The following is a 44510-nucleotide window of genomic DNA, read 5'->3' on the forward strand; positions in this document are numbered from 1 at the left end:
CGTTCTCCTGGTCAGTGGCCATCTTCTCTCGTTCGAGCGTGGCCTGGGTGTCGCGCCACTTGTTGAGGTCGGCCTGCTCCTGGCTCTTTAGCCCAAACTCATCGCCCCACTGCTTCTCGCTCGTGTCCTGCTGGCGAGTGGACAAGTCCATCGCAAACTGATCGCCCGTCTTCTTCCAGTCGAACTCATTGCCCCACTGGTAGGCGTTCTGGTTGAACTCGTTCTGCCACTGGTTGTATGCCTGAGCCATCTGCGTCCAGGGCATAGCCTGTTGGTTGAAAGCGACGGTCGCCTGCAACTGCTCTGGCGTCATGTTCTGCCACTGTGTAACGTCCCAGGGAGCGTTGTTGAACCAGTTGGGCATTTCGTAGGCAGGCATCTCGGAATAGACAGCCCCGTTGACAGAGTTGGTCTGTTGCGGCCCACCCCACCAGGGGTAGTTAGCCTGAATGCCCGTGAGGCCGCCAGGCCACGAAGCGCCGCTCGACTGTTGGCCAGTGAGGCCGCCACCAGCAGGAGCGGAGTTGGATTGCATAATCCCGTAAGGGTAACTGGGTTGATTGGGCTTTTGCCAGGAGCCTTGCTGCCCCACTGGCCACTGTTGGAATGGCCCCTCCGGACCTCGTGGCGGCGTAGCCCAACCACCGCTAGTACCACCCTGTCCGGGCTGCAACTGCCCCGGCCACTGCTGGGGCATCCACTGGTTAGTCATGGGGAACTGGCTCATCTCTCGCCTCCAAAGTTCTTGATTAGTCTAAAGAGTTCCTTGCCAGGGTCGGTTCCGGGAGGAGCGTTTCTTGCTACCCACTCCAGTACCTTGTCGGTCTGGTGCGTAAGGAGCAGGGGCTTGATGCGGTTGTCGAACATCTTCTGCTGGTCTTCCCGGCTCATCTGCTCGGTCAGGGGCATCTCCATGCGGGGAAGCCCCTCTACCGTCTTGCGTATCTTGTCCTTGGCGGTGAGCGTTGCTTCTAGGTACTGGTCAGGCCAAGCCTTAGCCATCTATCTCACCAAGCGCCTCGCGGATAAAGTCGGTACTGATAATCACATACACAGGCTCCGGGCCGAGCGCCCGGCTGGTGAAAATGAGCGACGGGTTGTCACGCCAGTACCCAACGAAGTCCATACCTTCAAGCCATCTCTGAACACCAGTTCCCTGGCTTAGCGCGTGTACTTCCTCGTTGCTTAGAATCCTCATCGTCTAGGCGCTCCTGGCGGCATCGGGGGCATGGGCGGGCGTCCTTGTGGCATCATGCCTGGTGTGGGCATGGGGCCGGGGGAACCACCCATTGCCTGTGGCGACATCAGATTCGTGGGCACGCCCGTAGGCATTCCCATCGGCTGACCAGGCATTCCACCCGGCCCCATCGCCATCTGACCGGGCATCCCACCTGGCGCTCCTGACGGCATACCACCACTCTGCATCATCGCCTGCATAATCTCAGGCGGCATTCCCTGGGGAGCGCCCATAGGCGGTTGCTGCGGCGGGGCCGGTTGCTTCGGTTCTGGTAGCCCGTACTGCCTGGCAGCGAGAGTGGCAAGGTACTGGCGCATCTCGTCCTGGCGCTCAACGTACTCGACCAAGATCGCCTGTTCCTCGCGTTCGGGGTCTTCGATGTCGAAGTATTTCTCTTGGATGGTGCGGCGGCTGAAGGGGCACTTGTCTTCCATGCCCAATAGCTGCATCCCCATCTGCTGCTTTCTCATCTTGTCGGCGGCAGTTTCCGTGTCCACTACCACGTCAATGCGGAAGCCCTGCATGTCCTTCCCGCTCATGCCGATCATCTCCACCGTGGGGAGCTTCGCCCCAGGTGTCTTGCAGGCGACCACCACCTTCTCATCCTCGGAGTAGTAGAGGCAGAGGCCGATGATGAGGTCGTAGATGCGGGCCAGGGTGCGAGCGTAGGAGTCAACGTCAATGGCCAGCCAGGTAGAGGCAGCATCGGCTACGCCGTGGAAAGTGACACCTGACATACGGGTGTCGGAACCTGGCATGTCGCCCATTGCCATTGAGGGCATCCCGACAGCCTGAATCTCCTCCTGGAATATCTGGAGCATGGTGTTGGCTTCGGGGGAAGGGCCAGCGTTTTGGAGAGGCTGAATCTGCCAACCGGCAGGCACGGTCTTGATGCGCCCGCTCTCGACGGTGAGTTCCCAATCAGGCGGCACGTCCTGGGCTTCGGGGCTGGTCTGCTGGATGATGTACATATTGTCGGCAGCACGGGTGAGACGAAGCATCTGGCGCGATGCGGCCCGATCCCAGTTCTTGATCGTCTCACGGATGCTATGTACCCAGCCGGTTCCCCAATACTCCGGGGCGGTCAGGTGGAAGGGCTGTGTGAACCAGGTGATGTAAGGGAGCCAGCGATAGCCGGGCATCTCGGCTGCGGGCTTCAACACCGTCTCGTCGGCCCAGATGGCGTTGTAGATCAGGTCTCCGTCCCACCACCAGTAGTCAACGTAGGTGACTTCATCGGAAGTATTGTCGTGGGGATTATCTCCCCCTCCCAGGTCAACTCCCCACTCTCGTTCCACGTCCGCCCGTCGTCGCTGGATGGCGTACATGCAGGAGTTGAAACGCTCGTGCAGGCCGCCCGTCTCGTAGTAGAGGTAGCGGGGGTCAACAGGCACCCACTCGATAGGAACATCCAGATCGTTGCCGCCATCCTGCCTCTCTATGTTCCAGGTGACGCGCCAACTGCCCCACCCCCTTACGCCGCCGTTCTCCACGCCCAGGAGCTTCACCGGCCCGAAGCGCAGTTCGTTCTCCTGCCCCACGCCCAGAAGGAAGCGCTCCAACTGGCCGCTGAGTTCATTCCCCCGCTTGCTAGGTTTCTTCGGCGTAGCCAGGGGACGGGGCTGGTTCTGAGTAAAGAGGCCGGTAATGTGGCGGGTGAGCTTCAGGGGGAGAGCGGTGGCAATGCGGATGTCGTCATTACTGACCGGCGAGGCCCAGCCGAATGCCTTATCGTGATCCAGTTCAACAATCGCGTCTCGTTGGTCGAAGTCCGTATCCCGCTGACGGAAGATAGACTTGAGGTATGAGAGCTTGTCGTTAGCGGTCTCTACGGAAAACTCCACTATCTTCCTCCGGCAAACTGAGGCTTACCCACTTCCAGGGCCTTGTACTGGGGCCGACGCAGGGCGCAGACGACATAGCGCAGGGCGTCAAGGGCGTGGTCGTTGGTCTTGTCCGGCTCATCCACGTTCACGCTGTGCCCGCCCCGATCCCGCGTCTTCCAGACGTAGGACTCAAACTCGGCGAGGGTGTTGGGGCAGGCAGGGGACACGGTGAGGCGGGGGCGACCATCACCGGCAGTGGCGATGTAGTTCTGCACTTCCCGGATGCCCTCCAGCACCTTCGAGTTGTGCTCCCGCACCGGCAGCCCCGCCTTGCGCAAAGCCCCCACCAGGCCAGGAGCGGAGCGGTCAACATAGACCGCCTCGAAGGGATACTTCTCTTTGAGCGCCGCCGCCGCCTTGACCTGGGCTTCCTGCAACTGCTGTCTCTGGTACCACTCGTCGGCGACGTGGACTCGCCCGTCCCCGTCTACCCCTACCACTAGCAGCACGGCGGGGTTGGTAAAGCCCTCATCCACTCCCATAAACCAGCGCACCATCTCGGCGGGGTTGCGGTCGCGGACGTGCGACTCTCTATTGAACAGGTGGTAGACCAGGCCCTCGAAGGAGACGAACTCGGCGTTCAACTCCTGGTCGGCGAAGAGGCCGTTGTAGGCGTCCTGGAGCGACAGGACGAACTCCTGCGCCAGGTAGGGGTTGTCCATCGTCTTCGAGCGGAAGACCGTCATCTGGTCGAGCTTGTAGTAGAGCCAGTTACGGCCCTTGGGCGTAGAAGTCACCCAGCAAGGCCCGGCCTTCCCATCGGCACGCAGACGCCCGATCACGATGTCCCAGGTAAAGGGGTCGCACATGGCGGCCTCATCTATCCAGGCCCAGTTGATGTTCGGGCCTCGAAGCCGGTCAGGGTTCTCTGCCGAGCGAAACAGAATCTCCGCGTTCCCCGGAAGACTCACCTTCATCTCTGTCCGGTTCAGTTGAGCCGGAGAGCCTATCAAGTCCAGGAACGTCTTCATCGTGGCATCGCGGAGCATGGGGTAGGTGTTGCCGCACCAGACAGGCTTACCGTTGCGCCGAACGTAGACAATCCCGCTTGGCACCTCTACGCAGTAGACCCGCCCAGTGTAGTGCTCCTTGTGCCAGTGTTCGGGGTTTGGGGAAGGGAAGTTACGCTTGGCCGTGCGGATGCCGACGTAGTACATGCCGTCTTTCGTCTGCGAGACGTTAGCGGCGAAACCTGCCTTGAAGGCGATTTCCTGGAGGTCATCTGCCAGTTGCCTAGAAGCCGTCCACATCTGGGTCTGGTCGTGCTTGCCCTTCTTGGCGTGGCCGTCCCCGACGATAAAGCCCTTCAGGAAAGCCCGTAGGTAAGATGCCGGAGCAGCCTTGATCCAGTAGGGCACTGCCTTCGTTTTGGCCTTGCCGTACCGGACGAACTGCTTGGCGATCTCCTTGCCGTAGACGGTGTAGTTGAAACCGCCGCCAGTACGAGCATCCTTGGAGAACTTGGGGAAGTTGCGAGCCATGAGGTCGTCAACGTAAGCGCAGTCTTTCTTCTGCGTGACGACAACGCGGTTCTTCTTCTTGCTAGACTCGGCATAGCCCTCGGCGAACCAGAAGCCAAGGAACTCGTACCAGTCTTCGGTTTCGCAGATAGGCTCGGCGTTCCACTCGGCAGTCTTGGCAAAGCGGTAGTCCCACTTACCGTAGATTTCCTCTGCCGTCCTGATGCCAAACCCGTTGTGCTTGAACGACACCCAGCAACGGTGATTGGGCGTCACCGCCAGGTCTATCTCCTGCGAGGCGACGTAAAGCAGGTCGCCATCGTAGGGGAAGTCGAAGTGGTTCAGCGGCTTCTCGTACTCAAGCGTCTTCCCATTCTTCAGGGAAGCAACCCGGTCGTCTTCGCGGAGGTCGGGAAACTTCACCCACCCCCGCTTCTCCGTCAGTATCTCGGTGGACGGGTGGTAGCATGGTGCAACCACAAGCCCCGTCGTGCGTGGTTGGCAGTGCATCCCGGCCTTTATAGCACCGGCATAGGTCTTGCCCGACCCAATTCCACCGATGTAGGCAGTAAACCTGTCCGGGCATTCTATGAATCTGGCCTGTACATCGTGTACCTCTAACCGGGGCACTTACCCTCGACTTTTTCGTTTTTTCTGTAGCGGAATGGCAATATTTAGCAACGCATTTCGCTATGGCGAACTAAGCGAATTCGCCAGGCGAAAAACCTATATAGGGAAAGAGAAAGGCGAAATTCTTCGTTTCGCTTTTCTCTTTCTCTATAGGCGAAGCGAAAAGCGAAAAGGCTTGGGAAAGACTAAACGTTAGCGATGCGAAGATCGAAAATGGGGGTGGTGGTTTCGCCATGAGGGCTGATGGTTAGGGAAGTTCAAGGGTTTTTGGTTTTGAGAAATACGGTAGGGAGTGAAGAGCAGGAGGGGTATAGGCTTTGGGGGAGGTAGGGTATGGGATAATCGTCAGTGATCGTCGCTCGCTACGCTCGCAGCCCCCACCACCCCACCACACCCCTACCACGCTTCGCCGCCCCTTGGGTATCTCGCCGGTACACAGCCACCTACCCTATCCCATCCCTCCCACTATCATCGTCGCCTAGGGCCCTAGCGCGTCGCTGTAGCGCGCCAACCCTACTCTTGAGTATGAAGATACTAGTGCCTAGCATCGCGTGCAGCACAGCGCGTCCTAGGCCCCTCTGCGTGGATGCATGTTATGTCGAGTATCATGGCTGGTCTAGCTTACGATAATAGTCGTTATCGCAACGTCAGCCGTCAGCCGGTGGCTCGTCGAGTAGGCGAACCGAACCGTCTACATCATCGGCAGGTGGAGCAAGGGCGGGATCGTCTCGGCGAACAATCACGAAGGAGAGAGCCGTACCATCTCCCGGGTTCAGGTCCACCGTTTGAGTAGGCTTGCCCAGCGTATAGGCCAACACCACTTCCGCCGCTTTTACCGATGGGCGCTTGCTGGTGGCCATCCTGATCAGGCTACGGAAGATGGCAGTGACGTCCTCCTCGCTCACCGTCCGTAGCGCAGCCGCCATCAGGCGCGCCTGATCCTTAGGCCTCCCTCCCGGGTTCCCCGACTGACCCGGCTTCCATAGGTTCCTCTCTAGCGCTTCCGGTAGTGCTCTGGTGCTGCCGCTGGTGCTCTCACCGTCTATCGTTCACTCCCCTTACTATTGCCATCCACCTAATCTCAGCGGGTCGCCAGTGATGGCAAATTGCCCAAAATAGAACATATGATCTATTGACAAGCGCCTATCTATCTGCTAGACTGTCTCCATCAGGCAGCAACGCACCGGCCACCTAACCTAACGGAGGGAACACAATGGCACGCATTAGCAAGGCAGACCACGACAAGGCGCTTGAGTACCTTCGTGAGTACGTCAAGCCAGGCGACACGGTTTACACCATCCTACGGCACGTCTCGCGCTCTGGCATGGCACGCGATATCGGCGTGGTCGTGATGGTAAACGGCGAGCCCTATGCAATCACTCACCTGGTGGCACGGGTTCTAGGGCTGCGGCAATCCGAAACTGGCATGGGAACCGGCGTGCGCGTGACCGGGGCGGGTATGGATATGGGATTTTCCATAGCCTATGACCTATCTTGGGCACTCTTCGGCGACGGCTACACGCTCAAGCATCGGTGGCTATAGCGTTTGCCCATCGACATACCGGGCCATCCGTGGCCCGGCAGTGGGCGGGCAAGCCCAACACAATCAGGAGGCATGACATGGAGCGTACAACCTGGAGCCGAGACCGGTACTGGATCGGCCACAAGCGCGGTCAACTAGCGGGCGAAGTGTTTGCCAGTAAGGTACAGCCCACACCGGACACTCACGGGCATCTGTACGCCTACGTCACCGGCCCGTTCCTCACCCGCCGCGCTGCCGAGTGGGGTACTCCCTACGGGGCGCACTGGGCCACCATTGCCGAGGCCGAACGATACGCCAAGCGCGACCATAAGGAGGCATGACATGGACAACCCAACCCTCGACGTTCAGGTGCTATCGGGCGACCTTCGCGCCGCACTGGCGAACGTGAAGCGGGCGATCAACCCGCGCTCTAGTCTCCCCATACTCACCTATGGCATGGTCGAGACTGACAACGGGCGGCTCACCCTGCGCGGCACGAACCTGGAGGTAGCAATCTCGCAGACTATCAGCGCTAAGGTAGCGGGCGAAGGTCGCGCCGTTATCCCCGTGCATCAGTTGGCCGCCTCGCTCCCCGCCAAACCCGCCGGGCCGGTGCGTATCACAGCCAACGGTCAGGACGTATCCGTTACGCTGCCGGGCGGCGCAGTGCTCAACTATCACACCGAGGCGCCGGAGGACTATCCGTCTCCGGTGCGCCCGCCCGATCGTGAGCCTGACGCCTACTGGGCCGGGCAGGAGTTGGCCCGTGCCGCCTCGGTAGTGGCCCGCGCCGCCGCACCCGACCAGGAGCGCCCGATATTGGCGGGTGTACAAGTGGAGTTTGGCGAAGGCCGGGCCACTATGGCAGCCGCCGACAGCTTCCGGCTTGCACTCTATCACCTGGAGGCCGGTGCCACCGGGCCAAAGCGCAGCATCATCGTCCCCGCCGCTTCACTGCGGATACTGGCGCAACTAATCGGCAGGCCCGCCAAGCTGGCAGTAGATAACGAGCCAGTCAGCATGTGGATACTGGAGGAGCGGAGCCAGGTCGTGTTCTCTAGTGGCCCCTGGGTACTGGTATCGCAGCTGGTGAAGGGAGTGTTCCCCGACTATCGCCAGATCATCCCTCACACTAGCACGGCGCACGTCATCCCAACGGGCGAATTGCTGAACGCCGTCAAGGTTATGCGCCCGATGGCGAAGCAGGCCAACGGCATACTCCGCTTTGCCTCGACTGACCAGAAGCCCGGCACGCTCGGAGTCTCGGCAGTGGCAAGCGGCGAAGGCGAGGGCGTGGTATGGGTGCGGACTGATAGCCCGCTGCCCTATCGCTTCGCCCTCAATAGTAAGTACGCCCTTGACGCACTGGAGACTATCGGCACTGACCGCCTGATACTGGGCCTCAATGGCGGGCCATCCTCGCCGGTCACGATCCAGCCTACTGACGGGGAACTGCTGACCTGGGTCATCATGCCCATGTATGTGGCCGACTAGCCTAGCACTCGCAGGGGCGGGCCTGTCCCGCCCCACTACTGACAAGGAGACTAGCCCATGACTGACAAGCCTAAGCAGTTGGCCCTAATGATCCGGCCTACCCGCTCCGATCTAGCCCTGCTAGACCGGCTGACTAGCGCCTACCGCACCAGCAAGGTGGGGGCAATCCGCCTGGCACTGGCCTACTTGGCCCAGCACGGCCCGCTCAAAGTAGAGATACCCGCCGATGATGATGAGACCGAGAAGGAGGCATGACCCATGTCCTACCCCAGGACTAGGCCACCACCAGGCCCGCCTAACTAGCGGGCCCTTCCCCCTTCCCCCTGAGCACTGCGATGGCATCCACTAGCACCTGCGGTAGCGGTACACCCGCCTCGCCTAGGTTCTCCGTCACGCTGATCGCCTCGATGGCACAGTACCACATGGCACCGGCGTCTCGCAGGTGCAGCCCCGCACCCGTAAGGCAGTCAACTTGGGCCAGCAGGAATACGGCCAGCCACGTTGCTACTTTCTTGCTCAGACCGCGCCACCCCACGCACGAGGATACCCTACCCTCTGGGATGGCTGCGGCTATGCCCGATGCTATGTCTAGAAACTGTAGGACTAACAGACCTGTGAGCAACGGACTCCAGCCTCCGAGTAGGGCGACGATGGCAGCGAGCACGGCGGCTAGAGCGTACTTCAATTGCAAGAACATAGGCGGCCTCTAACGGTAGGATGGGGAGCGGGCGGGGACTGCGCCGTCACCCGCCCATTGCGGTGCCGCTGGGCACCGGCATGGCATATGGGGTGGGGTAGGATTTGCACCTGTTGACTGTCCAGCCCGCATGGGCGAGAGTTACGACTGTTACGCTCCCACCTAGTACACTGCCCTGCGATGGCCGGTCATGACTCCGGCCACCCACAGGGGCGGGGCATCCACCTTGCGTGCCGACGTGAATCCCCTAAAGTCCCGCCGTGTTCCGCTTGACTCCGCACGCACAGAGGCTTGGCGGGATCTATTTCTTACCAGTAACACCACTCGCAGAGCAGGTCGCCCTCATCATCGTGCCACTCGTGGCCGGGCGGGATGTAGCGCCCACATTCCAGACAATGACGGCCATCCTCGACTATCACCCGATGGTTGCGAGTTGAGGATGCCCGCTCGTCTAGCACCGGCCAATCAGCGTCATGTCGGTCGGCGGGGTACTGCCGGGCACACTCGGGGCAGAGCGTGACATCATCGTCCGAGAACAACACCACCCCGCACTCCCGGCACCGGCGAACCGGGCCATCATAGCGGGACTGCCTTACTACTCCGAGCTTGCGCCTGCGTGCGATATTCTAGCCTCTTGTGTAATTATACCACAGCCTAGTGTTCGCTAGGCGAACCATCGCCCGCTTCCTGCATATCCATCAGCATCCACACTCCCTTGTCCTGGACTAGCGGGAGGTAGGTGGACATGCGGTCGAGCACCGTCCAGGTAGCGGAGCGGGTGTAACCGATGAGCTTTTGCGCCTGCTTGGTGGTCAGCCCTTCCCCATGTAGCAGGTGCCAGCACAGGCGGCACACTGCCTCGGTGGTGGTGAGCCGGTCAGTCACCAAGCGCCAATGCCAGGTCGCAGTTGGGGGAGTGGCCGTCTTCTCGCGGCTTGTCACATATAGCGCAGAAATACCAAGGTGGGTCGCCGTCGTCGCTGTAGTAGGGTTGCCACTCCATCTGTCGCAGAAGTGCCCGTAGTACCTGATTGTCCCCACGGAAACGATCGGCTATGTCTGCAACGGCGGCGTCAAACATCTGCACGCCACGCAAGTGCTCTACCTCGTCGAGCAGGTCGGGTATGTCGGTGCGTGATTCGGCTGCCAGCGCGGCGTTTGCGATACACTGCGGGCATATGTCCTCAGCGTCGCCCAAGTACGCAGCGTTGTGGCCACCGAACACCAATCTCCAACTGCCGTCGTCTCGGTCGGCAACCTCCCACGGCCCCGGCGTAGCCCTCTGCACCCGTGCCTTGATCTCCTTCAGCCGCTCATCGGATAGCATCGACAGCCTCCTTCAGTGCCTTGCTAACCTCAGCCACATCATCCCGTGTCATCTGCACCGCGCTGGGCAGGGAGAGGGCGTGGTCGTAGATGTACCAGGAGTTCGGCCTGGTGCGCCTAGCGTGGCGCTCGCCCCGGTGGTCGTGGATCAACTGGCCGGAGATGGGGCGGAACATGCGCCGGGTCTCTATGCCCCGGTCTAGCAACTTGTCATGCACGGCGTCAGGGTCTACGCCTTCGGGAAGGAGCACGTTAGTCAGCCACCAGGCGGGGAACACGTCGCCCTGCGCCTCTTCTTGGAAGCGCCACCCGTCTAGCGTCTCCCTGTACCATGTGTTGAGGTCTTCCTTCTTCTCGGTTAGCTCCTCTATGCGATCCAGTTGCCCACATAGCAGGGCAGCACCGATAGGGTTGGGCCTGGCGTTCAGCCCTACCCGCTCGTGATTGAAACTCTTGCCCCGCCTGCCCTGATCCCATAGCAACTTTGCTATGTCGTACACCTGATCGTCGTCGGTCAGCAGCAGGCCGCCCTCGCCAGCGCCCAGGTTCTTGCTGCCGTTGAAGGAGAAGCACGCGATCCACCCGTGCCGCCCCACATCATCAGTGCCCAGGGCTTCGGCTGCATCCACGATGGCCCGCTCTGTTGGCACGGTAGCCACGTTCCCGAACAGGTGAACGGGGGTGTAGATGTAACTGCCGCTCTCCGTCCACGCCCGTACCGTCCAGGTGTCGGGGTCTACATCCTCAGTCGTGACGGTCAGGCCAGCACGGGCGGCGGCGTTGGCGGTGGCCCCGAACGTCAGGTCGGGCATCACCACAATGCGGTTGCTCGTGAGTTCGAAGGCGGCACGGTAGGCCAAGTACAAGGCGGCATCACAACTGGACGTGTACAAGGCGTGCTTGCGGCCATAGGTTTTGCAGAACCAGCCTTCGCAGCCCTCGATGTAGGCACGCCACTTTGGCCCCTGGCAGTTCCGCATCCAATCGAGAACACATTCCTCTTCAGCCTCGCCATAGTCGGCACGGGCGAGGGGGTAGCGGATTGCCACTACCCTTCTCCTGTTACCGCAGCGTACAGCGCATTCCATACAGCCGTGCCACTGCCCTGTATCGGCTCGTCCTTTTCAAGTCGAGCTTCCATTTCGTAGCACGAATTGGGATACAAATGGGACCACTTGCCAGGCACGAACTCAAAGCCGAGCTTGCTATACCACGCCTGGGCCACGGTATTCGCAGGCTTAGGGTGAACCACCCAACTGCTAGGGCGCACCATGCGGCTGAGCATGGCGTAGGTGCGTGACATGCTGCCCTTGCCATCGGGCCAACCCCGCAGGATGCCGTCCAGTTCGCACCGGGGCCACGACTCCCGGTCTAGCCTGAAGCCCATGTGCCCTATCGGATGCCCGGCAAGCAACTGGCCTTCGGGGTAGATCAAGTAGATGATGCGGGGGTAGGGGAAGTAACTGATGTCGAGCCACTTGGTATAGGTCTCGGCGTTCACGGTGGCCGGATCGGCGGGGTAGGCGTCCTTCGCCTCGTGCCGCCACGATGCCAGCATACCTACTAGGTCGGGATTGATAGCCAGCAGGTCACGGGTGATAGGCACAAGTGTGATGCCCTCCTGCACGGCGTAGTGCAGGGCCTCACTCTCGTTCTTCTGGTACTCGATCCAGTCCACACGGTCGTCGTAGGTGTAGCGCTGTGTCCAGTAGGTGTACCAGAGGTCGGGTGTCAGCACTGCGTATCCTCCACGAATCGGGCCAACTGCTCTCGGCTCTGCGCTTCGGCCTCAGCGTAGCGCCTACTCACGGCGTTCTCTCCGTTGCTGTCCGGCTCCACTTCCAACCGTGCCCGCTCCACCTCCAGTTCGTCGTACCCAAACGCTACCCCTACCAGGCCCAACCGACTCGCCTCGTACTGCTTCCTGGTGAACATGGAGTTCTCTGGTAGGATGGCGTAGCACCCACATAGCCCCGCCTCGGACATGATGAACGTGTCATAGTCCAGGCACAGCACATACTCCCGTGCCCGTAGGTAGCCCGCTAGTTCCTGCCGGTGGTGCGGCAACCCGAAGCGGAACCTGTGTATCTTGGGCAGCAACTTGGCTCCGTTGGGGATCGGGTCTATCCACTTGTGCGGCTGGTGATACAGGCAGCCGCCCTGCTTGGCCGGTAGGTCACGGGCATGGAACCACTGGTGCTCTACCGCTGGTAGGTACAACTCAGGGGCGTCCAACTCAGGCATCTTCGCCTTGTGGAACACATAGACCTGCTCCCCTTCCACTTCCCCTGGCGTCCACGCTGTGCCCTCTATGTTGCGTTGTGTACCAGGAGGGGCCAGTACCCAGCGGATCACCCGCTTGGCACCAAAGGGATTGCCCGGCACCACTTCGGGATACACCACGGGCGCACCCTTCTCTAGCCAGTAGCGGAACTTCTCCATCTCCATGACGGGGACGTTCAGCCCGCCCAGGTCGTAGCCCGTGTTGAGGTCATAGCCTGGCTGCATGTAGGCCCGCTGGCCCATAGCATTGAGGTTGTGTACCAGATGGGCTAGTACCCGCTGGCCCCCGGACGTGGGGTCGAACCTAGCCCCGGCGACGATGTACGGTCTACTCATGCTCACCCCCTAACGCTCGCTCGATGTAGCCCAGTGCCGTGCCATCCTCGATCATCTCTGGCGTGACCCGCACGATGCGCCAACCACGGGCCGCTGCTTCGCTGTACTTCTCGCAGTCCTTACCGAACCCGATCGGCGAGGTGTGGCGGCCACCTACCCAGCGACCGCCTTCCACTTCCACCGCTACCATCTTGTCAGGCCAAGCGAAATCTAAGCGCCAGCGCCGCTCGCAGAAACGGTGTTCGCGCACCGGCTCCGGCAACCCAGCGGCGCGGATGTGCAGCGCCAGCGCGTCCTCGGCCTCACTCATCCGCGCCTCGCAGCGCCGCGTCCAGGGCACAGTCGGGGGCGTGGTCTGGCTGGTGCCCTTCGCAGTACGGGCATGAGTTCCAGCGGTCGTCCCCTGTGTCGCCGCTCCACTCCACCTCTCGCAGCACGCCCTCCAGCCGGGCCACGCGGGCACGCAGGCGGTCTACCTCGGCCAACAGGTGCGGTATGTCATCGCCCGCCGCTACAAGATCGTCGTATGTCTCTATGCCCTTCTCCCACCGCGCCCATATCTGCTTCAGGTCGGCGTCACTCAGTGGCGTCGTCATCGGCGGCCCCCTTGTCAGCCAACCACATCTCAGGTGGCGGGCCTTCGTGCGTCCATATTGTGCCTGGCCCGTAATCTGGGCGCTTAGGCTTGGCCGCTTCGAGCGCCATACGTAGCCGCTCCACCTCGGCCAGGAGGTCTATTGACGCCCCGACCAGGAACAGTATGGTACGCCGCTCTTCGTTCCGTGGTTGGCCCGCGTGTAGCGCATACTCCCACTCGCACCGCGCCCTAATCTCGCGCAGCCGCTCGTCACTCAGTAGCGTCGTCATTCGTGGCCTCCTAGCTGCACCGCTCGACAGTACGCAACAGGTACTCCAGCCGTTCCACTTCGGCCTCCAACTCCGCAATCCTCTCCCGCGCATGATCCAGGCAGCAGGAACCGTCCGGTGCGGCGACGTGCATCGTCTCCCCGTCCAGCGCCACGGACGCGGCGGCTTCGCGCAACAGGTCTAGGCTCATCCAGATAGGTTCACTCATCGGTCACTCTGTCCCCTTCGGCCATTCCTGGATCGTCTCTGGCCATCGCAGGTTCTCTTTAAGCCACACGGGCACGCCCGCTGTCCGCGCCTGGTCTATCAGCCCTTGTACCCACTCGCGCTTCGGCGGCGTCGCGCCCGGCCCTGTCATCGCGCCGATGATGAGCCACTCCAGCGACCCAGGGTCATGCCGCATCATTAGGTCTATCGGCCCCATAAGCGGCTCGGCGCTCAGGAACCGCGTCTTGGCCTGGGTGTTAGCCAGCGCCGCCAGCGCTCGCCCCGCCGTCTCATTGTCGATAGCCGTAGCCCCTACCCAATCCCTATCCATCCATACCATGTCCTCTAGGGCGAGGGGATATTTGGTGAGATATTGGTAGGTGTGCCAGGGCGCGTCGTCTGCCGCACGCAACACCGCCCCGATCCACTCATCTGGCACCCACGGGCCGAATAGGTCGGCCACCGAACACACGAATATCTTGCTAGGCGTCGCTACCTTCGCCGGTTCACCTAGCCGCTCCTCATGCAGCGTCGGCTCGAAGCTCATGCCAAACCGCTCGTAGGTCTTACGGGCATAGCAGTAGTCACAGCCGCGACGGCAGCCGGTGACAGGATTCCAGGTGTAGTCGCACCAGCTTATCTTCCCAGCCCCTTGTCGGTTCACCGCGTCACCTCCCCAGCCATGCTTGCCGCTCGCCCGCCTCTACCCGCTGTGTCCAGCCCCTCCGAGGCCGCGCCATCACTCACCCCCGCTAATCTTTCGTATCCCATTTCGCTTTTCGCTTCGCCTATAGAGAGAAGGGAAAAGCGAAATGGCTTTTCCCCTTCTCTCTTCGCCATTTCTCCAGGGGATTTCGCTAAGCGAACTGGTAATTAGCATCACTTAGCCGCCAACGCCCAGGTGCTATCGGCCAGGCGAATCACCTTCCCGGTGTTCTTCAGTTTGCTCAGTTCCTTGGATACTACCGTGTTGTCCACCACGTCCAGGGCTTCGGCCACCTCTCCGGTGGTCATGCGCCCGTGTGACAGGGCGGACATGAGGCGTTGTGCCCAGGACAGCTTGCCAGCGAACTCCGGTTCCTCGGTCAAGTCTATCTTCTTGATGCTGACGCCCATCAGGGTTTGCTCGCCCTCCGGCCCCTTGTTGTGGAACGCCAGGCGATAGCCGTGCTGATTCTGAATGCGCCCGTTGTTGCTCTTCACGTTCTCAAAGCGAACCTTGGTCACGTCCGATCCTTCCTCCCGTGCCGACTCAAGAAACCAGGCGATCCTAGCCGTGTTTCGCCAATATATACTGCCGAAGGGGTTGCTCTTGCCCTTATTGTCGGGCTGCATACTCCCCTTGCTTACATGGCTAATGGCCAGGATGCAGGTGTTGAGCGAGCGAACGGCGTCGAAGAACGTGGTGGCCGAGGCGCTTTCCTCAAGCGGCCCGCCCGATGCCAACGAGAGCGAGTCAACGATTGTCAAGCCTATGCCCCAACGGGAGACTTCTGCTCTTAGCTGAGTGGCGCTGTCTGCTAGGCTCCCAACCATGCGCTTGTAACGGATGGTCGGTAATTCTTCCTCGAACGCATACTCAGTGTGGATCGCGCGTAACCGCTCGGCGTGTGTCCAACTGTCGGTTTCCCAGTCTAGGTAGAGCACTCCCTTCGGCTCGGCCTTGGGCGTACCCAGGAGAGGCTTGCCTGTCGCTACGCTGTAGCCCATCGCCAGCGCCAGGACTGACTTACCCGTGCCGCCGTCGGCGAACATGACGGTCGGCCCACCGTATTCGATGTAGGGCCAGAGCAGCCAGCGAGTGTCACGAGGCTGCACATCCCGCAGGTCTATGGTCGGCTCGCCCTCTCGGCGTATCTTGACGGCTCTCGCGCTCACCTGGAGCAGCGCCCCTTGCCAGTCGAAGCCAGGGCAACGGGCGGCCAGTTGCTTGGCTAGGCTCGCCCGTGTACTCATGGCGCTTAGGTTGATGCGCCCCCACTCTAGCACCCCGGCTGCCGGGGGCATGGTGGTGGATACCATGATCTCAGCAGAAGTCTCGCCCTTGCCCTCGGAGAGACGGGATAGGCGGGCCTCCACTACCCCGCCATCCCAGGTGAAAACGTAGTCATCGCCCTCTATGTGCAGGTCGTAAGGGCCCACCACGTCGCTCACAGTTGCACGCCCTTGAACACGACCACCGCGCTAGGGAACGGTGCACCGTTGGTAGCGTCGCCGAAGCGCAAGCGCCCCCGAATTACATAGACCTCACCTCGCATCACATAGTCATGCCACCAGGCAGTGTCGGTTCGTGACGGGATGAGGCAGACAACCGTGGCTCCACCTTGCGATTCTTCGTAAGCCTTGCGAACCCACCGACCTATTTGCCTCCCGTAGGGCGGGTTCATCCAGCACACTTCGCCCGCCCACGACCGCCCCAGAGCATCATCTTCCTTGGTGTAGTACCGCTTGCATTTAGACGTGTGCGGCTCCGCACATACGTCTATGGTGAAACCGTACTCCGCATCCAGTTCGGAATACGCCGCATCAGGAGTCTCCCATGTAGCGCTTCGGCTTGTGAACAGTGCCCTATTGAGACTCACAGCTGCACGCCCCCTACTACCTGCGGCTCCACTATCCCCTTGGCTACCCGCTCCGCTTCTACTAACAACTCTCTCGCCTTCGCGTACCGCACCAGGCGGGTAGCCAGCCGCTTCACAATGTCCGTCTCATCTGGCAGTGGGTACAGCCCCGCCTCCAGCCCCTGAACTCTGTTGTCGCGTTGTTTCTGTACTCGCAGACAGGCATCCGTCCATTCGCGGATCACTGCCTGGCTAACGTAGACCAGATAACGGGGATCGCCCTTGCCCTCCCAGGTGGCTCTCGCCTTGCCTTGGGTCAGGTGCCAGGGGCGCAGGCCCGCCCGTGTCGCAACGTGACGGGCCTGGTCGCCAAAGGCCAGGAGCATCCCGCAAAGCAGGTCTTCGCTCCGCTCATCTCTGTACACTAGAAGGGGATGTCCTCATCCTGTACTCGTCGCTGCGGCCTGTCTGGCGTGTCATCCTTGCGCCCTAGCAGTTGAACGTCATCGGCCATGATCTCGATAGTGCCCTTGGCGTTGCCCTGCTTGTCGGTGTAGACGCTCAGGCCCGGTCGTCCCATCACGAATACCTGCTTGCCAGCGAGTAGGTATTGAGCCAGCTTCTCGCCCCGATCCCCCCACATGCTGACCCGATACCAGTTGGTCGAGTCTTCCTCGTCCTTGCCCCGCCTGCTCACGGCTACCGAGAACGAGCACACCATCTTGCCCGTCCTCGTCGCCTTCACTTCGGCGTCTCTGCCGATGTGGCCGATGATGCTGATGCTCTCGTGGTTAGGCACTGACCTCTTCCTCCTCGATGAACTTGGGAACCCGCAGCATGTCGGCCAACTCGCCTTGCGCCGCCAGGCTGTCTTCCCGCTTGCGCTTGTCCCACTTGATGATCTGCCGTACCACTTCTTCCTTGTCCCACTTCTCCCGCTTGGCCAGGTCTACGAAGTCGGACTGCATCGGCCCCGTCCAGGTGACGATGTACTTGGTCTTGGGATTGTCCGGGTCAGGCAGCTTTGTTGTGCCGATAAGCACTCGCCGAACCATGTCCCAATTGATAGCATCCGAAGGAGAGGCGGGAGGGGGCGCACTCTCCTTCGGAGCCGGGGAGGAGGATGGCGTGTCGTTTTCGTCGGCGATGAGGGCCATAGCCGTCTCGTTGTGCATCCCCAGGCCCAGGGCCGGGCCGAGCGTAGAAGCGCCGAACTTGATCGCTTCGGTAAGGCAGCCCTCCATCGCCATCTGCACGTTGCTGAACATGATGTCCTGCACGCCCCCGCCCCTAGCAGGCTGAGCGGCGATCCACCCGATAGCCGGTCGCTCGGCAATGGAGCCGTTGGCGAAGCGGAACCAGATGGTGTACTTGCCGTGGTAGAACGGGGCGGTGCCGATCTCCCTCTCCAGTGTCGGCCACTGCTCTACCCTCACGCCCCAGTTGTCGGGGCCGAATATGGTGTTGAGCTTGTGTTCCACGATCGAGCCGGGCATGTGAGCGGGCTTGTACTTGGTCGCCCGCACAATCTCTCCCTGAGCAGCAGGGGTGGCCAGGGCGGCCACCTGCTCCTCGTAGCTTAGTTGCTTGCGTTCCGTAGCCATCGTGCCTCCAACTCATCTAAGAGTTCCATGCTCATGCACTCGACTTCCCGAACTAAGGCCGCCGTGGCCATGATGCCGGTGTGTTCTGCGATGGCCTGCCCCTTCTCATTCCAGGTGAACAGATCCGAGTCGTGATGCGTCGCCAACCCTAGTTCCTCAAGCCGCTGCCCTGGTCTCACAGTTCTTCCACCGCCCACACGTCCACGTCACACACGTCCGTTGTTGGCTCCAGCCGTAGCACCCGGTACACCCGCTGGGCCAGGGCCTTGGCCGCTTCGCTCGCCTCTTCCTCGGTGTACAGGTCGAGCGTGACGTGCAGGGTGACGCTGTACTGGCGCTCCCCTTGCGGCTCGGCATCAATCCCCTCGTCGTGCCCGTAGCGTTCCATCAGAGCGTACTTAGTAAGCACCGACTTCCTCCTCGAAGGAGAACTCTTCGTCGTAACCGTCCTGCGTGAAGTCGTCGTACTCGTACTCGTCGTCAAAGGCGTCACCGCTGTCATCGAGCAGGTCATCCAGGTCAGGGTCAGGGGAGCAGTACGGACAGTCGAAGACCGTCTCGTTGTCGTAGACAATCCCGCCGCTGACCCACGTCCTGTCCCCGCCCTCTACCACTGATCCCGTATAGTCGCAGTGCTTACAACCTAGCCCGGCCATCGTCATCGCTCCTGCTGGCCATCGCCAGCAACGCCATCGTGAGAAAGCCCAGCCACCACCCGACCACGAGCGCCAGCGCGACTCCTAGCAAGTGACCTCCTAGCGTCTCTCTCCATCCAGTACAGCGACCCAAAGATGATGAGCATCCCGATCACTAGACCCAGATCGCCCGGTACTTCCCACATCGTCTTCCTCCCCAGGAAGGATTTCCCAGTAGGTAGTAGGCCGAAAGCACAACAAGAGACCGGCGCTCGCCCCTTCCGGCTGCTCCCGTCTCTGCTCATGCCAACCCCCTACTAGGTGATGGGAACATCTTACTACCTTTTGGGAAGCCTGTCAAGTGGCAATTTCAGGCAACTTGGGCTAGACTTCTAGGCAATAGTGTAGTACGATGGTACTACGTCTTAGACCAGGGGGCATGGAGGTTGGAAAGTGGCACGTCATGTGACGAAGTTTGGGCGGTGGCTGCATGAGATGATGCGGGAGAAGGGGATATCGAGTCAGAGCGAACTCGGAGAACGCCTGCAGGTTCCCCCCAGCAGTGTCACCAATTGGGTCAGGGGCTACTCGCTTCCCACCCCAGAGAACTCGGCTGCCATAGCCAAGACCTTCGGGGTCAGTGTCGCCAGGGCCTACGAGGCGATGGGTCGGATGCGCCCCGTTGACGAGACCGACTATCGGGACTGGATCGAGGCGCTTTCGGCGGCTACGCCGGAACAGCGTAGTTTGATTCTGGACTACGCTCAATTCGTGACGGCCCGGCATAGTAGAGCCGAAGCTGTTGCAGAAGCGGACAGAGCGGAGTGCCGAGAACGAGGCTAAAGGCGGCGTGGAGTTCTTGCGGTGTTGCTTCGACGACGAGGACGATGAGGGATTCGATGTCCGAGTCCTGCACGATTCACGACCTCCTGTCGCGGAACACTTAGCAGTATACACCCGTCCTGTAGTTATATCAACTGGATTCCGAACCTGACTTTCGTCTCCGGTTTCGTCATCTTCGGCGTAGTAGGCGCGTAACCACTCGGCCTGCTGCCGCCAATACTCCAGCGTCGGCTCCGCTTTCACCACGGGCGGGGGCGGCGTTTTCTCTTGCGCCCAGGACGGCGTGTACCTGGGCATGGTTCCCCGTTTGAGCACGGTCATGGCGTAGCCGCCCTTGTTCCGCACGTCCTGCATTCTGTGAATGATGGGCACCCACGCCCGCACCAACTCCCACCGCTCTAGCCCACTCGCCTGTACCGCTTGCACCTGGGGCAACGTCCAGCCCCAGACCAGCAACGCCCGCATGATGGACGTGTCCGAGTTTAGATAGGGTGGCAGCGCATCTGAGTCCCCCATGCTATCCGTATTAGGTCTAGGGATAGATGGAGACTCAGAAGACCCTATATAGTTTTGCCTGTACTTACGCCGATGTACCGGCACTTTTATACAGGGTGGCTCACCAGGGGCAGCGTAGGCGTAGGAAGGGCCACGCCCGAAGCGGCGTCCACACTGGCAGGCCGGGCCGGTGGAGACTCGCCCGCACCGAGGACAGACGGGAAGCTGCTGCAGCTGGCCCGCCCGCACCATCGCCGCTACCCGCTTGCGAGCGGTGACGTAGGAGCAGTACAGGCGATCTTGCCAGTCGGCCCAAGAGAGGACTTGCCAGGGCTTGACAACATGGAGTACACTACTACCAGACAACACCGCTCCTCGCCTACGCGACTTGCCGGTCGCAAAGGCTGAATCGAATAGGTGGACACGCAAGCCCCTGGGTTCCCCACCGCAGGGGGCTTCGTGTTTCTAGGAGTTTACACCCGATTACCCTTCTCGTCAACCAGGATCAGGGCTTCCTTCCTCCCTCCACAGTACCAGCACGGATCGACCCTACGGAGGCGTGTCCCGTCTGGCAGCCTTTCTTCTGGGATGTACCCCAGCCCGTCACACATGGGGCACGTTCCCCAGGCTACGCGCGGTGGGTGGATACACGCCTCGTAAAGCCCATCCAGGGCTTCCTTCGTGATTACGTCAGCCATCTTGCCTCCTGGCACATTATATGTCACAATGGGCTGTGATGCAACAGGGAGGTGACAATGGATCAGCACCTATCCCCTACAGACGCCGTGGCCTACACCGGCCTGACCCGCCGAACGCTCATCCGAGACTTCAATGCGGGCACGCTGAAGGGCTATCGGGTGGGGTCGAACCGCTTCTATGTGGTGACGGATGACTATTTGGAGGCGAAGGGAATCGAGGCCAAGACGCCCGCCATCGAGGCGCGAAGCCTGCCTGTCACCGAAGATAGTCTCACTGAGACAGACCCCGATGAACTGGTGATGCTGCGGGTAAGGTGCGCCATGTTGGAGCGGGAAGTGGCCTGGCTGAGGGGCGTGGTAGAGCGGCGGGAGGAAGTCCCGATCCTGCAACTGGCGCCCCCGAAACAGAAGCAGCCGAGCATCATTGCCCGGCTGCTTGGCGCTATGGGTAGGGGAGAGACTAGAACGCAAACACGTCCGCATAGTTGGCTCGCACCTGCCCAGGGAGAGCCGCCAACCCCTTCTGAGTAGCGAGTGCCCCCAAATAGGCATACAACTCGGTCATGCGCCCGTAGTAGGATTCTGGGTCAACAACGGCCTGGTCATACCACCGCTTAGCCACCCCCCACGCTTCCCGCTCCGACTCTGGTAGGGTGTTGGGGTCTTGGCCCAAGAACTTGATGGTGTCAAGGGCGAACTGGGTCTGCTTCTCTGGGTTGGCCTTGAAGTTCTCTGTGAACAGGGCGTGTAGGGCTTCGTGAACGTAGGCGTCGGTGTCGCCCGGTAGGCCCACGATGTTGGGCTTGGTAGCGTCCCCATAGGTAAGCTGTGACCACAACTCCCCAACGAGGCCGGTGGGGGGCGGGGCGGCATACCCCATGAGAGTGCCGGTATCGTTGTCCCTGGCTCCCACCCCCTCGTAATACCACATGGGCAGGTTAGGCCGAGCGTAGTAGTTAGTGTTGTCCCGTGTCCACTGCTTCGTAGCGTCCAGCAGGCGGGTCTCTTCCTGTAACTGCCGTTCCCGTTCCTCCATCGTGTCCCACAGGCCCAGGGCACCACCGGCACGCCCGATTAGAGACGTGATCGGGTTGGCCCCCAGCCCTAGAACGTAGTCGCCGATGGTCTGTAGGAAGTTGGGGTTCTTCAGTCGGGGCGTAGCGGCCTGCTGCTGTGCTGCCGCTGGCGCCCCGCCACCGATGGCCGCTAGAGGGTCAGCAGCAGTGCGGTTGTGAAGTTCGTTCCGCATGGCGGTGTAGTCGGGGGCGGCCTGCTGCTGCACGGGCAGGGCCGTGTCGGCAAAGGGCTGGGCTTCCCGTGGCGTGCGGCTGGCCTTAGCCGCCCTGACTACTTCTACCAGGCGGGCGGCCATCTCCCGCAAGCGCTCCCGCTCAAGATCATCGGCTAGTTGCTGCTCGTTTCTGACCTGTGTCTCGGTATCCTCATAGACGGGCATTCTCCCACCTCATGTGGCCAGTTTCTTCAGCGCCGCCCTGATGCTGGCTAAGTCCATGTACGGCGACAGGGGCCAGGGGTAGCCGTCGCGCAGAATGACCGCCCCTTGGGTCATGCGCGGGTAGGTGTTGGGCCGCATGGCGTCGTACTCTAGTCGGTCGGGGTCGGCACAGAGACCCGTATCAATGCCAAGGAATCTCCCACTGGCATCAGGAGCAAGTCCCCACAGGTGGCCGTGTCCGGCAACAACATTACGGTGGTACTTCCCCGCCAACGCCGATGCAACCTTGCCCGGTGTCCGGCTCGCCTGTTTGGGATGACACACCATCCATTCGTCAACGTAGCAGTAGTAGTAGCCGGTGTAGGTAACGGCGTCGGTGAGTGAGACAAGCCGCTTGATCCTCCCGTCTGCCAGCTGGTGCAGGCCGATGCGCTTGTCTAGCCTGCCTTCGTGGTTGCCCTTGATCCAGAGCACGTCCTTGAAGGCTCCTGCCAGGGCGGTGACAAAGCCCTCCGCCGCCTCACAGTCCTGCTCGAAGTGGGCGTTGGAGTTGGCGTCGAAGGGGGAGAAGGCGTTCATGTCGAGCAAGTCACCGGCGATCACACAATGCGTCGCTCGTGTCGCAAGGGCTATGTCAACGATGCGGTTGGTGAACTCAGCGTCTTGGTAGGGACAGTGGGGGTCGGCCAGGATGAGGGTCGTTCCGGTCAGTCGGGGCGGTTCGTTGAACTTCGGTTGGGTGGAGTTCGGGACTTTGGTAGCCCCGAACTCCCGTAGACGGCGCTCTAGTGTGGCCTGCTTCAGGCCCAGGGCAGCGGCCTCGGCGCTCAGTTCATCGCCTTGCTTGTATCGGGCGTAGAGGCCAGCCTTGCTGGATTCATCGAGTTTATAGAACAAGCCCCCTCCGAGGTCACGGGTAGGTCGGCCCCGCAGTTGGGGCATATGCCTCCCTCACAGGAGGCGCAGCGGACAAACGTGCCACACTCAGGACAGGTAGCCGACAGACTCACAGAACCCCCTCGCTTGTCACCGCCCAGGTGCGGGCGTCTAGTTTCAGTGCCTTCGGTTTCTTGGTAGCCCGGTCGAAGACTACGCACAGGGCGTAGCGATCACCGGGCGTGTAGGATTCGCCTACCCACTCGTAGTTCCGCGCCAGGGCCGCCTTGATGGTGGCAGGCACGATGCCCCACTTCTGGCGGCAGCGCTGTAACTCTGCCGCTGTAAGCGCACTAGGCTCAACCGGATCGTTCGCGGGCGGTTCCGGGGTCTCCACATCATCTCCTAGTCCTAGCAGCGGTGCGGGGTCTACACGGTGGGGCCATACTCGGTTAGCAAAGCTCTTTACCTCGAAGTGCAGGTGGGGGCCGGTGGAGTTACCGGTGTTGCCCGACGCCCCCAACGTGCCGCCAGCGGGAACACGCTGCCCCTTCTCGACTACCATGTGCGCCAGGTGGGCGTAGAGGGTGAACCCCCAGGGATGCACCACCTGGACGTACTTGCCGTAGGACGCATCGCCCAGGTCTTCTACCTTGTCCACAACCCCATCATCAGCGGCCAGGACGGGGGAGCCAGCGTAGCAGGAGATGTCTAGCCCCTTGGCCGGTTCGGGATGCTCGGCAAAGGTTTGGGTAATGCGCGGCTTGTCCCCGTCCATGACGCAGGTGCCCAAGGGGAAGCGCAGACGGGCGGGAATGGTGGCGTCACCGGCAGGGAAGCGGCACTCGTCCCGTCTGGCCGCCAACAGGTCGGCAACGGGGAAGGCGTCAAAGGACTGCCACTCGTTGTTGTCGTAGTCCATGAGGAACAGGCAGGTGCCCTTGACCCTGGGGTCGGTAAGGAGCCGGTGGTACTCGACTACCTGATCGGCGTACTGCTCCTTGCTCATGTTGGCGGCCCAGCCCCGTCGCTGGATGTCGGGTTCGGGCCCGTCCACATACTTGTCGAAGCCGCACTCGTCTATGAGGATGTTGTGGCTGAACGGCTGCATCAGGTGTCGCCCACACGTCCAGGGCCACCAGGCACGAGGCCCGGCCATGCCCCAATACTCGTGCAGCCCCCAGTAGTCGCTACCGTTCATGGCGGCGTCCACGTCCAGGAGCCGTTGCCACTGGTCGCTGCCGTCAATGAGATAGACGGACGGATGGCCGGAGTTGATCTGGCCCACGACACCGTTGAACCCCACCTGATGCGCCCTGGTGAGCCAGCGTCGCATGTAGTCAGACCAAGTGACCCAATGTGTCAGGGGGTGCGTCGAGTGCAGGAGTTCGTTCTTGGAGATGACCAGACGGGGGAAGCCTGGGCGCTCGTCCAGCAGGCGGGCGGTGTCCTCGGCGTCCTTCTCAGGGTAGTCCAGGTTGGGGTTGTCGCTGATCTCGCCATGCACTAGCACTTGGATGGCGTTAGGCGCGACTCGCCTCACCTCCTGCCACCACTCAGGACTAGTGACCGAGGCGAATCCCTTCACCACGGACGGCTGCATTCTCTCGATGATGGGGGTGAGGTTCTGATGGCGCGGAAAGCAGAACATACCTGGGATCGTGGGGCACCTCCTACTAAGGGATAGGGGTATTGTACTACAATTTAGGGGCTAGGTCAAGGGGGTTAGGCCGAAAACAGGAACTGCCGTCTCTCCGGTATCTCGTGCATGTAGCCTCCTAGGCCAGTCTCACCATCCCAAACTCAGGCGACCACGCGCCGTAGTACTTCACATTCAAATCACCGCCGCTGCTCTGGTATACGCTCAACTCAACATAATTGTTGGCTAACAACCTGTAGACTGTAGAGATTGTCATTGCGGTACTGCTGCTGACTATGGCATATTCGACTCGCGCAATTGTGTCAGTGCCGCCGGCGAGTATCCGCAGTATGCGCCTGCCAGTAGCGTTGTCCGCCCAATGCACAGAACCGAAGATGAGGTATGTGCCCGTTCGCGCAGCCGTTAGGCGGCTAGTATTGGTGCTGGTGCTGTGAATGTCGTCGGTGTCAAAGCGCTCTGAGTTGAACGTGAGCGCCGTCCAACTATTGTTGCCGATTGTGATATCAGCGTTGTTGTAGACACGAGCACCAATAGCCGATGTCCCAAGAATCGAACCGGTCACTGTCACGCCCGCGCTGCTGATGTTCAGCCGGTTCACCCCGCCAGTGGAGAAGTCGAGGTTGTCGGCGGCGGACTGCCAGAGGCCGGTGTTGGTGTCACCGTCTGGCGTGATGGCGGGGGCACCGGCTGTTCCCGGCCCAACGTACACCCGCCGCCACTGGTAGTCGCTGCTGCCCAGGTCTAGGGCGTTGTCCTTCTCTGGCCGCAGGTGAACCCGGCACTCGATCCAGTCAGAGATGTAGTTCCAGAAGCGGGTCATGCCCAGCAATCTAGCCACGGCGGCCTCTCCCTGATAGAGCGTCCTGGCACACGCCGTTCACGCCTCGAAAGATGTCTCGCTCCCACAGGTCTACCACCGACACCACCTTCTGATTCTTGACCCTACTCATCAGGAGCCGTTGCTTGTTCGCCTCGTCCTTCTCCTTGGTCGGGGAGTGGTAGTATTCGCCCTGGATGCGCCAGATCATCACGCCTTGTGGCAGGTGGTAGAGGGCGAAGTCGTTGACCAGGCCGCCACGGAAGATGCGCCCGCCGAAAAAGCTACTTTGAAATTCGAACCTGATCCGCTTCTTAGTAAGCCAGTCATAGACTAGCACTTCTGGGGACGATGCCCGTAGCCCCTTCTTGCGCCACTGCCACACGATGCGGGCCTGGCGCTCGCCCATGCGCGGGATGAGGGCGCGGATGTCTTCGGGTAGGTCGGTGGCGTCGTCAGCCTTGGGCTGCAGCACGATCTCAGGCGGCTTGACCTTGCGCTTGCCGAAGCCAGCATACTTGTTGATCTTGGTGAGTTTGCTGTAACTCATACCTCAACCACCGACAGGACAAACGTGCGGATGGGAGTGCGGTCGTGGCCCATTGCCTGTCCGCTGGCCCACTCCTGAGTCTCCTTGAGGTCGGTGATCTTGACTCGCTTGGTGTCCCCCGCCATGTCGGTCAGGTCTATGGGCGTGGGGCGCTTGGCAAAGGAGTGGAGCAAGGCGGCCCTGGTAGAGGCGAGAATCTCTGGAGCCTGGGGGTAGTCCGTCTGGCCATCGTATATCTGACTAGAGAACGACGCCGCCAGTTTGTCCTTTATCATCGGCATACACTTCAGCCACCAGGCTTGTAGCTTGGGCGTGTAGGCTGAGTTGGTGGTGGCGAGTTCGATCTTGAAGCGAATCTCCGCTCCACAGGGGCGGGCGGGGTAGACACGATCACCGGCAGCGGGGGCAGCGGACAGGGCGCGGGTGAGCGTGAGGTAGTTTGCGCCAGCGGTAGTCGCCACCCTGATCTCGTCGTTTATGCGCAACCAATGTGTTAGCACCGTTGCATAGAGGGCGTCCACATTGATTGTCTTTCTAGTGCTCCCTGCGGTGACAGTGGGGTTTGTGGCAAAGGCCGACTCAAAAGGAAAGGTGTAGGCGTAGACCCCATCCATGTCGGTCGAGGTAGCGGAGTACAACTGATACCATACGTCCGCGCTTTCACGGTAGCGATCAACCTGATACGATACCGTGAGGGTGCAGGTGGATGGCATGTCGCACTGGACGCCGAACTCCTGGAAGTCCTTGTCCACGGAGAGCAAGTCCATGTCAATCCAGGGCGTGATGAGGTAGCCTTGGGAAGCGTAGGCGCTGCTGCTGTACTCATAGGGGTTATCGGTAGTGTCGGGAAACTCGATGTAGCCCGCCTGGTTGCCAAAGCCGAACCAGAGTTTATACGGAGTGGCGGTGGTGTCGTAGCCCAAGGCTCGTGCTACCTGGCCTACGCCAGGGGCACGGAACAACTCATGCCAGCCGGAGCCGTTGTAAACCAGCACCGAGGACGTGCCCGACGACCCAGCATCCACAGAAGCGACAAGCCAGTTGCTTAGAGCGACCGTGGACTCGACGATGCCTTGCCTGCCGGACGGTAGCCCAGCGTCCTTGTTTGGCCCCACGCTGTCGAGCAAGCCTTCCTGGTAGGACAGCAGAGATGCACCCACGTTGAAGTAGAGCTTGCCGTCCCTAGGCCACACCGCGCCAGCAATGCCATTCCAATCGTCGTACTGCGTGCTGTAATCTACTATCTGGTCTACCAGATCGCCCTGCCTAGACTCAGGCCCTAAGACGTAGAGGCCGTGAGTGGTCAGAACGTAGACATCGTACTCGTAGCCAACTAGGCCCCGGATACGCTCTAGCCGCCCAGGATTACCCACCTTCCAGCCGCTTGCGTTCCAGGTGGCGCCGTCGGCGGTGTAGAAGACCAGATTGTCAGTCGAGTAAGTGGAGCGGTACAGGTAGCCCTTGTAAACCAGCAAGAAGGTAGCAGTGACGCCCGACTTCTCTGCCCAAGTGGAGGTGCCATCGAGCGTCCACAGGTTTCCGTCCCCGTGTGCTACCCACAATACGCCAGCGAACTCAACCATGTCCGTTACAGAGTTGGCGAAGTCTGTCTTCTTGGCTACCCAATACTTATTCGAGTTGTCCCATTGGTATACCGCCGTTCCTGCCCCGCAGTAGAACTTGGTGCCCATGCGAGTAAAACAGCGTGGTACATCGGCCATGTTGGAGGCCGAGCGCAGGTCGAAGAAGAAGTCGAAGTCTACGTCCTCGCTCCAGGTGCTGACCGAGTATTCCATGGAGGTGCCAAGGGCATAGGGGTCGCTCCAGCCGTCGCCCCCCCACCAGAACACAGCCACACTGCTAGAGCCACCTACCAGTACTAGCCAGAACCTATCGTCACCCGCCCCGACCCCGTCTCCGAGCGTAAAGCCGGTGGACCCGAAGTCGAACTCCACCCACCCGAAGGTAGCGGGTACCGAGGCAGTCGCGGAAGACACGACCCCTGAGGGGCTTACCAGCGTGCCACTCGGTTGGCCGGGCGTGACAGGGTCGTCCGTCTCGACACGCAGCGTACAGGTGATGGCAGAGCTACCGGTGGCCTTGGCCTTGATGGCTATCTTTTTGCAGGTGTGAGAGACACACTTGAAGGACTGGGCAAGCTTGTTGGTGGAGTAGGCGCTGTGATAGTTGTACAGGTGGTAGTCCAGGAACCCCGCTGCCCCCACGCTTGTCGTAGTTGACTTGGGCGCAAGGGTCATCTGATCCCGGATGCGGGTGTCTATGTTGTAGGAGTCGTAGTAGCGCTCTGGGTCGGAACTATCCCATATCTCCAGCCCTCGCCCGTGGTGGAAGGACGATTGCTCCAGGACTGACCACTCGTCGAAGGAGCGCCAGTCCTGGGCCTCAGTGATGCGGGTCGCCATCTGCTGCGCCGACTGCCACTGGAAAGGGGCGTCCAGTTTCAGGCCGATGGACTCACCGCTTACCGGGTCGGCTAGGGTGATGTCGTAACGGGGATCGCTCAATTGGACCGCCTCACTTCCTCATACCAGTTCCTACCAACCTGATAGACCATGAGCCGCTTCGGCCTGCGGTTCTGCGGGCGCCCGCCGCCAGCGGGATCGGCGGCCTCTCGTGTAACTAGAAAGTCGTCTAGTCTCAGGTTGCCATTATCGAGATAGATGCCGACCTTGGTGGCCGTCTGGAGTGCAGCCGAGTCGTGTTCCGTGCAGAGCGTGTCGTCCCAATAGACCTTGACTGACGCGCCAGAACAGACAGCCTTGAGGGTACCGTAGGTACCAACCGACACGGTAACGGCTTTGTTCTTGCTTTCCTTGAGGACGCCACCCTCGTAGTAGGCGGTATAGACGGCGTAGGAAGTCCCGCCATCGTAAAGCAGTGCCAGCCACCAGTTATTTGCGTCGGCGGCCCGAAAGACGATAGAGGTGCGAACGCCGTCTGCGTTCACTACCTTGCACTTAGCCTGCACCGTCACGTCCGCGTAACCACAATCTATGTAAGCGTAGCCAGCACCGGCGCTCCCGCCAGCGGCCTCGTTGGCGCTGATGCTGTACACCCGATCGGCCGTTTTGGCCCAGGTCTGGCCTGTGTCGGCAACGCCGAGAGTATTGGCATCGGCCCGATTGAAGGCATCAGAAACTAGAGTGACAGTAGCCATGCCTAGTTCCAATACTCAGGCAGGGTTACATGCACATGCGGGTCGGGCTTGGGCATGGCTCGCTTCTTGGCGTCCCTGGCCCTGGCCATGAGCGTGTCGTATCGGTGAACGTGCCGCCTGTCGTTACCGGCGTCACGGTGCATCAGGCGATCCTCGATCAGGGCGGCCCCGTAGGCGGCGACGAACTGGAGCAGGGCGTCTTCGTACTCGCCTTCGATGGTGACGGCGGTGTAGTCGTTGGCGGGGTAGTCCAGGGGGCCGATGCCGATTAGCCGCAGGTCGTAGTCGGTGGTGAAGGTCTGGTTGTGATCCAGCACCAGTTTTCGAGTAGACGCCCCGCTCTTGCGTACCGTCCAGTTCTTGACCGGAACGTAGTAGGTGGAGTCTTCGTCGCCCTGTATCTCCACGTCTACTAGGTACTCGATGGTAGCGGGAATGTCGTACTCATAGGTGTCATCGGCGATGTCAGTAGTGGTGTCATAGACGCGCTGGTAGAAGGAGGGCCAGGCGGCCCGTAGGGACTCGGACACAGCCTCTAGAATCTCGGCCTTGGGCACTCCGCTCCATACCCGGTAGGCGTCGCCTGCGGCAGGAGAAGCAGAGAACACGGTGGGCACGGTGATGGTGCCGGTCGAGCCTACGAAGTCGCTGATGCGCCTGGACTCGCCTTCGGGCGCGGCGTGCGCCCCACCGGCGTCGGTGATGATTGCCACCCAAGCGTTGTTGAGGTAGTCATCGGCGTACTGGCCGGTCAGGGCGGTAGTGTCTACGATGGTGGAGGTGGAGCCGCTAGTGACGGTGCTCTCCAGGTAGACGGTGCCCAGGTTGCGGGCCACCGCCCCCCATAGCGTGCTACGGAGCAGGGACATTCTTCACCCCCACGACATAGTTGAGTTTCACCGGCGCTTCTTCCTCCCGTCCGTCTGGGCCTAGCAGTGTCCAGTAGGCGTCCAGGGCCTTGGCCTCGCGCACCACGCAGCCCGCGTTGGTGACGTAGGTGCGTAGGTGGGAGATCGTCCAGCCGGAGTGGTACAGGTCTTCGCCCTGATACTGCTTGCCCCAGAGGATGAACGTGGCGGCGGGAGAGGGGTGAGGCTTGATGAGTTCGCGGATGGCCCAATCCACGGACGGCACAATGACGTGCAGTTCCCCACCCGGCTTTACCAGTTCGGCTGCTCTCCCAAGCACCGCCAGGGCAGCAGAGAAGGTCATGTACTGGAGGACTCCGTTGAGCAACACCCGCTCTGCCGGTTCGCTCGGCATTCCATCACAGACTACGACCTCGAAGTCGGGGAACAGATGAGCGGCTACCGCCTCGCTGTCGGGGCCGATAGCGTAGGCTTTAGGTCTGGCGCTCCCCGACTCGCTGGGCTTCGTAGTCGCAAATGCAGGGTTGGTAACGGGTGTACTCTCGGACAAGTCTCCACGCCTCCTGTTGCGTTATCTTGCGAAACTGTTCTCTCAAGTCCATGTTCATAATCGCGTGCCTAACACACGTTGGCCCGGACTTCAGGCCCCAATAGGCCGCCTCGTTCCAACAGGGGCGGGGGCCGTCCGCTCCCTTGACCATCATGGAGCAGCGAATGTACTTCACCGCTCCCACTCCTTGATCTGGGTGGCCCAGAAGTCGTCGCCGTCTATGGCGTACTCGCCTAGATGCTGGCACTCGACCTTGGTATCCACGGTGGCTCGGTAGCCCAGGGGGCGCACCAACTCGTAGAAGAAGAAGTCTTCCGTGCGAGCGCCATCGAACAGGAAGAAGGGATAGTTGAAGTCGTGCTCCATCTTGCCCACGACAAGAGGCTTGTTCCCCATCGCCATGCTCTTGTCTACGTCTTGCGGGGCTACGGGGATGAGCGGGCCGGTGGGGCGCTGGAGTAGAACGTAGTGGTCTTTGATCGCTTCGAAAACGGAGCGGTGCACCAGGCTACAGCCCATGCCGGTGGCGTCTGCCTGGATGATCTCGCCCCGGTAATACTCGGTGATGGGGTAATACTCGCCGATGGTGGCGTTGGGGTCGGTGAGCCGGTAGACCAGGGGAATGACCTTCTCGCCCTTCTTGATGTCAGACCGACCGAAGTAGACCCCGCTGGCGATGGGCACATGGAGCGACAAGAGGCGTGACATTGTGCCAGGTGGCGGCACGGTGTCATCGTCGAACATGAACAGGAAGTCGCTGTCGTTGGCTAGGAACTCGTCAGCGATAGTGTTGCGCGAGGAGTCGGTGAGTGCTCCACCAGAGAAGATGGTGTGCCCCACCTCTACGCCGTCATAGCGGGATGCCCGTAGGACTTCGCCAATTAGCTTGCCCCACCACTTCGGCGACTGCCACTTGTTACAGGGGACACCGATGTCAACCTTCCAGGGCAAAGAACCTCCAAGGGGACGGGGGGAGGGTTGCCCCTCCCCCAGGGGAACTGCTAGAGGCCGGTGGAGAGGGTCGTGTAGACCTTTCCGTGGGCGAGGGTGCCGTGCTGCACGACCAGGGAGAACTCGCCGTTGATACGGAGAGCGCCCGCGATGTCGGCAGCGACCGGTACGTCATACTCGGTGAACGGGTCAAACTCGTAGACACCGATGTAGTCGGGGTCGAGCAACCAGAGGTAGTCGTAGTCCATGTGCCGGTTCGAGAGCATCTCAAGCTCATGGTACTGAGTGACGATGTTCTCAAGCCGCATACCCAGGCTGTTCTCGTCCTGGCTTACCCGAACGAAGCTGGAGCTATCCAGCAGGTTACGGATGCGAGCCGCAGTCTGAGGGTGGCACATGAGGATACGGGGGTTGCCGCCGTCCAGGTAGATGTCCTTGGAGAGGTCGTCAATGTTGGCCTTGGTGATCGTGGTAGCAGACGTGGTGTAGTTGCCAGCCGTGGTAATGAAGGCACCCAGGGAACCGGCGAACCGGGCCGTGGTGGCCGAGCCAGCACTACGCAGGTCGTTGTTCTCCAGGATCAGGGCCTTCTCCAGCGAGCGCCAAAGCTCCAGGAGCTTCTTGTCTCGCTGGCGGGCCAACTCGTCGGTCACGCCGTACTGAGCCAACTTCTGCGCTGACCGAGTAACCTTGACACCATCCTCAAGAATCTGAGTGTAGTTGTAAGGCTGGTCAACGGTCGTGGTAGGCCCGTAGGTAGTATCAGCACCTTCGATCCTGGCGTTACTGACGATGTAGATAGTGGCATCGCTGGCGTGGGTAGCCTGGGTGCCGCTAACATTTCGGGTAACGGTCAGGGTGTTGGTGCTCTGGGTGATGGCGCTTACCCAGATGAACTCGGAGTCGATCTTGATGAGGTCGCCAACGGCGTAGTAACTGCCGTCGCTCACCGTGATCGTGGTGCTGTCCGAGGTGCAGGTGGACGCCATCGTGCCAGACGTGGCGCGGAGATCGTCTTCAATCCACTCGATCTTCGTGCCCTTGGCGTCTCTACCGGCGCTGACCCGAAACTTCTGGTTAGCAGAGCCGGGCGGGAACTTGGAGAGGAACGGCGTGTCGGTGGGAGTAATCATCTGAATGGCATCAGCGATTACTCTCTTGCCGAGGTTGGTGTCCGAGTACGTGGTGCGAGGCTGGTCAGCCCCGTATCCGATAGCCATTGTGGCCTCCGGTTATGATGCTAGATGCGTAGGCCCCGGTCTCTAAACTGCTGTCTGATTTGGACTTTGTGGAGTCCGGTGAGTGCCTTGTTGACCGCTTTCTGGTACTCGTTGTACAGCACTTCTTGGTCGGCAGGGCGGGGCATAGGCTCCCCACCGGCCAGGCGGTCGGCCCCGGTAGTGCGGCGATCCTGTAACTCCTGGCTCTTTGCCAACTGACTCGCCTCTGCCTTCAGGCGCTCCGCTTCCTTCTTGGCTTCCTCAACGGCCTTGCGGGCCTCCTCTAACTCGCGCTGGGCCTTCTTCCTGCCCAGGTTGGCGCGGAGGTCATCAGGGCCACGACCGTAATCGGCTTGGTCTAACTCGGCGGGCTTGAAGCCATACTCATCGAGGATGTCCCGCATCATGCGGTAGGCCCTCAACTGCTGTACTTCTCCCTCAAGCTCTCCCACGGTCTCGTTGATCGTGCCATCGTCCACACCCTGCGACTGGAGGCGGCTACGGGTGTTGGCTATAAGGCGTTCCTTGCTGGCAATCTGCTCCGCTTCCATCGCACGACGCTGGGCTTCTTGGGCAGAGCGGCTTAGTTCAGCCACCTTGCGCTGCATGTTGGCGTCGTACTTACGGAACTCTTCGAACTTAGAGAGGTCTACGGGTTCCGGGGCGGCAGGAGTTTCGGAATGCTGCTCTCCACTCTCGGCTACGGTGGGCTTAGGCTCGGCTACGGGTTCTTCCCGCTCCGTCCCAATCACTACCGCTCCGTCAGCGGTGGGCTTATCGGGCATGTGGTATTGCTCCTATTGCTTCGTTCTGCTGAGGGCAGCCAGGACTACGCGCTGCCATAGGTCGGAGTCTTGCATTGCGGGGCGTCGTGAGGTGTTGGCTCCCCGGAACGTGTCGGGGGAGAACCAGGGGCCGGTGTATCTATACCCACTCCCCCCGCTCGTCCCGCCACCATCGGACGACCCGCCCCCACCACTTCTGGGGGCATACGTCCACCCCCTGGCGGCGTATTCGGCTAGGCTGGCGGCGGTCTGCGGGCGAAGGTAATACTTGGCCCATATGGGATGCTCTTCGGCGTATTTCGCTTGGGCTTGCCGATAGGCCATAGTCCCCGGCATAAGGTTCTCTGATGTTTCCTTCCATTGCTCCTGTTCGTCTCTGGCTTGCGAGTATTCCTTGGGGTCGCCGAAGGAGAGATCGGGCAGGGCCGCCTTTAGTTCCTGCATCCGTTTCAGGGCGGCCTCTGCGGTCACGCCCTCGCGGGTGGCGGGGTCAAGCCACTGCTTGATCGTGGGATCGTCGTAGAAGCCGCTGTCTTGCAGCCTCCAGCCGGGGGCAATCTGCTCGTAGTAGAACAGCCATTCCGGCGTGCTGAACACGTTGAACCGATCGTCCTTGAGTTGGTTACATGCCTGCTCCACTCCGTTTTCGCACATCTGGTAGAGCCGGTTCCGCTCGGAACGGAGCGCGTCCATCTCCGGCGCGGCTCGCTCAAACTGTTCTTCGGTGAAGTCGAAGTCCCAGAAGGACTTCTCCCCGGTCGAGGCGGACGGGGTTCCTAGTTCAGCGCCCCCATCCCCCGCAGCCATAGGTTTGCCATCACTTCCTCCTGGGCCTTGTCCAGGAGTTGCAGGAGCGACATCCACTCCTGGGGCTGCAAGTCCAGGTCTATTAGGTGGTAGAGTTGTAGTGGCTCTCCCTGGTACATCAGTAGGAACTTCGAGTCCTGTGGTGGCTCCGCTGCTGGCCCCGGCCCCGTAGGTTTCCTCGTATTCAGTACCTGGCAGTCCGGTACGGGTAGGCTCTGATTCTCCCATTTGCCAGGGGGAGGTGACGATGGCGGGATCTCCACCGCTGGGTTCGGGGGCAAGGGTTTGGGTGCCCGGCGCTTCGCCTTCCTGTGTGCGATACACATTAGGATCAACGCCACGCTTAGCAGCTTCACTAGCGACGTACAGCGTCCAGGCGAGCAACAATTCGTTAGGGATTTTCTCATAGTCTCTAGTATCCTGATTGCGGAAGAAGCGAGTGAAACAGCCCTCGCCCTCTTCGTTCAGTTCGCATCCGGGGATACCCATGTCCGCGCCCATAGCGTCAAGGTCTTCCGCTAGGTCAACCTTGGTCTGGGCCATCCCGGCATCGGTGAAGGCGTTGTAGAGATTCCAGAGATTGTCAGTGGCCTGGTCGCGGGGAACGTCCCCGTAGTACCACATCAGGAGCGGGTCGTTCTCCATGTAGGCTTCTTTCCAGTCAAAGTATTCGTCAATGACTGGATACTGCTCTCGCATCGCCTTGCGTGTGGATTCGTCAGCCGCCCAATATGCCTCCAGTATTCGGTCGAACTCGCTCTGTGCGGGCTGCCCCTTGCCCTGGCGCATCATGTTCAGAGCATCGGTAGCGGAGATGGCGTCGGGACTGCCGAACTTCTCTGCTGTAGCGGCCTCTAGTCCATTCCAGGCTTCCTTGACCGCCTGCCATTCCTCGAACATCTCTTGGTCGGGGGGTGGGTACTTGCTGGAAAGCGCCGCCATAAACATTGTAACGCGAGTGCGTTCTTCTACTGACAACCCAGCGATGCCAGGCCCATCCTTGTCCAGCATTCGCTCTAGGATTGCGCCCGTCTCATCGTCACCGTACTTGGCGAGCGCCACGTCCCGTTGTCCAGGTGGGATGGAGTTCCACCAGATGTCGCGGATGTAGGCAGTCTCGGCCTCGTCCACTTCGGAGCGAGCGATATCGGCAACGCGATAGTGGTAGTGAGCGGGGTCGTTATAGAATTCGGAGAGGGCCTGCCTGAACTCCTCGTCGGTCATGTTGGCGGCCTGAGCGTAGAGAGCGTCACGGTCGGCGTAGAACTGGTCTAGTTCCCTATCGTAGCCAGAGCGGCCCTTGACGCTGAAGCTGGTGAAGAAGCCCAGGATGTTGAACACGCTGCGCTGGTCGGTCTCCGCTTCGAGCGCCTTGCGGATAATGGGATTATCCGTTTCGCCACGGGCATAGGCTATGGCCGCCTCTCTCGCCTCAAGCGGAGTGATCTCCCCGCTCATGGCCAACTTGCCAATCTGGCCACCAATCCTGCGAAGGGCGTAGTAGTCGGCTCCGGTGAACGGCGTCTGTAACCCCTGTCGCCAGTGCCAGGGCACCAGTTCGATACCCCAGCCATTGTTGAGGCCCATCCAGGCAGTGATGTCACGGAGTGCCCGCAGTGCGGGGGCGGGGTAGCCCATTGCCGCCTTAGCGGCTTCGGCGTCGCCATCAGCGGCCTTGGCGGCGGCATAGGCAGCGATGATGCCGAAGTGAGCGTTGAACCCGTACTTCTCCACGAACTGCATGTACTCGCCCAGGTAGCGATCTATGCCTTCGCCCTCTAACTGGCGAGGCCGCTCGAACGGCTCCCTGTTCATGGAGTTGTAGGGGTTGATCGAGGCTTCTAGGTCAATAATCAGTTCTTCGGGAAGCCAGGGTATCTTCGTGTTATCAATGACGATCTTGTTCCGATACCACTCTGGCAGGTCTTTGTTTTCCTCTTCCAGCCACCGCTTGTAGCGCAGGTACTTGGCAACCAGACCAGGGTGCTGCATCACGCGCAGGGGCAACTTGGCGTAGGTGCGCGTGCTCCAGAAGGGGTACATCAGGAGCAGGGACGCCAACTGGTCAGCAGAGGTCTTGCCGTCGTAGTTATGGTATGCGAAGTGGCGGGCGTGCTCGCCGTAGTTGGCAGCCACCAGGCGGTTCTTGTTGAGGAACTTCATGTACTCGGCGTAGTTCTCGCGGAGGTACTTCTTGGCCTCGTCGGTAAGCGGCTCCACTTTGCTAAGGCCAGGACGGCCCTTCAGGCGTTCGGCCACGTCATCCAGGAACCGCTTCGTGTGCTCGACCTGGCCCTTGATGCTGGCGAGGTCGAGGGAGCCGGTTTCGTCGGCGATGGCACCGGCGACGCCACCCCGTTTTGCAAGGTCGGGGTATTCCCTTAGCACATTATCCGGGACAGGATAGCCCTTATTAATGGCCTCCCGTATCAGTTGCTTGTGCATGTTGAGGTCGTCGGCCTTAAGTTGTTCCCACCCTGCCTTTGTCTTGACTGGAGCCTGGAGATCGTGGAATCGGCGATTCCACTCCATTGCGGCCTCGACCTGGGCCTCCTCAACACCATAGAAGTAGTTATTGTCAAGGCCCATCTTATTGCTGTCAATCCGCATCTTACCGTGGAAATCGTTCCATTCCTTACGGGTCATCTGCCACGGCTCCTTTAGCCGCGCATCTGGCCCATAAACCCTAGCGAACTCAGACCCAGGGGTAGGCAGCACGTCAGTTGCCGCAGCCGCTTCAGGCACGGCCCCCGCCGCTTCCTCAGCGCGAGCCGCTTGGGGGGCGGCTTCCGCTGTCTCCGTGGCGGCCTTGGGCGTGCCTAGTTGTTGGCGAAGCGCATCTCTCGTTTCAACAGAACCAGTCTTGAACTCCTGAAGAAGCTGCTGAATCTGGTCTTCCGTTGCAGAGGACAGGTAAGGGTTAGCGCGAAGCGCAGCCTCGAACGAAGCAAGTTCCTCAGCATCTTGAACCGCAAGCCGTTCTGCGACAGTTTGCGCGCCCTGAGTGCCAGCCTTGGGCGTAGGCGCGGCGGCAATTGGCTTGGATACGTCAGTGCGGGAGTTGAATGTGTTGACTATCTTGGCGAGTTCGTTGGGGTCACTGGCGGCCTTGGCCAGATCAGGGTAGGTGGCTAGAACGTTGGGCGGCACCTTCTCGCCAGCAACAAGTGCCTCTAGGACAGCGCGATAGTGGGAGTCATCCATCCAGTCAAGGTCGCCTCCCATAGGGGCGCCCGCAAAGGAGGCCCCAGCTTGTGTCGCTTTCCAGTCCTGGCCTGTGTAGTATCTACGCCAGCGGTAATAATCTTCCCACTCAATCGTGCCGCGCTTGTTTTGCGGGAACTTCGCCTTCATCTCATCAGCGAACTGTCGTGCCGTTAGGCCGCGCTTGATTGCGTCATCGGCAGCGTCGCGGAAAACCGGCGCTTTGTTGCTAAAGTCCAGCCAGTTTTCATCATTGTACGCGCCCGGCCTGGCTGTCTTAGCCTGGTGAAGTTCAGTGCGTGTCATCTCCCACGGTCGCCTCGCGACAGCCTTGGGCGTAGGCGCGGAGGCAGTTGACGTACCCACGGCAGCCTTGCCCGCGCTTGGCGTGGTCGGCCACTTTCCAGTGACCGACTTGTGCCAGTTCATGTATTCCTGGTACGCCTTGTTTAGTTCCCGACTACCTTCCTTGGCAGCTTTAGCCCAGGCGTTATCGGCATGGATGAACATGCCGTTCACTTCTGGAGTACGCCCATTCTTGGCAAGGGCGTCCTTGGCGTCATCCCACACCTTTCTCGCGTGGGCGAAGGCCGTATCCGCTTGTTCTTGGGCTGACACTAGGTTGCCCCAGATACGCTCCGCTTCAGCAGACTTGGGTAGGTTGGCAATGTCCTCTGTCGCCTTTAGCACCTTAGCCTTGGCGTCAAGGTAAGGGCGGTATCGCTTGGCGTGGACGTTACTACGCCACTGCAACCGATTTTCTGGGATGCCCTCTGTCCCGGTCGCCTTGGGCACGAGTTCATCTAGTTCTGCAATATGCTCGTCTAACGCCTCAGCGCCCATCTTGGCCGGATCGTAGGTCTGCGGATTCTTGCGAATCTGCTGGATCGCTTGCCCTTCAGCCGAGTCTACGCGGGGGTTGTCCTTGAGGGGGTGCTTCTCGACGTAGGTGTCCAGCGTCTTGTTCTGCGCCTTGCGGACGGCGGCGCGAGCGGTGTCGTCAGGGGCGTCAAGAATCTTCTTGAGTTCTTCTTCGACGTTGAGGTCGTAGGCTTGCTTCCAGGTGGCGGGGCCAAGTATGTCGTCCACCTTGGCGGTGCCATTGAACACCTTAGCCATCTCAGTGCGGAACTGCTTCTCGCTCAGGCTCCGCTCGCCGATGTGGCGTAGGTAGGCTTCCTGGGCGGGGGTGAACATGCCCTTGGGGGCGGCGGCCAGGTAGTTGTCAATCGCCTGTCGGTTCAGGTTACGCAGCGTGCGACTGGCGGCTTCGGTGTACACCTTCTCGCCACCGAACCGCTCGACGTGGGACTGAATGCCCATGATGCCAATGTCGGAGCCGCCAGCGCCCACCTGGCTTCCAATAGGAGCGGCCTTGCTCACGCTTCGTGGTTCGATGCCAAACTCGTCAATGAACTTCCGCACCGACTTCGCGGAACGGAACGGGTTGTAGCCGTCAATCAGGGAGATCGCGGCGTCGGAAGTGATATTCCGCATGAGCCAGCCGGGGTTGAGGCCCATGTGCCCCGTAACCAGGGTCTTCATAAAGCCCTGGTAGAAACGGTTCCGCATGACGGGCCGCAGACCCTTCTCCAACAGGTTAGCCGAGGACTCTGGTACGAGTCCGTCTATAGTCTTCTGGAGAAGGCCGAACGCTTCTTCCTGGACATACTCGCGCAGGTCAGCCCCGGCCAGCCCGTGTACTTTCGCCCCTTGGTCGGCGATTCTGTCTAGCCGCTTGGCCAGACTCTCTGCCGGTTCGGCCCGCTTGGCTGTATTGAGTTGCCGCCGCAGCCGCTTGACGTTCTCCAACATCTCGTCGGTGGCGGTGCCTGCCGCCTTGGCGGTCTTGTACCGCTGGACGGCCTCGGCCAGATCATCGGCGTACCGCTTGACTCGTATTTCCTTGACGCCGAATCCGGCGTATTCCCGCAGGATTGCTGCTCCTTCTAGCATCCCCTGCGACTTGGGAAGGCCACGCTTGTTGAGGAAACCAACGGGGTCGGCGGTGTAACCGGCCAGAAGTCGAACGTAGTCCTCGGCGGTCTCGGCTCCGTCGGTCGCCATCTGCATGGACACGCTGAGTTTGTTGATCATCTCGGCTCGACGAGCGTCCACGGTAGCGCCGGGCATGATGGTCGAGATGGCGCTGCGCTTCTGCCCACTTCTAAGGATGTCATCGTGAACAGCGTCGAGCGTTTTGTTTGCGTCAGCGATCCAGTAGTTCTTGCCCCGATTCATAAAGCGGTTGTAGACCGCCTTGCCGGGGGCCTCGAACAAACGCAGGTTGTAGAGGTCAAAGGGAATCTGGCCCAGCATCTCGTTACCAAGATTCTGGTACTGAGCCGCCTTCTGAATCGTCGCTTCCCAATCGCCCGTATCCACGCCCAACAACTGCATGTAGGTGAGGGCGGTCAGGCCGGGGCTAGTCCAGTAACCAGCCCGTGCCGCTTCCCAAGCCGCCGCCCGCTTGGTTGGGTCAATCGCTACTTGGCGAGCAGCCTCCAACGTAGGTGGAGCCGAGGTAGCGTTCTCCAGTTCTTCAGGCGAGTAGAAGCCGCCGACAAATGCCTCTAGTTGCTGGATACCTGGGACGCCGCTCACGTCTACGCCCAAGGCGGCTTCGTAGCGAGCCTTCTCTTGAGCCTCTATCTGCTGCCAACGATAAAGCGCCTGGCGGTATTCGGGCGTGTCCTCTAGCCCAGCCGCCCGCAAGTCGAATACTTGCTGGCGGGCCGCCTCCATGTCGCTCCACCGCTGCAACTGCTCCGGTGTCATTTGGGCGATGGCAAACATGCCAAGGATTTGTTCTGGCAAGAAGCCACCCTGAGAGAGGGCGGTGAGGGCTGCCTGGCCTACTCCCCCCAGCGTAGGCATCGTGACCTTGGGTAGAGCGTTACTGGCCGAGGCGGCCAATTCCTGTACCCACTCTCCGATGATGGGCGTGTTGGCGATGCTGTTGCCTACCGCCTTGCCAATCTCCGCAATGGCGAAAGCAGACGGCCCAACCACCATACCAACACCCCCGGCGGCAAGGGCGGCTGCCCCACCGAGGATTGTTGCTGCTCCGTCCGCCCCTTCGGGTGTGACGAATAGGTTCTGGTTGGGTAGGTCTACCCTGGTGTTGCCTTGCCCCCACATATCGAGGGCAGCTTGCTTGGCCGCTTGCACTTCAGGACGATTGGCGGCAACCTGTGTCAACTGAAAGTCGGCGTCGTTTCGCAGCCCCAGCATCCGCAAGGCGGTCTGGCGCTGCATATCGCTAGAGTTGGGGTCGAGATACAGCCGTTCCCACACCACGCCCGGAGCAGGACGTTCCTGCGTGTCGGGAGACTGGCGCATCCGGTTCAAGGCTTCAGTGGGAGAGACAGGCCCAGGCTTTTTAGGCGTGGCCCAATCTGTGACCGCTTCCCGATACAACTGCTCTAGGTTGCCAGGCTCGCCCATCGGAGCGTTCGGGTCTATCGGCGATGGGGGCAGGTTTTCTATTGCCTCGTTCACCCGCCCGATACCACGTTGCCGAGCGTCAAAGCCCTGGTTCCAGCGGTCTATCGCCGTGCCCGCCGCTTGGGGGTAGGCGTTGATGAGGGCGTTGATGATAGCGCCAAGGGTCTGCTGCGTCGGGTCTTGCGCTACGGTCTGCCGTCGCGTGCTGGGCTTTATCGTGCCCGCCAACGCCGCTTGCGCCTCTGGTGTGGGCTTGTACAGACCGGCCCTGGTCAGGGCTTCGTAAGCCTGCGGGCCGGGCTCAAAGGTTTCGGGGACTTCCGGCTCTGGCTTAGTCTGGCCCCCGTCCTCGCGCATCATGTAGGCGTTATCGGGATTCGGTTCGTTGTAGGTGGGCTGAGGGGCGGGCGAGCCGCCCCCATAGCGTTGCGCTCGCTCGATCACGGGCGCGGCATACTTGGACGTGTCGTAGCCGCCGCTGTAGTTGGTCAAGGCGGTAACGATATCGCCGTTGGCAGCGTCTAACTTGCGCTTGAAATCCGCGACGCCTTCTCGGATATTTACGGCCACATCAAGAAGTTCTGCGGACGTTGGGCGGTCGTCGAACATGCCGTTGTACCTATCAGATACGTCAGACGGCATGATCTGCATAAGGCCGGTAGCCATCGTCTGTGCGTTGACGGCTGTGGGATCGCCGCCCGACTCCTGGTCTACGATGGCTCGCAGGATGGGATAGTATTCCCCGATGCCCTGAGCCTCGGCTTCCTGGCGCAGAATGTCTTCCCAATCGGCTCCAGTGCCACTCGTAGTGCCCCCGGCCTTGCCCACGCCGAAGCGAGCCATCTGTTCCCAATACGGAGCCATGATGTCATACTGCTTCTGGGCTACAATGTCATTGAAGCCAGGCGTGTTGTTGGTCTTGGCTCCCGTCTCTGGGAACGCCTTGTTGATGGCCGCCACGGCATAGGGCCAATACTGGCCGGTATCGCCTAACTCGTCAGGGCGGTAGTAGTGGGACACCCACTCCTGCTGGGTAGGGCCACTGCCACGCCCGGAAGCAACGCCTCTAGACCACTCTCTATTCGAGATAGCCTGAGCAAGGCTCTCGTCCTGACCGCCGCCAGGATAGAACCCATGCTCCAATTTGTACTTGTGCGCCCACTCGGTGAAGCCAGGATCGGCTTCCTCCATGGACTGCCAAGCTTCCTTACTCTCCCACCAATCAGCCACGCAAGGCTCCTACTGCGGAAGGTAATGCCGTGCGATTACGGCGTTGTCTAGTAGCAATTGTTGGAGTCCAAGCGACAGTACCTCGACTAGGGCTTCCCGGTCGGGGGCTTCCTGGTAATAGGGGCAGCAGAACTCCAACATGCCGTGCATGACCTCGTGCATGAACACCGACCAAGTATGCTCATCGTGAAAGCCGGGACGGATTCTGATGCGGCGCTCGGCGTACTCAATCTTGCCGTCAAGCCCGTCCTGAATGGTAGGATCGTAGGCTACCGAGAAGGTGGCGGGGCCGATGCGAACGCTTTCAGGCAGCATTACATCCATCTTGTATTTGGTCTGAGTTTCCGTCCCCAGGAAGCAAGCGCAGCGTTCTCCTGGTCAGTGGCCATCTTCTCTCGTTCGAGCGTGGCCTGGGTGTCGCGCCACTTGTTGAGGTCGGCCTGCTCCTGGCTCTTTAGCCCAAACTCATCGCCCCACTGCTTCTCGCTGGTGTCCTGCTGGCGAGTGGCCAAGTCCATCGAGAACTGATCGCCCGTCTTCTTCCAGTCGAACTCGTTGCCCCACTGGTAGGCGTTCTGGTTGAACTCGTTCTGCCACTGTTGGTACGCCTGAGCCATCTGCGTCCAGGGCATCGCCTGCTGGTTGAAGGCGATGGTCGCCTGCAACTGCTCTGGCGTCATGTTCTGCCACTGCGTTACATCCCAGGGAGCGTTATTGAACCAGTTAGGCATCTCGTAAGCGGGCATCTCGGAGTAGGTAGACCCGTTGACGGAGTTGGTCTGTTGCGGCCCGCCCCACCAGGGGTAGTTAGATTGGGTGCCGGTGAGGCCGCCAGGGAACGAGGCGCCACCTGACTGAGCGGACATGCCCATAGCCTGCATCGGGTTCACAAAACCACCCCCCTGCTGCCCATACACCTGTTGTCCCATCATGTTGGGCTTCTGCCGCAACGGCTGGCCCCCGCCCTGCTGCCCCATCATCTGCTGCCATTGCTGCATGTATGCGGGATTCTGCTGTGATTGACCATAGTACGGTAGTTGCCCTTGGGCCGCCTGGCCCCACGGGCTCTGTGGCTGTTGCCCCTGCTGGTAGTTCATCCACTGGTTATTCATGGGGAACTGGCTCATTTCTCACCTCCAAACTGCTTGATTAGTCTAAAGAGTTCCTTGCCAGGGTCGGTGTTAGGCGGGGCGTTGCGGGCGATCCACGTCAGCACTTTGTCGGTCTGGTGGGTGAGGAGGAGCGGCTTGATGCGGCTGTCAAACATCTTCTGCTGGTCTTCCCTGGACAACTGCTCGGTCAGTGGCGTCTCCATGCGGGGAAGCCCGTCTACCGTCTTGCGTATCTTGTCCTTGGCAGTCTGGGTTGCTTCTAGGTACTGGTCAGGCCAAGCTTTAGCCATCTAGCTCACCAAGTGCCTCACGGATGAAGTCGGTACTGATAATCACATACACCGGCTCTGGCCCAAGCGCCCGGCTGGTAAAGATGAGTGACGGGTTGTCGCGCCAATACCCCACAAAGTCCACCCCCTCAAGCCATCGCTGAACGTCGGTAGCCTGGCTTAGGGCACTCACTTCTTCGTTACTCAGCATTCTCATCGTCTAGGCGCTCCTGGCGGCATTGGGGGCATGGGCGGGCCGCCTTGCGGCATCATGCCTGGCGTGGGCATTGGGCCGGGAGAGCCGCCCATTGCCTGCGGACTCATCAGGTTCGTGGGCACACCGGTGGGCATCCCCATCGGCTGACCGGGCATCCCACCCGGTCCCATCGCCGCCTGTCCGGGCATACCACCTGGGGCACCAGGCGGCATCCCGCCGCTCTGCATCATCGCCTGCATAATCTCAGGCGGCATCCCTTGAGGAGCGCCCGTAGGCGGCTGCTCAGGAGCGGGCTGCTTCGGTTCCGGTAGCCCATACTGGCGAGCGGCGAGAGTAGCAAGGTACTGGCGCATCTCGTCCTGGCGCTCAACGTACTCCACCAGGATCGCCTGTTCCTCGCGTTCGGGGTCTTCGATGTCGAAATACTTCTCCTGGATGGTGCGGCGGCTGAAGGGGCACTTGTCTTCCATGCCCAATAGCTGCATCCCCATCTGCTGCTTTCTCATCTTGTCGGCGGCAGTTTCCGTGTCC

Annotated in this window: 50 protein-coding genes; 6 read left to right on the plus strand and 44 right to left on the minus strand. The window is 60.7% G+C overall.

From position 1 onward, the window contains the following. From WC683_08495 to WC683_08520, 6 genes are all read right to left on the minus strand, one after another. Window positions 1-535, minus strand: a 535-nt coding sequence (locus WC683_08495; GenBank protein MFA4972639.1) for a hypothetical protein, incomplete at its 3' end; no start/stop codon positions are given. 188 nt (window positions 536-723) lie between these two features. Further along, a complete protein-coding gene (locus tag WC683_08500) occupies window positions 724-1002 on the minus strand; it encodes a hypothetical protein (protein MFA4972640.1) in 279 nt (92 codons plus the stop codon). Beyond that, window positions 995-1198 (minus strand): hypothetical protein, encoded by a 204-nt coding sequence (locus tag WC683_08505; GenBank protein ID MFA4972641.1) that lies wholly within the window; start codon window positions 1196-1198, stop codon window positions 995-997. Before WC683_08505 ends, WC683_08500 begins: the two co-directional genes overlap by 8 nt. Beyond that, complete coding sequence (locus tag WC683_08510; protein ID MFA4972642.1) at window positions 1195-3081, minus strand: hypothetical protein; 1887 nt, start codon at window positions 3079-3081, stop codon at window positions 1195-1197. Before WC683_08510 ends, WC683_08505 begins: the two co-directional genes overlap by 4 nt. After that, window positions 3081-5213 (minus strand): phage terminase large subunit, encoded by a 2133-nt coding sequence (locus WC683_08515; protein MFA4972643.1) that lies wholly within the window; start codon window positions 5211-5213, stop codon window positions 3081-3083. The genes WC683_08510 and WC683_08515 overlap by 1 nt, the downstream gene beginning before the upstream one ends. 647 nt (window positions 5214-5860) lie before the next feature. Then, window positions 5861-6259 carry a DUF5681 domain-containing protein gene (locus WC683_08520; GenBank protein MFA4972644.1) on the minus strand — a complete coding sequence of 133 codons (399 nt, stop codon included), beginning with the start codon at window positions 6257-6259 and terminating at the stop codon, window positions 5861-5863. A 167-nt stretch (window positions 6260-6426) separates the two neighbouring features. Between WC683_08520 and WC683_08525 the strand changes: the two genes are divergently transcribed. The 4 genes from WC683_08525 (at window position 6427) to WC683_08540 (ending at window position 8484) form a co-directional block, all read left to right on the plus strand. Next, a complete protein-coding gene (locus WC683_08525; protein MFA4972645.1) occupies window positions 6427-6756 on the plus strand; it encodes a hypothetical protein in 330 nt (109 codons plus the stop codon). Window positions 6757-6833: 77 nt separating this feature from the next. Next, complete coding sequence (locus WC683_08530) at window positions 6834-7076, plus strand: hypothetical protein (GenBank protein MFA4972646.1); 243 nt, start codon at window positions 6834-6836, stop codon at window positions 7074-7076. Between the two features lies 1 nt (window position 7077). Beyond that, window positions 7078-8229 carry a DNA polymerase III subunit beta gene (locus WC683_08535; GenBank protein ID MFA4972647.1) on the plus strand — a complete coding sequence of 384 codons (1152 nt, stop codon included), beginning with the start codon at window positions 7078-7080 and terminating at the stop codon, window positions 8227-8229. 57 nt (window positions 8230-8286) lie between these two features. Then, the gene (locus WC683_08540; protein ID MFA4972648.1) at window positions 8287-8484 is read left to right on the plus strand and encodes a hypothetical protein; all 198 of its coding nucleotides are present in this window, start codon (window positions 8287-8289) and stop codon (window positions 8482-8484) included. A 40-nt stretch (window positions 8485-8524) separates the two neighbouring features. Here the strand turns inward: WC683_08540 and WC683_08545 are convergent, their stop codons facing one another. From WC683_08545 to WC683_08640, 20 genes are all read right to left on the minus strand, one after another. Next, window positions 8525-8926 (minus strand): phage holin family protein, encoded by a 402-nt coding sequence (locus tag WC683_08545; GenBank protein MFA4972649.1) that lies wholly within the window; start codon window positions 8924-8926, stop codon window positions 8525-8527. Window positions 8927-9234: 308 nt separating this feature from the next. Continuing rightward, window positions 9235-9471 carry a hypothetical protein gene (locus WC683_08550; protein ID MFA4972650.1) on the minus strand — a complete coding sequence of 79 codons (237 nt, stop codon included), beginning with the start codon at window positions 9469-9471 and terminating at the stop codon, window positions 9235-9237. Window positions 9472-9580: 109 nt separating this feature from the next. Continuing rightward, on the minus strand, window positions 9581-9814 hold the full coding sequence (locus tag WC683_08555) for a hypothetical protein (protein MFA4972651.1): 234 nt from the start codon (window positions 9812-9814) through the stop codon (window positions 9581-9583). After that, window positions 9804-10253: a hypothetical protein gene (locus tag WC683_08560; GenBank protein ID MFA4972652.1), complete on the minus strand. Its 450-nt coding sequence runs from the start codon at window positions 10251-10253 to the stop codon at window positions 9804-9806. Before WC683_08560 ends, WC683_08555 begins: the two co-directional genes overlap by 11 nt. Beyond that, window positions 10240-11301: a DegT/DnrJ/EryC1/StrS family aminotransferase gene (locus tag WC683_08565; GenBank protein MFA4972653.1), complete on the minus strand. Its 1062-nt coding sequence runs from the start codon at window positions 11299-11301 to the stop codon at window positions 10240-10242. The genes WC683_08560 and WC683_08565 overlap by 14 nt, the downstream gene beginning before the upstream one ends. Further along, the gene (locus tag WC683_08570; GenBank protein ID MFA4972654.1) at window positions 11301-11990 is read right to left on the minus strand and encodes a hypothetical protein; all 690 of its coding nucleotides are present in this window, start codon (window positions 11988-11990) and stop codon (window positions 11301-11303) included. The genes WC683_08565 and WC683_08570 overlap by 1 nt, the downstream gene beginning before the upstream one ends. Further along, window positions 11984-12871 carry a hypothetical protein gene (locus tag WC683_08575; GenBank protein MFA4972655.1) on the minus strand — a complete coding sequence of 296 codons (888 nt, stop codon included), beginning with the start codon at window positions 12869-12871 and terminating at the stop codon, window positions 11984-11986. The genes WC683_08570 and WC683_08575 overlap by 7 nt, the downstream gene beginning before the upstream one ends. Further along, window positions 12864-13181, minus strand: a complete 318-nt coding sequence (locus WC683_08580) for a hypothetical protein (protein MFA4972656.1) — start codon at window positions 13179-13181, stop codon at window positions 12864-12866. The genes WC683_08575 and WC683_08580 overlap by 8 nt, the downstream gene beginning before the upstream one ends. Then, complete coding sequence (locus tag WC683_08585; GenBank protein ID MFA4972657.1) at window positions 13174-13467, minus strand: hypothetical protein; 294 nt, start codon at window positions 13465-13467, stop codon at window positions 13174-13176. The genes WC683_08580 and WC683_08585 overlap by 8 nt, the downstream gene beginning before the upstream one ends. Then, entirely contained in the window at window positions 13448-13738 is a 291-nt protein-coding gene (locus WC683_08590) for a hypothetical protein (GenBank protein ID MFA4972658.1), read from the minus strand. The genes WC683_08585 and WC683_08590 overlap by 20 nt, the downstream gene beginning before the upstream one ends. A 10-nt stretch (window positions 13739-13748) precedes the next feature. Beyond that, window positions 13749-13946 (minus strand): hypothetical protein, encoded by a 198-nt coding sequence (locus tag WC683_08595; GenBank protein ID MFA4972659.1) that lies wholly within the window; start codon window positions 13944-13946, stop codon window positions 13749-13751. Window positions 13947-13949: 3 nt separating this feature from the next. Continuing rightward, window positions 13950-14609, minus strand: coding sequence for a DUF5131 family protein (locus tag WC683_08600; protein MFA4972660.1), 660 nt, complete (start codon window positions 14607-14609; stop codon window positions 13950-13952). A 215-nt stretch (window positions 14610-14824) separates the two neighbouring features. Continuing rightward, window positions 14825-16099 carry an AAA family ATPase gene (locus WC683_08605; protein ID MFA4972661.1) on the minus strand — a complete coding sequence of 425 codons (1275 nt, stop codon included), beginning with the start codon at window positions 16097-16099 and terminating at the stop codon, window positions 14825-14827. Beyond that, a complete protein-coding gene (locus WC683_08610) occupies window positions 16096-16527 on the minus strand; it encodes a DNA N-6-adenine-methyltransferase (GenBank protein ID MFA4972662.1) in 432 nt (143 codons plus the stop codon). The genes WC683_08605 and WC683_08610 overlap by 4 nt, the downstream gene beginning before the upstream one ends. Further along, window positions 16524-16931, minus strand: a complete 408-nt coding sequence (locus tag WC683_08615) for a hypothetical protein (protein ID MFA4972663.1) — start codon at window positions 16929-16931, stop codon at window positions 16524-16526. Before WC683_08615 ends, WC683_08610 begins: the two co-directional genes overlap by 4 nt. Further along, the gene (locus WC683_08620; protein MFA4972664.1) at window positions 16931-17305 is read right to left on the minus strand and encodes a single-stranded DNA-binding protein; all 375 of its coding nucleotides are present in this window, start codon (window positions 17303-17305) and stop codon (window positions 16931-16933) included. The genes WC683_08615 and WC683_08620 overlap by 1 nt, the downstream gene beginning before the upstream one ends. Next, window positions 17298-18110, minus strand: coding sequence for a hypothetical protein (locus WC683_08625; protein ID MFA4972665.1), 813 nt, complete (start codon window positions 18108-18110; stop codon window positions 17298-17300). The genes WC683_08620 and WC683_08625 overlap by 8 nt, the downstream gene beginning before the upstream one ends. Then, window positions 18086-18289: a hypothetical protein gene (locus tag WC683_08630; protein MFA4972666.1), complete on the minus strand. Its 204-nt coding sequence runs from the start codon at window positions 18287-18289 to the stop codon at window positions 18086-18088. Before WC683_08630 ends, WC683_08625 begins: the two co-directional genes overlap by 25 nt. Next, window positions 18286-18519 (minus strand): hypothetical protein, encoded by a 234-nt coding sequence (locus tag WC683_08635; protein ID MFA4972667.1) that lies wholly within the window; start codon window positions 18517-18519, stop codon window positions 18286-18288. The genes WC683_08630 and WC683_08635 overlap by 4 nt, the downstream gene beginning before the upstream one ends. Then, window positions 18509-18766 (minus strand): hypothetical protein, encoded by a 258-nt coding sequence (locus WC683_08640; GenBank protein MFA4972668.1) that lies wholly within the window; start codon window positions 18764-18766, stop codon window positions 18509-18511. Before WC683_08640 ends, WC683_08635 begins: the two co-directional genes overlap by 11 nt. Before the next feature lie 432 nt (window positions 18767-19198). Between WC683_08640 and WC683_08645 the strand changes: the two genes are divergently transcribed. Then, entirely contained in the window at window positions 19199-19588 is a 390-nt protein-coding gene (locus tag WC683_08645) for a helix-turn-helix transcriptional regulator (GenBank protein ID MFA4972669.1), read from the plus strand. A gap of 968 nt (window positions 19589-20556) precedes the next feature. On the opposite strand, the gene WC683_08650 is transcribed toward WC683_08645, so the two are convergent. Further along, window positions 20557-20781: a hypothetical protein gene (locus tag WC683_08650; GenBank protein MFA4972670.1), complete on the minus strand. Its 225-nt coding sequence runs from the start codon at window positions 20779-20781 to the stop codon at window positions 20557-20559. A 57-nt stretch (window positions 20782-20838) separates the two neighbouring features. Between WC683_08650 and WC683_08655 the strand changes: the two genes are divergently transcribed. Next, on the plus strand, window positions 20839-21312 hold the full coding sequence (locus WC683_08655) for a hypothetical protein (protein ID MFA4972671.1): 474 nt from the start codon (window positions 20839-20841) through the stop codon (window positions 21310-21312). On the opposite strand, the gene WC683_08660 is transcribed toward WC683_08655, so the two are convergent. The 17 genes from WC683_08660 to WC683_08740 all read right to left on the minus strand — a co-directional run. Beyond that, entirely contained in the window at window positions 21242-22237 is a 996-nt protein-coding gene (locus WC683_08660; protein ID MFA4972672.1) for a hypothetical protein, read from the minus strand. The two genes, WC683_08655 and WC683_08660, sit on opposite strands and share 71 nt — an antisense overlap. Window positions 22238-22246: 9 nt before the next feature. Continuing rightward, window positions 22247-23134 carry a hypothetical protein gene (locus tag WC683_08665; GenBank protein ID MFA4972673.1) on the minus strand — a complete coding sequence of 296 codons (888 nt, stop codon included), beginning with the start codon at window positions 23132-23134 and terminating at the stop codon, window positions 22247-22249. A gap of 109 nt (window positions 23135-23243) precedes the next feature. Further along, the gene (locus WC683_08670; protein MFA4972674.1) at window positions 23244-24764 is read right to left on the minus strand and encodes a M23 family metallopeptidase; all 1521 of its coding nucleotides are present in this window, start codon (window positions 24762-24764) and stop codon (window positions 23244-23246) included. Between the two features lie 127 nt (window positions 24765-24891). Beyond that, entirely contained in the window at window positions 24892-25611 is a 720-nt protein-coding gene (locus WC683_08675; GenBank protein MFA4972675.1) for a hypothetical protein, read from the minus strand. Next, a complete protein-coding gene (locus WC683_08680; protein ID MFA4972676.1) occupies window positions 25604-26140 on the minus strand; it encodes a hypothetical protein in 537 nt (178 codons plus the stop codon). Before WC683_08680 ends, WC683_08675 begins: the two co-directional genes overlap by 8 nt. Continuing rightward, window positions 26137-28665 (minus strand): hypothetical protein, encoded by a 2529-nt coding sequence (locus tag WC683_08685; GenBank protein MFA4972677.1) that lies wholly within the window; start codon window positions 28663-28665, stop codon window positions 26137-26139. Before WC683_08685 ends, WC683_08680 begins: the two co-directional genes overlap by 4 nt. Next, window positions 28662-29318: a hypothetical protein gene (locus WC683_08690; protein MFA4972678.1), complete on the minus strand. Its 657-nt coding sequence runs from the start codon at window positions 29316-29318 to the stop codon at window positions 28662-28664. The genes WC683_08685 and WC683_08690 overlap by 4 nt, the downstream gene beginning before the upstream one ends. Before the next feature lie 2 nt (window positions 29319-29320). After that, on the minus strand, window positions 29321-30187 hold the full coding sequence (locus tag WC683_08695) for a hypothetical protein (GenBank protein MFA4972679.1): 867 nt from the start codon (window positions 30185-30187) through the stop codon (window positions 29321-29323). Continuing rightward, window positions 30171-30737, minus strand: coding sequence for a class I SAM-dependent methyltransferase (locus tag WC683_08700; GenBank protein MFA4972680.1), 567 nt, complete (start codon window positions 30735-30737; stop codon window positions 30171-30173). The genes WC683_08695 and WC683_08700 overlap by 17 nt, the downstream gene beginning before the upstream one ends. A 171-nt stretch (window positions 30738-30908) precedes the next feature. Next, complete coding sequence (locus tag WC683_08705; GenBank protein MFA4972681.1) at window positions 30909-31688, minus strand: hypothetical protein; 780 nt, start codon at window positions 31686-31688, stop codon at window positions 30909-30911. Window positions 31689-31738: 50 nt separating this feature from the next. Further along, window positions 31739-32908 (minus strand): DUF5309 family protein, encoded by a 1170-nt coding sequence (locus WC683_08710; protein MFA4972682.1) that lies wholly within the window; start codon window positions 32906-32908, stop codon window positions 31739-31741. 20 nt (window positions 32909-32928) lie between these two features. Continuing rightward, window positions 32929-33693 carry a hypothetical protein gene (locus WC683_08715; protein ID MFA4972683.1) on the minus strand — a complete coding sequence of 255 codons (765 nt, stop codon included), beginning with the start codon at window positions 33691-33693 and terminating at the stop codon, window positions 32929-32931. 12 nt (window positions 33694-33705) lie between these two features. After that, on the minus strand, window positions 33706-42381 hold the full coding sequence (locus tag WC683_08720; GenBank protein ID MFA4972684.1) for a transglycosylase SLT domain-containing protein: 8676 nt from the start codon (window positions 42379-42381) through the stop codon (window positions 33706-33708). A gap of 9 nt (window positions 42382-42390) precedes the next feature. Then, window positions 42391-42705: a hypothetical protein gene (locus WC683_08725; protein MFA4972685.1), complete on the minus strand. Its 315-nt coding sequence runs from the start codon at window positions 42703-42705 to the stop codon at window positions 42391-42393. Then, the gene (locus WC683_08730; GenBank protein ID MFA4972686.1) at window positions 42696-43508 is read right to left on the minus strand and encodes a hypothetical protein; all 813 of its coding nucleotides are present in this window, start codon (window positions 43506-43508) and stop codon (window positions 42696-42698) included. The genes WC683_08725 and WC683_08730 overlap by 10 nt, the downstream gene beginning before the upstream one ends. Continuing rightward, window positions 43505-43783, minus strand: coding sequence for a hypothetical protein (locus tag WC683_08735; protein MFA4972687.1), 279 nt, complete (start codon window positions 43781-43783; stop codon window positions 43505-43507). The genes WC683_08730 and WC683_08735 overlap by 4 nt, the downstream gene beginning before the upstream one ends. A gap of 192 nt (window positions 43784-43975) precedes the next feature. Continuing rightward, window positions 43976-44510, minus strand: a 535-nt coding sequence (locus WC683_08740; GenBank protein MFA4972688.1) for a hypothetical protein, incomplete at its 5' end; no start/stop codon positions are given.

The organism is bacterium (assembly GCA_041648665.1).
Classification (GTDB): Bacteria; UBA10199; UBA10199; order 2-02-FULL-44-16; family JAAZCA01; genus JAFGMW01.

Excerpts from the sequence above, each read along its gene's own strand:
- WC683_08655 (MFA4972671.1), top strand. The coding sequence starts at position 20,839 with ATGGATCAGCACCTATCCCCTACAGACGCCGTGGCCTACACCGGCCTG.
- WC683_08500 (MFA4972640.1), bottom strand. The coding sequence starts at position 1,002 with ATGGCTAAGGCTTGGCCTGACCAGTACCTAGAAGCAACGCTCACCGCC.
- WC683_08535 (MFA4972647.1), top strand. The coding sequence starts at position 7,078 with ATGGACAACCCAACCCTCGACGTTCAGGTGCTATCGGGCGACCTTCGC.
- WC683_08730 (MFA4972686.1), bottom strand. The coding sequence starts at position 43,508 with ATGAGCCAGTTCCCCATGAATAACCAGTGGATGAACTACCAGCAGGGG.
- WC683_08710 (MFA4972682.1), bottom strand. The coding sequence starts at position 32,908 with ATGGCTATCGGATACGGGGCTGACCAGCCTCGCACCACGTACTCGGAC.
- WC683_08595 (MFA4972659.1), bottom strand. The coding sequence starts at position 13,946 with ATGAGTGAACCTATCTGGATGAGCCTAGACCTGTTGCGCGAAGCCGCC.
- WC683_08585 (MFA4972657.1), bottom strand. The coding sequence starts at position 13,467 with ATGACGACGCCACTGAGTGACGCCGACCTGAAGCAGATATGGGCGCGG.
- WC683_08540 (MFA4972648.1), top strand. The coding sequence starts at position 8,287 with ATGACTGACAAGCCTAAGCAGTTGGCCCTAATGATCCGGCCTACCCGC.
- WC683_08525 (MFA4972645.1), top strand. The coding sequence starts at position 6,427 with ATGGCACGCATTAGCAAGGCAGACCACGACAAGGCGCTTGAGTACCTT.
- WC683_08625 (MFA4972665.1), bottom strand. The coding sequence starts at position 18,110 with ATGGCTACGGAACGCAAGCAACTAAGCTACGAGGAGCAGGTGGCCGCC.
- WC683_08725 (MFA4972685.1), bottom strand. The coding sequence starts at position 42,705 with ATGGATGTAATGCTGCCTGAAAGCGTTCGCATCGGCCCCGCCACCTTC.
- WC683_08590 (MFA4972658.1), bottom strand. The coding sequence starts at position 13,738 with ATGACGACGCTACTGAGTGACGAGCGGCTGCGCGAGATTAGGGCGCGG.
- WC683_08735 (MFA4972687.1), bottom strand. The coding sequence starts at position 43,783 with ATGGCTAAAGCTTGGCCTGACCAGTACCTAGAAGCAACCCAGACTGCC.
- WC683_08640 (MFA4972668.1), bottom strand. The coding sequence starts at position 18,766 with ATGGCCGGGCTAGGTTGTAAGCACTGCGACTATACGGGATCAGTGGTA.
- WC683_08545 (MFA4972649.1), bottom strand. The coding sequence starts at position 8,926 with ATGTTCTTGCAATTGAAGTACGCTCTAGCCGCCGTGCTCGCTGCCATC.
- WC683_08530 (MFA4972646.1), top strand. The coding sequence starts at position 6,834 with ATGGAGCGTACAACCTGGAGCCGAGACCGGTACTGGATCGGCCACAAG.
- WC683_08715 (MFA4972683.1), bottom strand. The coding sequence starts at position 33,693 with ATGCCCGATAAGCCCACCGCTGACGGAGCGGTAGTGATTGGGACGGAG.
- WC683_08580 (MFA4972656.1), bottom strand. The coding sequence starts at position 13,181 with ATGAGTGAGGCCGAGGACGCGCTGGCGCTGCACATCCGCGCCGCTGGG.
- WC683_08680 (MFA4972676.1), bottom strand. The coding sequence starts at position 26,140 with ATGAGTTACAGCAAACTCACCAAGATCAACAAGTATGCTGGCTTCGGC.
- WC683_08560 (MFA4972652.1), bottom strand. The coding sequence starts at position 10,253 with ATGCTATCCGATGAGCGGCTGAAGGAGATCAAGGCACGGGTGCAGAGG.
- WC683_08660 (MFA4972672.1), bottom strand. The coding sequence starts at position 22,237 with ATGCCCGTCTATGAGGATACCGAGACACAGGTCAGAAACGAGCAGCAA.
- WC683_08505 (MFA4972641.1), bottom strand. The coding sequence starts at position 1,198 with ATGAGGATTCTAAGCAACGAGGAAGTACACGCGCTAAGCCAGGGAACT.
- WC683_08650 (MFA4972670.1), bottom strand. The coding sequence starts at position 20,781 with ATGGCTGACGTAATCACGAAGGAAGCCCTGGATGGGCTTTACGAGGCG.
- WC683_08690 (MFA4972678.1), bottom strand. The coding sequence starts at position 29,318 with ATGGCTACTGTCACTCTAGTTTCTGATGCCTTCAATCGGGCCGATGCC.
- WC683_08695 (MFA4972679.1), bottom strand. The coding sequence starts at position 30,187 with ATGTCCCTGCTCCGTAGCACGCTATGGGGGGCGGTGGCCCGCAACCTG.
- WC683_08575 (MFA4972655.1), bottom strand. The coding sequence starts at position 12,871 with ATGAGTAGACCGTACATCGTCGCCGGGGCTAGGTTCGACCCCACGTCC.
- WC683_08670 (MFA4972674.1), bottom strand. The coding sequence starts at position 24,764 with ATGTTCTGCTTTCCGCGCCATCAGAACCTCACCCCCATCATCGAGAGA.